The sequence below is a fragment of the Bradyrhizobium sp. cir1 genome, from assembly GCF_014198245.1.
Lineage (GTDB): Bacteria > Pseudomonadota > Alphaproteobacteria > Rhizobiales > Xanthobacteraceae > Bradyrhizobium.
Genome location: NZ_JACIHE010000006.1, coordinates 1 through 54,748 on the forward strand (window position 1 = coordinate 1; position 54,748 = coordinate 54,748).

Annotated in this window: 58 protein-coding genes (1 of these 58 cut by a window edge); 18 read left to right on the top strand and 40 right to left on the bottom strand. The window is 65.0% G+C overall.

Annotation, left to right across the window (positions count from 1 at the left end; all coding sequences use genetic code 11):
* Positions 1-253: 253 nt before the first annotated feature.
* The 7 genes from GGD63_RS14655 to GGD63_RS14685 all read right to left on the bottom strand — a co-directional run bounded on the left by GGD63_RS14655 (position 254) and on the right by GGD63_RS14685 (position 3,999).
* Complete coding sequence (locus GGD63_RS14655; protein WP_183243095.1) at positions 254-496, bottom strand: hypothetical protein; 243 nt, start codon at positions 494-496, stop codon at positions 254-256.
* 33 nt (positions 497-529) lie between these two features.
* Positions 530-793 carry a hypothetical protein gene (locus GGD63_RS14660; RefSeq protein ID WP_183243097.1) on the bottom strand — a complete coding sequence of 88 codons (264 nt, stop codon included), beginning with the start codon at positions 791-793 and terminating at the stop codon, positions 530-532.
* 16 nt (positions 794-809) lie between these two features.
* Complete coding sequence (locus GGD63_RS14665; protein ID WP_183243099.1) at positions 810-1,010, bottom strand: hypothetical protein; 201 nt, start codon at positions 1,008-1,010, stop codon at positions 810-812.
* Between the two features lie 15 nt (positions 1,011-1,025).
* Positions 1,026-1,211: a hypothetical protein gene (locus tag GGD63_RS14670; protein WP_183243101.1), complete on the bottom strand. Its 186-nt coding sequence runs from the start codon at positions 1,209-1,211 to the stop codon at positions 1,026-1,028.
* Positions 1,212-1,348: 137 nt separating this feature from the next.
* Entirely contained in the window at positions 1,349-2,620 is a 1,272-nt protein-coding gene (locus GGD63_RS14675) for a cytochrome P450 (protein WP_183243103.1), read from the bottom strand.
* 88 nt (positions 2,621-2,708) lie between these two features.
* Positions 2,709-3,035, bottom strand: a complete 327-nt coding sequence (locus GGD63_RS14680) for a hypothetical protein (protein ID WP_183243105.1) — start codon at positions 3,033-3,035, stop codon at positions 2,709-2,711.
* 190 nt (positions 3,036-3,225) lie between these two features.
* Entirely contained in the window at positions 3,226-3,999 is a 774-nt protein-coding gene (locus GGD63_RS14685) for a ferredoxin--NADP reductase (protein ID WP_183243107.1), read from the bottom strand.
* A 157-nt stretch (positions 4,000-4,156) separates the two neighbouring features.
* Between GGD63_RS14685 and GGD63_RS14690 the strand changes: the two genes are divergently transcribed.
* On the top strand, positions 4,157-5,353 hold the full coding sequence (locus tag GGD63_RS14690) for an amidohydrolase family protein (protein ID WP_183243109.1): 1,197 nt from the start codon (positions 4,157-4,159) through the stop codon (positions 5,351-5,353).
* A 134-nt stretch (positions 5,354-5,487) separates the two neighbouring features.
* Here the strand turns inward: GGD63_RS14690 and GGD63_RS14695 are convergent, their stop codons facing one another.
* The 8 genes from GGD63_RS14695 to GGD63_RS14730 form a co-directional block, all read right to left on the bottom strand.
* Positions 5,488-5,955 (bottom strand): MarR family winged helix-turn-helix transcriptional regulator, encoded by a 468-nt coding sequence (locus GGD63_RS14695; RefSeq protein WP_183243112.1) that lies wholly within the window; start codon positions 5,953-5,955, stop codon positions 5,488-5,490.
* Positions 5,956-5,980: 25 nt separating this feature from the next.
* A complete protein-coding gene (locus tag GGD63_RS14700; protein ID WP_183243114.1) occupies positions 5,981-6,685 on the bottom strand; it encodes an ABC transporter ATP-binding protein in 705 nt (234 codons plus the stop codon).
* Entirely contained in the window at positions 6,682-7,473 is a 792-nt protein-coding gene (locus GGD63_RS14705; protein ID WP_183243116.1) for an ABC transporter ATP-binding protein, read from the bottom strand. The genes GGD63_RS14700 and GGD63_RS14705 overlap by 4 nt, the downstream gene beginning before the upstream one ends.
* Entirely contained in the window at positions 7,470-9,359 is a 1,890-nt protein-coding gene (locus GGD63_RS14710; protein WP_183243118.1) for an ABC transporter permease, read from the bottom strand. The genes GGD63_RS14705 and GGD63_RS14710 overlap by 4 nt, the downstream gene beginning before the upstream one ends.
* Positions 9,360-9,504: 145 nt before the next feature.
* Positions 9,505-10,707, bottom strand: coding sequence for an ABC transporter substrate-binding protein (locus tag GGD63_RS14715; RefSeq protein WP_183243119.1), 1,203 nt, complete (start codon positions 10,705-10,707; stop codon positions 9,505-9,507).
* A 33-nt stretch (positions 10,708-10,740) separates the two neighbouring features.
* Positions 10,741-11,325, bottom strand: a complete 585-nt coding sequence (locus GGD63_RS14720) for an amino acid synthesis family protein (RefSeq protein ID WP_183243121.1) — start codon at positions 11,323-11,325, stop codon at positions 10,741-10,743.
* A gap of 15 nt (positions 11,326-11,340) precedes the next feature.
* The gene (locus GGD63_RS14725; protein ID WP_183243123.1) at positions 11,341-12,237 is read right to left on the bottom strand and encodes a UPF0280 family protein; all 897 of its coding nucleotides are present in this window, start codon (positions 12,235-12,237) and stop codon (positions 11,341-11,343) included.
* On the bottom strand, positions 12,234-13,691 hold the full coding sequence (locus GGD63_RS14730; RefSeq protein WP_183243125.1) for a 6-hydroxynicotinate reductase: 1,458 nt from the start codon (positions 13,689-13,691) through the stop codon (positions 12,234-12,236). The genes GGD63_RS14725 and GGD63_RS14730 overlap by 4 nt, the downstream gene beginning before the upstream one ends.
* 238 nt (positions 13,692-13,929) lie before the next feature.
* Between GGD63_RS14730 and GGD63_RS14735 the strand changes: the two genes are divergently transcribed.
* On the top strand, positions 13,930-14,412 hold the full coding sequence (locus tag GGD63_RS14735; protein ID WP_183243127.1) for a (2Fe-2S)-binding protein: 483 nt from the start codon (positions 13,930-13,932) through the stop codon (positions 14,410-14,412).
* A complete protein-coding gene (locus GGD63_RS14740; protein WP_183243129.1) occupies positions 14,412-17,936 on the top strand; it encodes a molybdopterin cofactor-binding domain-containing protein in 3,525 nt (1,174 codons plus the stop codon). The genes GGD63_RS14735 and GGD63_RS14740 overlap by 1 nt, the downstream gene beginning before the upstream one ends.
* A gap of 209 nt (positions 17,937-18,145) precedes the next feature.
* On the opposite strand, the gene GGD63_RS14745 is transcribed toward GGD63_RS14740, so the two are convergent.
* Positions 18,146-19,111, bottom strand: coding sequence for a catechol 2,3-dioxygenase (locus GGD63_RS14745; RefSeq protein WP_183243131.1), 966 nt, complete (start codon positions 19,109-19,111; stop codon positions 18,146-18,148).
* Between the two features lie 431 nt (positions 19,112-19,542).
* Here GGD63_RS14745 and GGD63_RS14750 point away from each other — a divergent pair, with 431 nt between their 5' ends.
* The 3 genes from GGD63_RS14750 (at position 19,543) to GGD63_RS14760 (ending at position 22,579) form a co-directional block, all read left to right on the top strand.
* Complete coding sequence (locus GGD63_RS14750) at positions 19,543-21,282, top strand: ATP-binding protein (RefSeq protein ID WP_183243133.1); 1,740 nt, start codon at positions 19,543-19,545, stop codon at positions 21,280-21,282.
* A 215-nt stretch (positions 21,283-21,497) separates the two neighbouring features.
* Positions 21,498-22,079: a peroxidase-related enzyme gene (locus tag GGD63_RS14755; protein ID WP_183243135.1), complete on the top strand. Its 582-nt coding sequence runs from the start codon at positions 21,498-21,500 to the stop codon at positions 22,077-22,079.
* Positions 22,076-22,579, top strand: coding sequence for an MgtC/SapB family protein (locus tag GGD63_RS14760; RefSeq protein WP_183243137.1), 504 nt, complete (start codon positions 22,076-22,078; stop codon positions 22,577-22,579). Before GGD63_RS14755 ends, GGD63_RS14760 begins: the two co-directional genes overlap by 4 nt.
* Here the strand turns inward: GGD63_RS14760 and GGD63_RS14765 are convergent.
* The 3 genes from GGD63_RS14765 to GGD63_RS14775 all read right to left on the bottom strand — a co-directional run bounded on the left by GGD63_RS14765 (position 22,576) and on the right by GGD63_RS14775 (position 25,705).
* Positions 22,576-25,125: an HAD-IC family P-type ATPase gene (locus GGD63_RS14765; RefSeq protein ID WP_183243139.1), complete on the bottom strand. Its 2,550-nt coding sequence runs from the start codon at positions 25,123-25,125 to the stop codon at positions 22,576-22,578. The genes GGD63_RS14760 and GGD63_RS14765 overlap by 4 nt on opposite strands.
* Positions 25,122-25,289: a hypothetical protein gene (locus GGD63_RS14770; RefSeq protein WP_165405372.1), complete on the bottom strand. Its 168-nt coding sequence runs from the start codon at positions 25,287-25,289 to the stop codon at positions 25,122-25,124. The genes GGD63_RS14765 and GGD63_RS14770 overlap by 4 nt, the downstream gene beginning before the upstream one ends.
* 185 nt (positions 25,290-25,474) lie before the next feature.
* The gene (locus tag GGD63_RS14775) at positions 25,475-25,705 is read right to left on the bottom strand and encodes a DUF6894 family protein (protein WP_183243141.1); all 231 of its coding nucleotides are present in this window, start codon (positions 25,703-25,705) and stop codon (positions 25,475-25,477) included.
* Positions 25,706-25,918: 213 nt separating this feature from the next.
* Between GGD63_RS14775 and GGD63_RS14780 the strand changes: the two genes are divergently transcribed.
* Positions 25,919-26,071, top strand: a complete 153-nt coding sequence (locus GGD63_RS14780; protein WP_246785479.1) for a hypothetical protein — start codon at positions 25,919-25,921, stop codon at positions 26,069-26,071.
* A gap of 41 nt (positions 26,072-26,112) precedes the next feature.
* Here the strand turns inward: GGD63_RS14780 and GGD63_RS14785 are convergent, their stop codons facing one another.
* Entirely contained in the window at positions 26,113-26,346 is a 234-nt protein-coding gene (locus tag GGD63_RS14785) for a hypothetical protein (protein WP_183243762.1), read from the bottom strand.
* A 183-nt stretch (positions 26,347-26,529) separates the two neighbouring features.
* Between GGD63_RS14785 and GGD63_RS14790 the strand changes: the two genes are divergently transcribed.
* Positions 26,530-26,685, top strand: coding sequence for a hypothetical protein (locus GGD63_RS14790; protein WP_183243145.1), 156 nt, complete (start codon positions 26,530-26,532; stop codon positions 26,683-26,685).
* Positions 26,686-26,700: 15 nt separating this feature from the next.
* On the opposite strand, the gene GGD63_RS14795 is transcribed toward GGD63_RS14790, so the two are convergent.
* Entirely contained in the window at positions 26,701-27,330 is a 630-nt protein-coding gene (locus tag GGD63_RS14795; RefSeq protein WP_183243147.1) for a ParB-like protein, read from the bottom strand.
* Between the two features lie 325 nt (positions 27,331-27,655).
* Here GGD63_RS14795 and GGD63_RS14800 point away from each other — a divergent pair, with 325 nt between their 5' ends.
* From GGD63_RS14800 to GGD63_RS14825, 6 genes are all read left to right on the top strand, one after another.
* Positions 27,656-27,997 carry a hypothetical protein gene (locus GGD63_RS14800; RefSeq protein ID WP_183243149.1) on the top strand — a complete coding sequence of 114 codons (342 nt, stop codon included), beginning with the start codon at positions 27,656-27,658 and terminating at the stop codon, positions 27,995-27,997.
* A 222-nt stretch (positions 27,998-28,219) separates the two neighbouring features.
* Positions 28,220-28,507: an acyl carrier protein gene (locus tag GGD63_RS14805; protein WP_007592476.1), complete on the top strand. Its 288-nt coding sequence runs from the start codon at positions 28,220-28,222 to the stop codon at positions 28,505-28,507.
* A 10-nt stretch (positions 28,508-28,517) separates the two neighbouring features.
* Positions 28,518-28,988 carry a 3-hydroxyacyl-ACP dehydratase FabZ family protein gene (locus GGD63_RS14810; protein WP_183243151.1) on the top strand — a complete coding sequence of 157 codons (471 nt, stop codon included), beginning with the start codon at positions 28,518-28,520 and terminating at the stop codon, positions 28,986-28,988.
* Positions 28,985-30,187, top strand: coding sequence for a beta-ketoacyl-ACP synthase (locus GGD63_RS14815; protein WP_183243153.1), 1,203 nt, complete (start codon positions 28,985-28,987; stop codon positions 30,185-30,187). The genes GGD63_RS14810 and GGD63_RS14815 overlap by 4 nt, the downstream gene beginning before the upstream one ends.
* 22 nt (positions 30,188-30,209) lie before the next feature.
* A complete protein-coding gene (locus GGD63_RS14820; protein ID WP_183243155.1) occupies positions 30,210-31,487 on the top strand; it encodes a beta-ketoacyl-ACP synthase in 1,278 nt (425 codons plus the stop codon).
* Between the two features lie 8 nt (positions 31,488-31,495).
* A complete protein-coding gene (locus tag GGD63_RS14825) occupies positions 31,496-32,428 on the top strand; it encodes a lipid A biosynthesis lauroyl acyltransferase (protein ID WP_183243157.1) in 933 nt (310 codons plus the stop codon).
* Between the two features lie 2 nt (positions 32,429-32,430).
* On the opposite strand, the gene GGD63_RS14830 is transcribed toward GGD63_RS14825, so the two are convergent.
* The 10 genes from GGD63_RS14830 to GGD63_RS14875 all read right to left on the bottom strand — a co-directional run bounded on the left by GGD63_RS14830 (position 32,431) and on the right by GGD63_RS14875 (position 42,863).
* Positions 32,431-32,820 carry a DUF5615 family PIN-like protein gene (locus GGD63_RS14830; RefSeq protein WP_312013273.1) on the bottom strand — a complete coding sequence of 130 codons (390 nt, stop codon included), beginning with the start codon at positions 32,818-32,820 and terminating at the stop codon, positions 32,431-32,433.
* The gene (locus tag GGD63_RS14835; RefSeq protein WP_183243159.1) at positions 32,789-33,019 is read right to left on the bottom strand and encodes a DUF433 domain-containing protein; all 231 of its coding nucleotides are present in this window, start codon (positions 33,017-33,019) and stop codon (positions 32,789-32,791) included. The genes GGD63_RS14830 and GGD63_RS14835 overlap by 32 nt, the downstream gene beginning before the upstream one ends.
* Positions 33,020-33,097: 78 nt before the next feature.
* Entirely contained in the window at positions 33,098-34,222 is a 1,125-nt protein-coding gene (locus GGD63_RS14840) for a polyamine ABC transporter substrate-binding protein (RefSeq protein ID WP_183243161.1), read from the bottom strand.
* A gap of 6 nt (positions 34,223-34,228) precedes the next feature.
* Positions 34,229-35,407: an aminotransferase gene (locus GGD63_RS14845; protein WP_183243707.1), complete on the bottom strand. Its 1,179-nt coding sequence runs from the start codon at positions 35,405-35,407 to the stop codon at positions 34,229-34,231.
* A 21-nt stretch (positions 35,408-35,428) separates the two neighbouring features.
* A complete protein-coding gene (locus GGD63_RS14850) occupies positions 35,429-35,755 on the bottom strand; it encodes a rhodanese-like domain-containing protein (protein WP_183243163.1) in 327 nt (108 codons plus the stop codon).
* Positions 35,756-36,043: 288 nt separating this feature from the next.
* Complete coding sequence (locus GGD63_RS14855; protein WP_183243165.1) at positions 36,044-37,972, bottom strand: potassium transporter Kup; 1,929 nt, start codon at positions 37,970-37,972, stop codon at positions 36,044-36,046.
* A gap of 155 nt (positions 37,973-38,127) precedes the next feature.
* Positions 38,128-40,026: a potassium transporter Kup gene (locus GGD63_RS14860; RefSeq protein WP_183243167.1), complete on the bottom strand. Its 1,899-nt coding sequence runs from the start codon at positions 40,024-40,026 to the stop codon at positions 38,128-38,130.
* Between the two features lie 181 nt (positions 40,027-40,207).
* The gene (locus tag GGD63_RS14865) at positions 40,208-41,038 is read right to left on the bottom strand and encodes a flagellar motor protein MotB (RefSeq protein ID WP_183243169.1); all 831 of its coding nucleotides are present in this window, start codon (positions 41,036-41,038) and stop codon (positions 40,208-40,210) included.
* A 24-nt stretch (positions 41,039-41,062) separates the two neighbouring features.
* Positions 41,063-41,836 (bottom strand): motility protein A, encoded by a 774-nt coding sequence (locus GGD63_RS14870; protein WP_183243171.1) that lies wholly within the window; start codon positions 41,834-41,836, stop codon positions 41,063-41,065.
* A 202-nt stretch (positions 41,837-42,038) separates the two neighbouring features.
* Positions 42,039-42,863 carry an SDR family NAD(P)-dependent oxidoreductase gene (locus GGD63_RS14875; protein ID WP_183243173.1) on the bottom strand — a complete coding sequence of 275 codons (825 nt, stop codon included), beginning with the start codon at positions 42,861-42,863 and terminating at the stop codon, positions 42,039-42,041.
* Between the two features lie 73 nt (positions 42,864-42,936).
* Between GGD63_RS14875 and GGD63_RS14880 the strand changes: the two genes are divergently transcribed.
* The gene (locus GGD63_RS14880; RefSeq protein ID WP_246785480.1) at positions 42,937-43,254 is read left to right on the top strand and encodes a hypothetical protein; all 318 of its coding nucleotides are present in this window, start codon (positions 42,937-42,939) and stop codon (positions 43,252-43,254) included.
* Between the two features lie 9 nt (positions 43,255-43,263).
* Here GGD63_RS14880 and GGD63_RS14885 read toward each other — a convergent pair whose 3' ends face one another.
* From GGD63_RS14885 to GGD63_RS14900, 4 genes are all read right to left on the bottom strand, one after another.
* Positions 43,264-43,983 (bottom strand): RraA family protein, encoded by a 720-nt coding sequence (locus GGD63_RS14885; protein ID WP_018645539.1) that lies wholly within the window; start codon positions 43,981-43,983, stop codon positions 43,264-43,266.
* Positions 43,984-44,106: 123 nt separating this feature from the next.
* Positions 44,107-44,988 (bottom strand): phosphatidylcholine/phosphatidylserine synthase, encoded by an 882-nt coding sequence (locus GGD63_RS14890; protein ID WP_183243175.1) that lies wholly within the window; start codon positions 44,986-44,988, stop codon positions 44,107-44,109.
* 85 nt (positions 44,989-45,073) lie between these two features.
* Positions 45,074-45,778, bottom strand: a complete 705-nt coding sequence (locus GGD63_RS14895) for a phosphatidylserine decarboxylase (protein WP_312013300.1) — start codon at positions 45,776-45,778, stop codon at positions 45,074-45,076.
* Between the two features lie 80 nt (positions 45,779-45,858).
* Positions 45,859-47,817, bottom strand: coding sequence for an ABC transporter ATP-binding protein/permease (locus GGD63_RS14900; RefSeq protein WP_183243179.1), 1,959 nt, complete (start codon positions 47,815-47,817; stop codon positions 45,859-45,861).
* Between the two features lie 201 nt (positions 47,818-48,018).
* Here GGD63_RS14900 and GGD63_RS14905 point away from each other — a divergent pair, with 201 nt between their 5' ends.
* Entirely contained in the window at positions 48,019-48,624 is a 606-nt protein-coding gene (locus GGD63_RS14905) for a TIGR00730 family Rossman fold protein (RefSeq protein ID WP_183243181.1), read from the top strand.
* A gap of 3 nt (positions 48,625-48,627) precedes the next feature.
* On the opposite strand, the gene GGD63_RS14910 is transcribed toward GGD63_RS14905, so the two are convergent.
* The 4 genes from GGD63_RS14910 to cysS form a co-directional block, all read right to left on the bottom strand.
* Positions 48,628-49,005 (bottom strand): VOC family protein, encoded by a 378-nt coding sequence (locus GGD63_RS14910; RefSeq protein WP_183243183.1) that lies wholly within the window; start codon positions 49,003-49,005, stop codon positions 48,628-48,630.
* Positions 49,006-49,148: 143 nt separating this feature from the next.
* On the bottom strand, positions 49,149-50,747 hold the full coding sequence (cimA, locus tag GGD63_RS14915) for a citramalate synthase (protein WP_183243185.1): 1,599 nt from the start codon (positions 50,745-50,747) through the stop codon (positions 49,149-49,151).
* Positions 50,744-51,235: a GNAT family N-acetyltransferase gene (locus tag GGD63_RS14920; protein ID WP_183243187.1), complete on the bottom strand. Its 492-nt coding sequence runs from the start codon at positions 51,233-51,235 to the stop codon at positions 50,744-50,746. Before GGD63_RS14920 ends, cimA begins: the two co-directional genes overlap by 4 nt.
* 115 nt (positions 51,236-51,350) lie before the next feature.
* A complete protein-coding gene (gene cysS / locus GGD63_RS14925; RefSeq protein WP_183243189.1) occupies positions 51,351-52,733 on the bottom strand; it encodes a cysteine--tRNA ligase in 1,383 nt (460 codons plus the stop codon).
* A gap of 284 nt (positions 52,734-53,017) precedes the next feature.
* Between cysS and GGD63_RS14930 the strand changes: the two genes are divergently transcribed.
* Both GGD63_RS14930 and GGD63_RS14935 read left to right on the top strand, forming a co-directional pair.
* Positions 53,018-53,323 (top strand): hypothetical protein, encoded by a 306-nt coding sequence (locus GGD63_RS14930; RefSeq protein ID WP_183243191.1) that lies wholly within the window; start codon positions 53,018-53,020, stop codon positions 53,321-53,323.
* Positions 53,324-53,452: 129 nt separating this feature from the next.
* Positions 53,453-54,649, top strand: a complete 1,197-nt coding sequence (locus GGD63_RS14935; RefSeq protein WP_183243193.1) for a DUF2865 domain-containing protein — start codon at positions 53,453-53,455, stop codon at positions 54,647-54,649.
* A gap of 51 nt (positions 54,650-54,700) precedes the next feature.
* Here GGD63_RS14935 and GGD63_RS14940 read toward each other — a convergent pair whose 3' ends face one another.
* A protein-coding gene (locus GGD63_RS14940; protein WP_183243710.1) for a DUF2189 domain-containing protein crosses the window boundary here: on the bottom strand, positions 54,701-54,748 show its final stretch. Its footprint extends 861 nt past the window's final position; the window shows 48 of its 909 coding nt (coding positions 862-909); the start codon falls outside the window, past its right edge — the gene reads right to left on this strand; the stop codon is at positions 54,701-54,703.

A 54,748-nucleotide genomic window follows, 5' to 3' on the forward strand; every position in this document is an offset into this window, starting at 1 on the left:
GCCTCAACCGCATCGCCCACGCTCGCTGCCTTCTCGCCTATTATGGTGAAACTCGCCCGACAAAAGCGAATCATTCTCACGCTCTCAGGATGAGGCTAAGCAGCATTTGCCCCCGTTGAAATTGCCGCCACGCTATCCGCCCTCATCCTGAGGGCCCGCCATCGGCGGGCGTCTCGAAGGATCGGCTGCGGGAGAGCTATCCGCCACACTTCTTCATATGCGATAGCCCTGCAGTTGGTCGGGAGGACCCCTCTCAAGCCTTGTCGGTCCCCGGCTCCTCGTCGAGCCGGTTGGCCGCATGATCTTGATACTGTTCGGTCTGGATGGACTTGCCGTCCATGCCGCGAATGTCCGAATGCTGCGCCTTGTCGCGGTTGGACAGCACCATGTTGTCGCCGATCTTGTCCTTGGTCACCTCCGTCATGGCGCCGGTGCCGTCGCCCTTTCCATGCATGCCGGACCTGAAATGCGTCTTGCTGCCATGCCCACCTGGCATCGCTCTCTCCTCTTGCAGTGGTCTTGCGAAGGCTCAGTGCTTCTGTTGCGCCGGCGTCGGTTTTGGCGGCTTGTGGCCGCTCTGTCCGGGATTGTTGTGCTTGTTGTGGTCGCTCTCCTGATTGAGACCGCCCCGGCTCACCGGAAATTCGCTCTGTCGTGCCTGCGCCCGCGTGTGGTGAGCGGCCGTGTCCTTAGGGTTGCCTGCCAAGGCCTGATCCAGCTCCCGTGCGTCGGGGAGATCAGGCTTGCGCTCGAGAATGCGTACCTGCTGCTCATGGGTCTTTTTGCCTTGCATGCTGGGTCTCCCGTCTTTACCTGCCTCCCCCCTTGCCGGCCGTGTCGTGCGTGTGATGGGAGTCGTGCTCGCCTCCGCCACCCGAGACGCGGCTGTGGCTTCGCTGTGGATCGTCGGCAGGCGGCTTCTTGATCTCCAGCGGCGCCTTGGCGTTCTCGTGCGATGCGCCGGGGCCGCCCTGACGAATGCTGTTCGGTGTCTTGGTGGATGTCGACATGAAGTGTCGCCCTCCTCAGCGGTCCTGCTGATAACCCTGATTGGTCGTGTTCTGCTTGATGTTGCCTTGTTGGCCCTGCTGGTCCGGGTTCTGCGTGCGTTGCTGGCCGTGCGGTGTCTGATCGGCCGACATCTGCTTGCTGTCGCCAGTTCCCTTCCGGCTCTGGTTCTGGGGCGGAACAGGTGGCATCTTGCTGGTCATGTCCCTCTCTCCTGCAAAGAAGAAGCAGCGGCCAGGAACTCATCGCCGCTCCCGAGGTCCTTGCTGACAACAGGAAGAACCGCGGACCGTTCCTGGCCGATCGCAACCAGCGACGATTTTCCGAAGAAGCGCGGACGTCAGCTCGCGGCAGCGAGGGAACGATCGGATCGTGCAGAATCTGACGCGATCCCCGGCGTTCCAGCACCATCCGCCACGACGGGAAGCTTTGCGATCGCGCGCAGCCCCGGGCGCCTGCGCCAGCGAACCTGCGCGGGATCGATGGCCAGACCGAGTTTCGGCCATCGTTCCAGAAGCGCCGCGAGCGCGCAGGACGCTTCGATCCGCGCGAGCTGATGGCCGAGGCAGAAATGGATTCCCGTCCCGAACGAGATGTGGCGGTTCGGCTTGCGCGCGAGATCGAGACGTTCCGGCTGGTCGTGCACCGCCGGATCCATGTTCGCCGCGGCGAGCATGACCATGACCCGATCGCCCTTCTTCAGCGGCACGCCCTCGACCACGGTGTCCCGTCGCACATAGCGCGGCTTGGAGAATTGCACCGGCGAGACGAAGCGCAGGAACTCCTCGACGGCGAGAGCGATGCGGCTGCGGTCTTGCTCCAGCCAGTCGCGCAAGGCCGGATTCCGGAGCAACTCATAGACCGAACCGCTTATGAGATGTGTTGTGGTCTCCGAACCGGCGGCGAGCAGCAAAAACACCATCGACACCATTTCGTCCGGCGTGATCTGCCCGCCCTCGCGTTCGACCTGAACCAGCTCGGCGATCAGGCCCTCGCCGCCCTGCACGCGCGCGATCTGCAACTGCTGTTCAAGATAGCGTCGCATCTTGCGGAACGCGAACAGCAACCGAAAGAAACTGAGGGCGTTTGTCAGCGACGACATCGCATTCGCCCAGGCGATGAACCTCGGGCGATCGGCGGTCGGCAGGCCCAGTAGTTCGCAGATGACCGACAGCGGCAGCAGACGGGCATAACGCTGGACGAGGTCGGCAGGGCTGCCGCCGGCAAACAGCTCGCCGGCAAGCTCGTCCGCAATGGCGCCAATGCGCGGCTCCATCGCCACGATCGCACGGCGGCGAAACGCTTCATCGACGATGCTGCGCAGCCGCGTATGATCCGGCTCATCCATCGTCAGCATGTTGTTGGCGATGGTCTTGACATATTTCGGCATCCACCAGCGCAGGCCGGCGACATCGCCATCTTCCTTGCGCAACGTGAAAGTCCCGCCGTCCTTCAGGACCTCTGCGGTGGCGTCATGCGTGGTGGTGATCCAGACCTCGCCGACCAGGGGAAAGCGCGTCGCGACCACCGGGCCAGATGCGCGCAGCGTCGCGATCGCCTTGGGCGGATCGCGGAAGAAGGCCTCGCTGGTGAAATCGAGGCGCGGTGCCATGGGATCACCGTAATGGTTGGCGCCTCAACCAGATGGTGTGCGCGCGGCGGCGCGCAAGGGCCGGAACCGGCGCGAGGCGAAGATCGCCCTATCCGCGACCCGGCGAACGCTGCCCGGTCTTGCGCTGCTGCTGGTTGGTATAGGAGTCCCAATGGCTCCAGCTGCCATTGCTGAGGCTTTGCAGGTCAGTGCCAAGCGGTCGGCGCGTGCGCTTGTCGTAATCGGCGATGGCACGCTCGGACTGCGCGATCTTGCGCTTGAGTTCCGCGATCGTCTTCTGCGTCTGGCCGTTCCGCTTCGAGGTGGCGATCTCGCCCATCGTGAAGCGCGCGGTCTCCAGCGCCTTCAACTCGGCGCGGTTCTTCTTCAACTGAACCCGGTGCCAGGCGATGTTGCTGTCGCTGTCCGCAACCATGTGGGAACTCCGCTGATTCGGTCCCACATAGTATCGTGCGCCGAATCGGCGCTGCAACGCCCCGGCGGTGGCGAAAATACGATCTTCTCGCGCAGAAATTTCGTGCCTGGAGCCCCGGAACGGGGTCTAGATTCCTATTCTTGACGCGTTTTCTTTACGCGAACCGATATCCACTTCGCTCGAAAACGCTTTAGCGCTCGGCAAAGGCCTTTTCGACCACGAACTGGGCCGGCTCGCCGTGATTGCCCTCGACGAAGCCGCGCTCGCCGAGAAGCACGCGAGTATCCGCCACCAGCGCCGGGCTGCCGCAGATCATGACGCGGTCATGGGCCGCTTCCAGCGCCGGCAGGCCGATATCGGTGAACAGCTTGCCCGACGTGATGAGGTCGGTGATGCGGCCGCGATTGCGGAAGGGATCGCGAGTCACGGTCGGATAGTAGATCAGCTGATTGCGGATGTACTCGCCAAGCAGCTCGTCCTTCGGCAGATGCTCGGTGATCATCTCGCCATAGGCGAGCTCCTTCACGTGGCGGCAGCCGTGCAGCAGCACCACCTTCTCGAACCGCTCGTAGGTCTCGGGGTCCTTGATCACGCTCAGGAACGGCGCAAGGCCGGTGCCGGTGCCGATGAGGTAGAGGTTGCGCCCCTCCTCCAGATTGTCGATCACCAGCGTGCCGGTAGCCTTGCGGCTGACGATGATCTCGTCGCCTTCCTTCAGATGCTGGAGCCGCGAGGTCAGCGGGCCGTCCGGCACCTTGATCGAGAAGAACTCCAGCGTGTCCTCGTAATTGGCGCTGGCGACGCTGTAGGCCCGCAGCAGCGGCTTCTCGCCGACCTTGAGCCCGATCATGGTGAACTCGCCGTTGCGGAAGCGGAAGGTCGGGCTGCGGGTGGTCTTGAAGGAGAACAGCGTGTCGGTCCAGTGGTGGACGCTCAAAACGCTTTCCTGATTGAAATTGCTCATCTCACCCTTCCGTGTCGCTTGCTTGCGGTTCCAAGGCGGTCAGCTATGCGTCGTTTGTACACGATCATTCGTATACTAATGAATAATCCGGCTTGATCCCGCGGTCAAGGCTGCCCAAGATCGGAAGCGTTGCAGTTAGGAATAAGGAGCCCCTTCCATGGCGCATGACGCACCCCAGGCCACCGGACCCTCGAAGCTGGTGATCCGCAACATCGGCCTGATCCTGTCCGGCGCCCTGGAAAAGCCGATCCTGGACGGCGACACCATCGTCGCCGAGAACGGCAAGATCACCGCGATCGGCCGCTTCAAGGACGTCAACATCGAAGGCGCCACCACCATCGTCGACGCCCACGGCACCACGGTGGCGCCGGGCCTGATCGACAGCCACGTCCATCCCGTCGCCGGCGACTGGACGCCGCGGCAGAACCAGATCAACTGGATCGACAGCTATCTCCATGGCGGCGTCACCACCATGATCTCGGCCGGCGAAGTCCACATGCCCGGCCGGCCCCGCGACGTCGTCGGCCTCAAGGCCATGGCGGTGTTCGCCCAGCGCGCGTTCTGGACCTTGCGTCCGGGCGGCGTGAAGGTTCACGCCGGCGCGCCGGTGATCGAATGCGAGATGGTCGAGGAAGACTTCAAGGAGATGGCCGCCAACGGCGTCAAGCTGCTCGGCGAAGTCGGCCTTGGCGGCGTGAAAGACGGCCCCACCGCGCGGAAAATGGTCGGCTGGGCGCGCAAATACGGCATCCAGAGCACCATTCACACCGGCGGCCCCTCGATCCCCGGCTCCGGCCTGATCGACAAGGACGTGGTGCTGGAGGCCGACACCGACGTGGTCGGCCACATCAATGGCGGCCACACCGCGTTGCCCGACGACCAGATCCGCTGCATCTGTGAGGGCTGCAAGCGCGGCCTGGAGCTCGTGCACAACGGCAATGAGCGCTCGGCCCTGTTCACGCTGCGCACCGCGCGCGAGATGGGCGACCTGCACCGCGTCATCCTCGGCACCGATGCGCCCGCCGGCTCCGGCGTGCAGCCACTCGGCATCTTGCGCATGGTCTCGATGCTGTCCTCGCTCGGCGACCTGCCCGCCGAACTCGCGTTCTGCCTTGCCACCGGCAACACCGCGCGGATGCGCGAGCTCGATTGCGGCCTGATCGAGGTCGGCCGCTCCGCCGATTTCGTCATCATGGATAAGGCCCAGCACTCGCCCGGCAAGAACATCCTGGAGAGCGTCCAGCTCGGCGACCTCCCCGGCATCGGCATGACCATCATCGACGGCATCGTGCGGACGCAACGCAGCCGCAATACGCCCCCGGCCGGCAAGGTGCCGGAGGTGGTGGCGAAGTGACGGCACTTGCCGTCATTCCGGGGCGCGCGTGAGCGCGAACTATGGTGCGCACTGGCGCACCTGAGAATCTCGCGCAACAATCTCCGGATTCCGGGTTCACGCGCTACGCGCGTGTCCCGGAATGACGGTGTCGTTCACCTCAGCTTATTGAGAAGCGCCATCAGCGTCTCGCGCTCCCTCGCGTCGAGCGGCGCCAGCGTCTCGCGGGTGATCGCCAGCGCATTCGGCGCGAGCTTCTCCGCCAGCTGCTGACCGGCGCGGGTCAGGCTCACCAGCAGCCGCCGGCCGTCCTCGGGATCCTGGCTCGTCTCTGTGAGGCCGCGCGCGGTCAGGCGGTCGATCACGCCCTTGATCGTCGCGACGTCCATCGCCGTCAGCCGACCGAGCTGGTTCTGCGAGCACGGACCGGTCTCGGCGAGCTTCGACAACGCCGCCCATTGCGTCGGCGTCAAATTGGTGCCGATGTCGCGGGAGAAGATCGAGCTGTGACGCTGCCAGACCTGGCGCAGGATGAAGCCGACCTGCTCGTCGAGCACGTAAGGCGGCTTGTTAAGTGCTTTGGCCGGTTTGACGCTCTTCTTCGCCGCGACGCTTCTCGCCATCCGTCCGCTGCCCTTCCCTTTGCCTTCACAACGACAGATGCGCGTCGCGGATGTCCGGACGCGCGTCGAGCTCGGCCATGGTGCCGCCGAAGCAGATGCGGCCGCGCTCGATGATGTAGGCGCGATCGGAGATCAACCGCGCAAAGTGCAGATTCTGTTCGGAGACGACAATGCTGACGCCCTCCTTCTTCATGGTCAGGATGGCGTCGACCATCTGCTCCACGATCTTCGGCGACAGGCCTTCCGAGGGCTCGTCCAGCAGCACCAGCGACGGGTTGCCCATCAGCGTGCGCGCGATGGTGAGCATCTGCTGCTCGCCGCCGCTCATGCGGCCGCCCGGACGGTTCTTCATCTCGCCGAGATTGGGAAACAGCGTGAACAGCTTTTCGCGCGTCCAGTGCGGCGCGTTGGGCCGCCTGGGCTGCCGGCCGACTTCGAGGTTTTCCTCCACCGTCAGATCAGTGAAGATTCGCCGTTCCTCCGGCACGTAGCCGAGGCCTTCGCGCACGATCTCATGCGTCGGTTTCGCCGAGACGTCCTTGCCCTCGAACATGATGCGGCCGGAGCGCTGTGCCACGAGGCCGACGATCGAGCGGAATGTCGTCGACTTGCCGGCGCCGTTGCGGCCGAGCAGCGCCACCACCTCGCCCTCCCCGACCTCGAAGCCGATGTCGAACAGGATATGCGCCGGACCATAATGGCTGTTGAGGTCCTGCACCGTGAGCTTCATGTCGATGCTCCCTCGCGGTGGCGGGCATCGTAAACGAGGCCTTCGCCGAGATAGACCGCCTGCACCTGCGGATTGCCGCGCACCTCGGCCGGCGAGCCCTCGGCGATCAGCGTGCCGCGGTTGAGCACGATGATGCGGTCGGCATGCTCGAACACGACATCCATGTCGTGCTCGGTGAAGAGCACGCCGATCGATTTTTCGCGCGCGATGCTTGCGGTCAGGCGCATCAGGTCGACCCGTTCGCGCGGCGCCATGCCGGCGGTCGGCTCGTCCATCAGCAGCAATTTCGGCTGGTTGGCGAGCGCCACCGCAAGCTCGAGCCGCTTGAGATCGCCATAGGCGAGCTCGCCGCACGGACGATCGGCATAGCCACCCATGCCGACCAATTCGAGCAGCCGGCCGGCCTCGCCGCGGTCGAACTTCGGCGCCGAGCCGAACAGATTGAACAGCTGCTTCCCGTGCGAGATCAGCGCGACCTGGACGTTCTCCCGCACGGTCATGGTGGCGAAGGTCGCGGTGATCTGGAAGGTGCGCCCGACGCCCATCCGCCAGATCTCGCGTGGCTTCTTGCCGGTGGTCTCCTCGCCGAGCAGGCGGACGTGGCCGCTGTCAGGCTTGTTCTGGCCATTGAGCATGTCGAAGCAGGTGCTCTTGCCCGCACCGTTCGGCCCGATCAGCGCCAGGATCTCACCGGCCCGCAACGAGAACGAGACGCCGCGCACGGCATGGATGCCGCCATAGGATTTGGTCAGGCCTTCGACCGCGAGAAGTGGGGCTGCAACGCTCATTCGGCGGACTCGATCGGCTTGGCAAGCAAGGGGGATCGCGGCGGCGAGGACTTCCTGCGGCGCTGCGCCAGCATCTCCAGCATGCCGACGATGCCCTTGGGGAAGACGACGACGATCAGCACGATGAAGCCGCCGAGCACGAGCTTCGACAGATCGGTCTGGCTGACCAGCCAGATGTTCAGGGCCTTGTAGACGATGGCGCCGATCACCGCGCCCGACACCGTCTCGACGCCGCCGAGCAGCACCATGACCAGCGCATCGACCGAGAGCGAGATGCCGAGATTGTCGGGGAACACGCTGCCTTTGAGGTAAGCGAACAGCGCGCCGCCGATGCCGGCAGTCGTGCCCGCGATCACGAAGGCCGTCCACTGGATGCGCTTGGCGTCGATGCCGATCGCCTCGCTGCGCAGCACCGAGTCGCGGGTGGCGCGGAGAGCGTAGCCGAACGGCGAGAACACAGCGATCCGCAAGGCGATGGTCACGAGCGCGGCGACACCAAGCGCCAGCCAGTAGAAATGCGACGGGCTCGCCGCCCACTTCTCAGGCCACACACCCAGAATGCCGTTGTCGCCGCCCGTGACGCTCACCCACTGGAACGCGATCGACCAGACGATCTGCGCAAAGGCGAGCGTCAGCATGGCGAAATAGACGCCGGAAAGCTGCACGGCGAAGAAGCCGAATACGGCCGCGCCCATGCAGCCGAGCAGCGGCCCGAGCAGCAGGCACACGATCATCGGCAGTCCCGCCATCTTGGCGAGGAAGGCGATGCCGTAGGCGCCGAGGCCGAAATAGGCGGCGTGGCCGAACGAGGCGAGCCCTCCGACCGACATCAGGAAATGCAAGGAGACGGCGAAGATCACGAAGATCGCGATCTCCGAGCCGACGGTCAGCGCGTAGTTGCCGGCGAACAGCGGCAGCGTCGCCGCGATGACGAGCACCGCCAGCGAGGCCAGCCGCTCGTTCGACGTCAGCGGCCGCCAGGGATTGACGGTGAGACCGGGCGTCTTGCGCGCCGCCGCCTCGGGCTTGCCGAACAGGCCCCAGGGCCGCACAATCAGCACCACCGCCATCACCAGGAAAACCAGGATGATGGAAATCTTCGGAAAGATCAGAATGCCGAAGGCATTCAATTCCGACACCAGCACCGCCGCGACGAAGGCGCCGACGATGCTGCCGAGGCCGCCGATCACGACGACGACGAACACCTCGACGATGATGCGCAGATCCATCGCGTGATGCACGGCATCGCGCGGGATCTGGAGCGCGCCGCCGAGCGCGGCAAGGAAGACGCCGACGGCGAACACCGATGTGAACAGCCATTTCTGATTGACGCCGAGTGCGGCGACCATGTCGCGGTCCTGCGTCGCCGCGCGCACCAGCACGCCCCAGCGCGTGCGCTGGAACAGCAGCCAGAGAATGCCCAGCACCACCGGGCCGAGCACGATCAGGAACAGATCGTAGCTCGGGATGTTCTGGCCGAAGAAATCGATCGCGCCCTTGAAGCCCGGCGCGCGGCGGCCGACGAGGTCGTCAGGACCCCAGATCAGCACGACGAGGTCCTCGACCATCAGGGTCAGGCCGAACGTCGCAAGCAGCTGGAACAGTTCGGGCGCATGATAGATGCGGCGCAGCAGCACCATCTCGACCAGCACGCCGATCAACGCCACCGCGAGCGCGGCCAGCACGATGCTGCCCCAGAAGCCGAACGCGCCGGACAGGCGCTCCGTCAGCGTGAAGGCGATATAGGCGCCGATCATGTAGAAGGCGCCATGCGCGAAATTCACGATCCGCGTCACGCCGAAGATGATCGACAGGCCCGACGCCACCAGGAACAGCGACGCTGCGCTGGCGAGACCGGTCAGAAACTGTACGACGTAAAAGGCCATCGGCGGTCCGGGTTGTGAGGTCGTAGGGTGGGTTAGCGAAGCGTAACCCACCACCTTTTCTCGTGTGGCGCCGAAAGTGGTGGGTTACGCCCAGCAGAAGCGCTTTGCGCATCTGCAGGGCTAACCCACCCTACGGCAGCAGAAATCAATCCTTCGGGCGCAGCTTCTCGACTTCGGCGTCGCTGGGCAGATAATCCGCACCCTTCTTGTAGGACGAATCCACCATCACGCCCTTGCCGTCCTTCAGCGCGGTCTTGCCGACGTAGGCACCAAGCGTCGACTGATGGTCGATCTTGCGGAAGGTGATCTCGCCGAACGGCGACGGCATCGACAGACCTTCAGCCGCAGCGATCAGCTTCTCCGGATCGGTCGAGCCGGCCTTGGCGAGAATGGCGGCCGCCGACTTGATGGTCTGGTAGCCGACGATCGACCCGAGGCGCGGATAGTCGTTGTACTTGGCCTGATAGGCCTTCAGGAACGCGTCGTGCTCAGGCGTCTTGATCGAGTACCAGGGATAGCCGGTGACGATCCAGCCCTCCGGCGTCTCGTCCTTGAGCGGATCGAGATATTCGGGCTCACCGGTCAGGAAGGACACGACCTCGCGCCCCTTGAACAGGCCGCGGGTGTTGCCTTCGCGCACGAGCTTGACGAGGTCGGCACCGAAGGTGACGTTGAGGATCGCTTCGGGATTGGCCGCGGCAACCGCCTGCACCACCGGGCCCGCATCGATCTTGCCCTGCGGCGGCCACTGCTCGTCGACCCACTGGATGTCGGGACGCTTCTCCGACATCAGCTTCTTGAACACGGCAACCGCCGACTGGCCGTACTCGTAGTTCGGCGCGATGGTCGCCCAGCGCTTGGCGGGCAGCTTGCTGGCGGCTTCCACCAGCATCGCGGCCTGCATATAGTTGGAGGGACGCAGGCGGAAGGTGTACTTGTTGCCCTTGGACCAGGTCACCGCGTCCGTCAGCGGCTCGGCTGCGAGGAAGAACACCTTCTTCTGGTTGGCGAAGTCCGAGACCGCAAGGCCGATGTTCGACAGGAACGTGCCGGTCAGCATCGCCACGCCCTCGCTCGAGACCAGCTCGTTGGCAGCGGTCTGCGCATCCGCCGGCTTGCCGCCGTCGTCCTTGGAGATGACGACCAGCTTCTTGCCGTTGATGCCGCCGGCCGCGTTGATCTCTTCCACCGCGAGCTGCCAGCCCTTGCGATAAGGCTCGGTGAATGCCGGCAGCAACGAATAGCTGTTGATCTCGCCGATCTTGATGTCCTGCGCCACGGCCGAATGGGCCATGCCGCCGGCCAGAAGCGCGAAGGCCGCGCCGACGAAGTAATTTCTTGCTCGCATCCCAACCTCCAGTTTTGAACTCGCTTGCGTCTTCTATCTCAGACCGTCTTCGCCCTTGATCTCCGCAACCGTCAACCCGCCGACGCGCGGCAGCGGACGGCCGCTGTCGGTGACGGCGACCGCGACCATGATCTCATTGGCGCGCGGCGCATCATTGATCTGCACTTCCATGCCGTCGAAATGACTGCGCACGAAGGCGGCGTCCTTGTGCCCCAGCGGAATGTCGAGCGTCGTGCCAGGCCCGCTGCGCTTCTTCGACGACGGGATCAGCGCCGCGCCCTTGCCCAGAACCTTGCGCACCGGCGCGCCCATCTTGGGGTGAAGGATGGCGGCGGCATGCTCCAGCTCACCGTTTTCGCCGACGGCCGCGGCCTTGCCGTAGCTCTGGGCCTTGGAGCCTTCGATGCCGAGCGCTGCCACCGCGCGCTTCGACAGGAGTTCGCCGAGCTCCTCGCCGATCGCGACCAACGGCGAGAGATCCTCGACATATTTCCCCGCAAAGGGATTTTCGATCACGGCAATCGCAGCGGCACGCCGCGTCGGCGGCGAGACCTGGCGGCCCATCTCCATCTGCGTCTCTTCGACGACGGTGACGATCTTGCGGATGATCGCGCTCATGTTTCGCTTCCCTGTTCAGGCACAGACCGCGTTCTCCAGCACAAGCGGGTGCGATCGTTGCTCTTCTATATCCTTTGTTCCGATGACAAGCATATCACCACAAAGCCGCAGCACGGCACCTTCGATCAGTCCGCGATCGAACAATTGCCGTGCACATTCCGCGCCAGATTCCAGCGCGGCCGCGCTCTCATTGTGAGACAATTCGCCGACATCACGCGTCACGAGGCGCGCGCCGAGATCGCTGTCGGGCTGAAGCTCGTTCGCAGGCCTCCGGATGATGGCGGGATGCCCGGGCAGATCGACGGCATTGGCGATGACAGTCGCAGCCGCGTCGGCCTGCGAGGCGGTTGCCGCCAGCACCGTCACGGCATCGGCGATCCCGAGCGAAAAGCTGCGGCCGTGGCGCCCGCTGGTCGCAATGCCGCGCGCGGGATCATCTGAATTGAGCCTCATGGTCCGCATCACGCCGTCGCGGTCCGGCCGGTCCATCAGGCCGACGGCAAAATGCTCGCCCTTGCCGAGATGCAGCGCGATGTCGCCGCCGTTATTGACGTAGGCCCGATCGAGCGTCGCGGCGTCCAGCATTGCCCCCAGAATTTCCTCCGCCACGCTGCCGGCCACCGCGGCCATCGGCGTGATGAAGCATCCAGCGGCATAGGGCGCGACGGCGGCGTGCATGCGGCGCGCGACAACGCCCTTCAGCGAGGTTTCCTCCTCGGCCGGTGCACGCAGCCCCGGCAATTCCGCACAGAGCTCGTCGAGCAGCCCGGTGAAACGCTGCGCCGCAGCCTCGTAAGCTGCGCGTACCGCGTCCGCGCGCCCCCTCGCCTCCGCGATCAGATCAATCGGTCCATCCTGCAAATGCAGCCGCCGGCCATCAGACAGCAATGCGATTTGCGGGAGCCGTGTCATGCCCGCGGCCCCGGGATCGGGTTCTGCCAGGGCAGCTGGCGGACATCATCGCCGTTCTGCACCTCAGAGAGCGGCTTTACATAATCCATGTGCCCGCCGAGCGCGGCGTAGTCGGACAGCTTCATCGTGAACTCGATCGGCGCAACCAGCGCCGGCGTCGGCACGTAGCCGAAAGCGCCCGCCGGCATCTGCGTCACGTCGACCATGTAGGTGATGCCGCCGCCCGGCCAGACATAGACCGGCGCGCCGCCGCTGGTGACGCGGGTCAGCGCGTCCTTCACCGAGCGCGTCAGCCGCACCGGATTGTCGGTGACGCCGGCGCGCAGCGAGCCGCCGGCACCCGCCATGAACAGCACCGTGCACAGCGCCGGCTCGCAATTCTCCTGGATACGCTCGACGGAGAATTTCAGGTCGGCCGGCATCTCGGTCTCGACGGGATTCAAGGCCTCGTCGAGCACGTAATAGGACGAATGCTCGCCGGTGGTGGAGACCATCAACATGGAGAGACCGGGCTTGGCTTCCTTCGCATCGAACGGCCCGAGGATCGCCAGCGGATCGGAGATGTTGGTGCCGCCCCAGCCCGTGCCGGGATCGGCCACCTGGAAATAGCGGCCGGGCGTCGAGCGGCGGCCCTTCATCTTGATGCCGGTGTCGGCGATGTCGAGCAGCTTGCCGGCCTGATGCTCCGAGAGCACGCCGGTGATGTGGTCGTCGACCACCACGACCTCGTCGACCTTGCCGTGCCATTGCTTGGCGAACATGCCGATCGTCGCCGAGCCGCAGCCGACGCGCATGCGCTCTTCCTTCACGCCATTGACGATCGGCGGCTGGCCGGCCTGCACCACCACGGTCGCGCCGCCGTCGATGGTCAGCTCCACCGCCTTGCAATTGGCGAGGTCCATCAGCGTGTCGCAAGTGACCCGGCCCTCCTTCTTGGAGCCGCCGGTGAGATGATGCACGCCGCCGAGCGACAGCATCTGCGAGCCATATTCGCTGGTGGTGACATGGCCGACCGCCTCGCCCTGCGCGCGCACGGTCGCGGTCTCCGGCCCGAGATAGCGGTCGGTGTCGATCTTCACCTTGATGCCGCAATAGGAGAAGATGCCCTCGGTGACCACGGTCACCATGTCGACGCCGTCGACCTCCGCGGAGACGATGAACGGTGCCGGCTTATAGTCCGGATAGGTCGTGCCCGCGCCGATCGCGGTGACGAAGGTCGAGGGTTCGTGGACGATCTTGCCGTCCCAATCTTCCGTGCGGCTGAACGGAACGAGCTTGCCTCCATGCGAGACGGTGCGCTCCAGGATCACATGCGGATCGACGCGAACGAGCTTGCCGTCGTGGTTAGCATAGCGGTCGCAGGCACCCGCGGCACCCGGCTTGATGTAGCACATCACCGGACAGGCATCGCAGCGGATCTTGTCGGTGGCAGCGCTCGTTGTTTCCATCACCATGTCAGGCCAGCGGAGACGTCGTTATCATTCGTATACGAACGATGTTGCGCGTGGTCCCCCGGGCCTGTCAAGCGGCGGTGCAGCGCAAAAGATGCGACTGCCGCATAAAACCTCATTTGCCTATCGGCTCTGTCCACAAAGAAGGCAATCGCGCTGCAGTGCGACATGCACGGCTTGCACGTTTGTGTACAAACGGTATCGTCACGACATCGAATTCTACGCGGGCTTGGGACCAGGGATGACGCAGACACCGATCCGCCTCACCGTGAACGGCAGGATCCACGAGATCACCGCGGCGCGCGACACGCCGCTGCTCTATGTGCTGCGCAACGATCTCGCGCTCAACGGCCCGAAATATGGTTGCGGTCTCGGCGAATGCGGCACCTGTACTGTCCTGATCGACGGTGCCGCGGCGCGCTCCTGCGTGATTCCGATCGGCGGCTGCGCCGGCCGCGACATCGTGACGCTCGAAGGCCTCGGCACGCGCGACAAGCCTGATGTCGTGCAGCAGGCCTTCATCGACGAGCAGGCCGCGCAATGCGGCTACTGCCTCAACGGCATGATCATGACCACCAAGGCGCTGCTCGCGCAGAACCCGCGTCCGACCGAGCAGGAGGCGCTGGCGGCGCTGCGCTACAATCTCTGCCGCTGTGGCACGCATGTCGAAATCCTGCGCGCGGTGATGCGCGCATCGGGCCAGCGCACCGAGGCCGCAGATTGATGGCCTCCCCTGTTTCGAACGAAGCTGAGCGCCAATCGGGTTCGCTCGTCGTTGTCCGCACCGTGGACGAGATCACATCCGAGACCTTTGTCCGCATCACCGCGGACGGCTCGGTCACGGCCTATAACGGCCATGTCGATCTCGGCACCGGCATCCGCACCGCGCTCGGCCAGATCGTCGCTGAAGAACTGGATGTGTCCTTTGCGCGCGTCGTCGTCGTGCTCGGCGACACGGCCGTGGTGCCGAACCAGGGCGCGACGATCGCGAGCGAGACCATCCAGATCACCGCCGTTCCCTTGCGCAAAGCCGCGGCGCAGGCGAGGCACTTCTTGATCGCACGCGCGGCCGAACATCTGGAACTGCCGGCCGCCGAACTCAAGATCGAAGACGGACTCGTGCGCGGACATGATAACCGCAGCGTCAGCTATGGCGAGCTGATCGGCGGCGAAGAGATCCGGCTCGAGCTCGAAGACGACGTGACTGTGAAGTCCGTCGGCGATTACGCCATCGTCGGCCAATCCGTCCCACGCGTCGACCTGCCGGCCAAGGCAACGGGCGAATTGACGTTCGTCCACGATATCCGCGTGCCCGGCATGCTTCACGGCCGCGTGGTGCGCCCGCCCTATGCCGGCGTCGATGCCGGCCCGTTCGTCGGCACCAGCCTGATCTCAGTCGATGAATCCTCGGTGCGCGACATTCCCGGCATCGTCGCCGTCGTGCACATCGGCGATTTCGTCGGCATCGTTGCCGAGCGCGAGGAGAATGCGATTCGCGCCGCCGAACAGCTCAAGCTGAGCTGGAAGCCGACGCCAAAGCTTACCGATCTCGCCGATGTCGAGACCGCGCTGCGCGCCAATCCCTCAACGCCGCGCACGCTGATCGACAAGGGCAATGTCGATGCTGCCATTGCCGGCGCGGCCAGGCCGATGCAGCGCACTTACGTCTGGCCCTATCAGATGCACGCCTCGATCGGCCCGTCCTGCGCGGTCGCCGATTTTCAGGACGGCAATATCCGCGTCTGGTCCGGCACGCAGAACCCGCACGTGCTGCGCAGCGATCTGGCGCTGCTGATCGAACGCCCCGAGAGCGAGATCGAGGTCGTCAGGCTGGAGGCCGCCGGGTGCTACGGCCGCAATTGCGCCGACGACGTCACCGCCGATGCGCTGCTGCTATCGCGCGCCGTCGGCCGGCCCGTGCGCGTGCAGCTGACCCGCGAGCAGGAGCATGCCTGGGAGCCCAAGGGCACCGCGCAGCTCATCGACGTCAATGGCGGGCTCGATGCCGACGGCGGCATCGCGGCCTACGATCTCGCGACGCGCTATCCCTCGAACGCGGCGCCGACGCTGGCGCTGTTGCTCACCGGCCGCATCGCGCCCGATCCCGCCGTGCTCCAGATGGGCGACCGCACCGCGATCCCGCCTTACGACTACGATCACATGCGCGTCGTCGCCCACGACATGGCGCCGATCGTGCGCGCCTCCTGGTTCCGCGGCGTCTCGGCGTTGCCGAACACCTTTGCGCATGAATCCTACATCGACGAGGCCGCCTCCGAGGCCGGCGTCGATCCGATCGAATATCGTCTGCGCTATCTGAAGGATCCGCGCGCCGTCGATCTGGTCAATGCGGTCGCCGAACGTGCGGGCTGGACGCCGCGCCCGGTTCGCGAGGAGAAGGACGGCGAGGTCGTGCATGGCCGCGGCTTTGCCTATGCGCTCTACGTCCACAGCAAGTTTCCGGGCTATGGCGCGGCGTGGTCGGCGTGGGTGACAGACGTCGCGGTGAACAAGACGACCGGTGACGTCAGCGTCACGCGCGTCGTCGCCGGGCAGGACTCCGGCCTGATGATCAATCCGGAAGGTGTGCGCCACCAGATCCACGGCAATGTCATCCAGTCGACCAGCCGCGCGCTGATGGAGGAGGTCTCATTCGAGCGCGGTGCGGTGGCGGCGCGCGAATGGGGCGCCTATCCGATCATCCCCTTCCCCGACGTGCCCAAGATCGACGTCTTGATGCTGCCACGGCCGGATCAGCCGCCGCTCGGCGTCGGCGAGTCCGCGTCCGTGCCGAGCGCGGCAGCGATTGCGAATGCCATCTTCGATGCCACCGGCGTGCGCTTTCGCGAGCCGCCATTCACGCCCGAGCGCATTCTCAAGGGATTGCACGGCGAAGCAGCGGCGAGACCGCAGTCTCTGCCCGCGCCCGCAGCCCCGCCTCCGTCTCGCATCTGGGAAAATCCGTTCGCCAAGCGCGCCGGCATCTTCGCAACGATCGCAGCCGTCTGCACCGCCGCGATCGGCATCGGCGCCGCGCTTTTGCCGGGACGCGCCATCGCGCCGATCGCGCGGCCCGATGCGTCGGTCTATTCGGCGGCAACGATCGCGCGCGGCCAAGAGCTCGCCGCGCTCGGCAATTGCGCGGAGTGCCACACCAGTATTGGCGGCGTGCTCAACGCCGGCGGCCGCGCGCTTCAGACGCCGTTCGGCACGATCTATTCAACCAACATCACGCCCGACGTCGAGACCGGTATCGGCGCCTGGTCCTATCCCGCCTTCGAGCGCGCCATGCGCGATGGCTTGCATCGCGACGGGCGTCAGCTCTATCCCGCCTTCCCCTACACGCATTTTGCGAGGACTGGCGATGCCGACCTGCAGGCGCTCTACGCCTACCTGATGGCTCAGCCCGCGGTGCGCGCGACGGCACCCGCCAACACACTCGCCTTCCCGTTCAATCTCCGCCCGCTGCTCGCGGGCTGGAATGCGCTGTTCCACGAGACGAAAGAGCTCAAGCCTGATCCCGCCAAATCCGAGGCCTGGAATCGCGGCGCTTATCTCGTCGAGAGCCTCGGCCATTGCAGCGCCTGCCATTCGCCGCGCAATGCGCTCGGCGCCGAGCAGCGCAATGCCTATCTCGCCGGCGGCTTTGCCGAGGGGTGGGAAGCGCCGCCGCTGACCTCGCTCTCGCACGCGCCGATCCCGTGGAGCGAGGACGAGCTCTACGCCTATTTGCGCACCGGCCATTCGCGCTATCACGGCGTCGCCGCCGGCCCGATGGCGCCGATCGTCCGGGATCTCAAGGCCCTGCCCGACCAGGACATCCGTGCGATGGCCGTCTATCTCAATTCATTCAACGACAGTACCACCGAGACGCCGGACGCGCTTGCGGCACGGCTCGAGAGCGCGACACAGGCCACCGTCGCCTCCTCAGCCGGTGCGCGGCTCTATCAAGGCGCCTGCGCCGTCTGTCACGAGGTCGGCGGCCTGCCGCTGTTCGGCACCCGACCCTCGCTCGCGCTCAACAGCAATCTGCACAGCGCGACATCGGACAATCTCGTGCAGGTGATCCTGCACGGCATCACTGAGCCGGCGTCGAGCGATCTCGGCTACATGCCGGCGTTCAGAAACAGCATGAGCGACGCCCAGGTCGAGGAGCTCGTCAGCTTCCTGCGCCGGCAGTTCGCACCCGACAAGCCGGCATGGACCGGTGTCCGCGAGACGATCGAAAGGGTGCGGGCGTCCACCCACTGAGACAAGACGAAAGAAGGCATGTCTGGAAGCTCGCCTGCGGCCATCCTTCGAGACGCCCGCCTGCGGCGGGCCCTCAGGATGAGGACGGAGTGCGTGGCAGCAGTTCGATAGGCAAAGCTACCGCTTAGCCTCATCCTGAGGAGACCGCGAAGCGGTCGTCTCGAAGGACGAGGCGCTTGCTCAGACCCGCCAAGCTCACATGCTAAGGCTCATCCATGCTTATTTTCCACCGGCGGCGTGCCGTGGGTGTGGAAGGACTCGATTGTCTTCAATCCCCAGGCCTGGCCCTTCTTGCGCTCCTCCTCGGTCCACACGATCGGCTTCCAGTCCGGCGCAAGGATGAGGCGCGCGCCGGCATTGGCGACCTCGACGCGGTTGCCGCCGGGCTCGTAGACGTAGAGGAAGAAAGTCTGCTGGATCGCGTGCTTGTGCGGACCGGTCTCGATATGCACGCCATTCTCCAGGAAGATGTCGGCGGCGCGAAGAATCTCCTCGCGGCTGTCGAGCGCGTAGGTGACGTGGTGGAAGCGGCCCGGCACGCCGGAATGGTCGAGCGAATAGGCGAAGTCATAGCTCTTGTTCGACATCGTCAGCCACATCGCCGCCTCGCGGCCATCATTGAGCACGATCTGCTCGGTGAGCCGGCAGCCGAGATAGTTTTCGAAGAACTCGCGGTTGGCCTTGATGTCGACGGCGAGGCAGTTGAGGTGATCGAGGCGGCGGACGTTGACGCCGCGGGCGGGAAAGCGCTGCGCCTGGTTCTTCAGCGCGGGCTTGAGCTCCGGCGGCGCCTGATACCATTCGGTCTCGTAATAGAGCTCGACGATGTGACCATCAGGGTCGCGGCAGCGGAACGTCGGCCCCTGCCCCATGTCGCCGTCGATCCAGCCGATGTCGAAGCCGGATCCCTTCAGCGCGGCGACGCGCCGCTCCAGCGCCTGCTGGCTGCGCGCGCGCAGCGCCATGTGGCCCATGCCCGATGTCTTCGACGCCGTGAGCTTGAGCGAATAGCGCTCGTAATCGTCCCAGCCGCGCAGATAGACGGACTCACCCTTCTGCCCGCTGACGGTCATGCCCATCACGTCGACGAAGAATTTCAGGCTCTCGTCAGGCTTCGGCGTCAGCAGTTCCATGTGGCCGAGATGGGCGAGATCGAGGATCGGTTCGGGCTGCATGCTTTCCTCCAGAACGTGGCTGCTCTTCCGCCTGACCGGCGGCGCCATTGGAGCACAACGACGCACGCCCGCTGCGCAGCAGCGATAGTTACGATTTCATTTGTACTAATGTACAAATGATTAGGTCCCGTCAACAAATCAACCAGCACGCCCGTTGCGAATGGCTCCCCGGCCGCTCGCGTGGGTCGCTACGGAGAGACCGCAGCCTGCCCGGATGGTAAAATCTTCCTTAAGGCCGCCCCGCCCCCACCCGGCCTCGAAATGCGGCACTTTCCCGGCGTTTCCGCCCACAAATATCCATTGGCGACAAAGCTCCCGGCCGAATTACCGCGGATTTAACGGAGCCGGCGCGCCCGGCGTTTAACCGTTTGTCCAGCGACGGCCGCGCATAGTCTGGAACAAATTCCTTGCTCTTGCCGGGTTCATTCATCGTGACATCCTTTGGACGCGTGATTTCGGTACGTGGATCGCTCGCCCGGGTCGGGCTCTTGGCGACCAGCCAGATGCCGATCTCGGAGGTTCGGGCCACCGTCGGCCGCTTCGTCAGCATTCGCTGCGCGAGCTCGGTCATCGTCGCGATGATCACCGAGGTCTCCTGCGAGAATTTGTCGAGCACCGACAATTACATCGCCATCGCCTCGGTCGACCTGCTTGGCGAGATCCTCAACGCCGCCGACAAGGCCAAATTCCAACGCGGCGTCACCAATTATCCCACCATCGGCGATGCCGTCGACCTGATCACCAGCCAGGAGTTGCGCACGATCTACGCGCCGACCGGATCGGACCAGATCAATGTCGGATTCCTTCAGCAGGACCGCTCCGTCGTCGCCTATGTCGACGTCGAGGAAATGCTGTCCAAGCATTTTGCCGTGCTGGGCTCGACCGGCGTCGGCAAATCGACCGGCGTGTCGCTGCTGCTCAACGAGATCCTGAAGGCGCGGCCGAACCTGCGCATCTTCCTGCTCGACGTCCACAACGAATATGGCCGCTGCTTCGGCGACCGCGCGCTGGTGCTGAACCCGCGTAATCTGAAGCTGCCGTTCTGGCTGTTCAATTTCGAGGAAATCGTCGACGTGCTGTTCGGCGGTCGCGCCGGCGTGCCCGAGGAGCTCGACATCCTCGCCGAGGTAATTCCGCTCGCCAAGGGCGTCTACACCCAGTACCAGAACGCCGACCGCATCGGGCTGAAGCGCATCGATCCCAAGCAGGTCGGCTACACCGTCGACACGCCGGTGCCCTACCGCCTCGTCGACCTGATGTCGCTGATCGATGAGCGCATGGGCAAGCTCGAGAACCGCTCCTCGCGCATCATCTATCACAAGCTGATCTCGCGCATCGAGGCCGTGCGCAACGACCCGCGCTACGCCTTCATGTTCGACAACGCCAATGTCGGCGGCGATACCATGGCCGAAGTCATCAGCCATCTGTTCCGCCTGCCCGCCAACGGCAAGCCGATGACGGTGATGCAGCTCGCCGGCTTCCCGGCCGAGGTCATCGATTCCGTCGTCTCGGTGCTCTGCCGCATGGCCTTCGATTTCGGCCTGTGGAGCGACGGCGTCTCGCCGCTGCTGTTCGTCTGCGAGGAAGCGCATCGCTACGCCTCCGCCGATCGCAACATCGGCTTCGGCCCGACCCGCAAGGCGGTGTCGCGCATCGCCAAGGAAGGCCGCAAATACGGCGTCTATCTCGGGCTGATCACCCAGCGCCCGGCCGAGCTCGACGCCACCATCATCTCCCAGTGCAACACGCTGTTCACGATGCGTCTTGCCAACGACCGCGACCAGGCGCTGCTGCGCGCCGCGGTGTCGGACGCGGCCGCGAACCTCTTGTCCTTCGTGCCATCGCTCGGCACCCGCGAGGTGCTGGCGTTCGGCGAAGGCGTCGCGCTACCGACGCGCTTGCGCTTCAAGGAGGTGCCGCCGCATCAATTGCCGCGCGGCGAAGCCACCATCAGCAGCGTACCGTCCGTCACCTCCGGTCACGACATGCATTTCGTCAGCGCCGTGCTCGAGCGCTGGCGCGGCGCCACCTCGCAGCGCGACACGCCGAACGATCCGGTGTTCTCGGCCCCGCCCGGCAAGACGCTCGGAAGCGTCGAAGCCCCGATGCTGCAGCCTTCGATGGGACTCGATCCCGACCGCTTCTCGCTGCTGAAGAAGCCGCTGCGGTAAGGCAACGCTTTATCCACACCGTCATTGCGAGCGAAGCGAAGCAATCCAGAGTCTTTCCGCGGAGGGATTCTGGATTGCTTCGCTGCGCTCGCAATGACGGCGGATGGAGCGTCGCTCATAACTCGCACTTTCGTCGCGGCCAGTTCGGCCCGACAGATTGAGCCCGCACGCCGCATCGACTATGGTTGCCGGCCTAAAAGCCGGAATCCATGCACATGACAAAAGCCGCCGCGCAACGCTTCCCCGCTCCCGCCCTCGACACGCTCCCCGAGGACATCCGCATCCGCCTGCTTGCCGTGCAGGAAAAAAGCGGCTTCGTGCCGAACGTGTTCCTCACCCTGGCCTACCGCCCCGACGAGTTCCGCGCCTTCTTCGCCTATCACGACGCGCTGATGGAGAAGGAGGGCGGCCTGACCAAAGCCGAGCGCGAGATGATCGTGGTGGCGACGTCCGCCGCCAATCAATGCCAGTATTGCGTGATCGCGCATGGCGCGATCCTGCGCATCCGCGCCAAGAATCCGCTGATTGCCGACCAGGTCGCGGTGAACTACCGCAAGGCCGACATCACGCCGCGCCAGAAGGCGATGCTCGATTTCGCGATGAAGGTCTCCGCCGATGCGCAGCGCGTCTCGGAGGAGGATTTCGCCGCGCTTCAACCGCACGGCTTCAGCGACGACGACATCTGGGACATCGCCGCCATCTCCGCCTTCTTCGCGCTGTCGAACCGGCTGGCGAATTTCACGGGCATGCGGCCGAACGAGGAGTTCTATCTGATGGGACGCTTGCCGAAGAAATGACCGTGCTGGACTGGCCGGAGATCCTTCTGCGCCTTGGAGTCGCCACGCTTGCAGGCTGCGCCATCGGCCTCAACCGTGACCTTCACGGAAAGCCGATCGGGCTGAAGACGCTCGGCATCGTCGGGCTCTCGACCGCGACCGTCGTATTGCTGGCCGTGCAGTTCGCCGAAGCCGGCAAGATCAGCGATGCGGCGAGCCGCGTCATCCAGGGCATCCTCACCGGCATCGGCTTCCTCGGTGCCGGCGTCATCGTCCACGAAAGCGACAGGTTTCGCGTCCGCGGCCTGACCAGTGCCGCCTGCACCTTCCTCGCCGCCTGCCTCGGCATCGCCTGCGGCGTCGGCCAGTGGCCGATCGTCGGCACGGCGCTGACGCTGGCCTTCCTGATCCTCACCGTCGGCAACCGCACCGAGCACTGGCTGCACCGGATGCTCGGCGGCAGGAGCGAGACGCACGAAACCGATGCGCCGCGGAAGCCGGGCTCTCCGGGCGAGAACTAGAACCGGAGCCGCCGCGCCCACAGCGGCTTCAGCGCTTCGAGCACCGTCAGCACCGAGAGGCCCGCGCCGAGCGTGATCAACAGATCATCGGCATGCAGCGGACCGAAGCGGAACAGGCTGGAGGCCGGCGGCCAGAGCAGCGCGGTGGCAAGAACGGCGGCGACCGCCGCGAATATCGAGGCCAGCGCGGGATTTGGCCGGAAGAAAGCCGACACGAACGAGGCGCTGAAGGACCGGTTGACGAGGACCAGCGCGACGAAGCAGACCACGAGCGTCACGAAGGTGAGCGCCCTCGCCTCGTCGGCGGCAAGGCCGGAGCGGAGCGCGCCGACGAATATGGTGGCGGTCAGGCCGAAGGTGAGCGCGCCCTGAAGAACGCTCCAGCCGACCAAGGCCCACGAGAATAGCTCGGCATCGGCCCGTCTCGGCGGGCGCGTCATCGCATCGCGCTCCTCGCGCTCGGCCTCGAACACCAGCGAGCACACGGGGTCGATGATCAGCTCCAGAAACGCGATGTGAACCGGACTGAAGATCAGCGGCAGCCCGAACACCAGCGGCAACAGCGCAAGCCCGGCGATCGGGACGTGAACGGCGAAGATGAAGGCCATCGCCTTGCGAAGATTGTCATAGATGCGGCGCCCCAGGCGAATGGCCGCCACGATCGAGGCGAAATCGTCGTCGAGCAGCACGATCGACGACGCCTCTCGCGCGACGTCGGTCCCGCGCCCGCCCATCGCGATGCCGATATGAGCGGCCTTGAGCGATGGCGCGTCGTTGACGCCGTCGCCGGTCATCGCCACGATCTCGTCGTTGGCCTTCATTGCCTGGACGATGCGCAGCTTCTGTTCCGGCAGGACCCGCGCGAACACGCTCACATGCCCGACGCGCTGCGCAAGCTCCGGATCGTCCGCCAGCCTGACCTGATCACCGGTCATGACATCCTGGACGTCGAGGCCGGCCTGGTTCGCAATGGCAACGGCCGTTGCCGGATAATCGCCCGTGATCATGACGACGCGAATCCCGGCCGCACGGCATTCGCGAACCGCCTCCGGGACATGGGGCCGCAGCGGATCGGCAAGCCCGACCAGGCCGACAAATCGAAATGCGAACGCCTGTTGCGACTGCGGGAGCGAGGTGTCATTGCAGACGGCAACGGCCACGCCCAGCACCCGAAGCCCGTCGCTCGCCATCGCGCTGGCGGCATCGCGCACCAACTCCTGGTCGGCATCGTTCAGCCTGCACAGGCGCGCAACCGCCTCGGGCGCTCCCTTGGCGCATGCGACGAGCTCCGCCCGGCCGGCTGTCCGCCAGACCTGGGTCATGGCCAGCAGCTCGGGCCGCAGACCGTAGGTGCGCAGCAGCGTCCGCTCGCCACCCATGGCATCACCGTCCGGCAAGGCGTCGCGCGCGAGCTGGTGCAGCGCCCTCTCCATCGGATCGAACGGTTCCGGAGAGCTCGCCAGGGCGCCGCAGCGCGCCAGCTCGACAAATTCCGGCCTGGCGCGACCTTGTCCGGGCGCGGGGCGCATCCGCGCGCCATCGGGCAGCCGCAGCTCCGCAACAGACATGCGGTTCTGCGTCAGCGTTCCGGTCTTGTCGGTGCACAGGACGGTCGCAGACCCCAAAACCTCGATGGCGGCGGCGCGCCGCGTCAGCACGCGGGCTTGCGAGATCCGCCACGCTCCCATCGCCATGAAGACCGTGAGCACGACGCCGAATTCTTCCGGAAGCATCGACATGCCGATGGCGATGCCCGCCAGCAGCGCCTGCAGCCAGTCCCCGCGCAAGACGCCGTAGAGCGCGACGGCGGCGAGGCTGACCATTGCGCCGCCGAGGAAGCAGAGCCGCACCAGCCTTGCGGTCTGTTGCTGCAGCCGCGGTGGCTCGGCCTGCAAGCCGCGCAGCGACAATCCGATCTTCCCGATCTCGCTGCGTGGGCCGGTCGCCTCGACCAGCGCCAGCCCCTCGCCACGCACGACGAGCGAGCCGGAATACACGAAGGGCTGATCCTCGCCGCCGGGCCGGTGATCGACCGCTGCGGTCCCGTCCGCGGCCTGCTTGCGGACTGGCACGGACTCGCCGGTCAGCAGGGACTCGTCGATCTGCAGATCGCGCGCCTCCACCAGCGCGGCATCGGCGGGAACCCGATCGCCTTCGCCGAGCACGAGGAGATCGTCGCGCACGACCTCCCGGCCCGGAATTCGCCGGCGCGCACCGTCCCGCACCACAAGCGCACGCGGGCTGGTCAGGTCGCGCAGGGCGTCCAGCACGCGCTCGGTCCGGGTCTCCTGCACCACCGTGATCACGATGGACATAGCACCGAAGGCCAGGAGGATCAGCGCTTCCTTGAGATCGCCGAGCACGAGGTAGATCAGCCCACCGCAAAGCAGCAACAGGAGCATCGGCTCGCGCAGCACCTCCACGACGATGCGCAAGGGGCTGCGCCGCTCGGGTCGCGGCAACTCGTTGGCGCCGTCCTTTTCCAGCCGCGCCTTCGCCTCGGCCTCGCTCAGTCCGGCCGGTCGCGCGCCCGTCTTGCCGCTCACGTCTTCCGCCGCAGGCTCCAGAGACTCCCGGCGAGCAGGACGGCGGTCACGAGCAGGATGGCGACGAAGGTCTGGATGATGGTGAAATTCAGCGCATCCCGCGCCACGAACAGCGCGGTGATCGCTCCGGCGAGGACGAACAGAATGCGAAGAATCAGGCTCATCGTGGCGTCTCCAGGTCGGGCATGATCCGGAGTCCATTTGCCTACGCGGGAGCGCAACGCTGGTTCGGCAGTCATGCAGGCAGACTTTACCGGCCGCCGACGGCGTCTGTTTGCGATACGTCAAGATCGCATGCGCCGCTCTGCCGCAGGTTCGGACCGGCCACGCTCCGGCCGACACCGCACGCCTAGATTTCCTCGACCTCGAGCGTAATCGACACCTTCAGGAACGGCCCGCCCCCCTCGCGAACGTCGATGACGACGTGGCGCGCGCTGCCCGAGACGAAGGCATCGCGGGCGATGGAGGCGCCGGTCATGACCGCCTCCTTGCGAGCATCGTTCTCGTTCGCAAGATCCAGCCCGTCCTCGTCGGGAAACACCCGGCCGTTCTCGTGGATGTCGAAATGGAATCGCGGCATCGGGCGCCCTCGGAGCGTTGGCGACTGCTGCAGGTAAAGGCCGTCGAAATGCGCCAGTTCCAAAGATTTCCGCTTATCGAGCACCGTGCCACGCTCCGATACACAAAAGTTAAGGACAGTGCTCGCGCGGCCATGGTTGTCTTTGCACCGGAAAGGCAAATCATGACCAGGAAACGCAACCGAACCCGACCGGCCCTCTCGCTCCAGGAGCGCTTGAACAGATTCACGCAGGACGCATGGGCTGCCGCGAGCAAGCTGCCGGCCGGCGCCGAACGCTACACGCTGCTGCAAAAGGCGCGCAACGGCGAGGCCGCCGCGGAGATCGAACGGCTGCTCTCTTCACCCGGCCCGCGGGATCCGAAGTGATCACACCGCTGCCCGACCTGCGGCTGCGAAGCGCGAGACCGCTATTGCTTCGCCATCAAGTCAAGCGCCGGGGCAAAGCGCTCGGCAAATGTCAGTGTCTTGGCGTGGTGAACTGCGGCGAACGAGGCCGAGATCCCTGCCGAGGCGACGGCGAGCAAGGCAATTGCGAAAAACAGACGGCGCATGTCTGCCTCCTGTGTGAGCTCGATACCCGGATAGTTGGGACGGCTCTGTTTCAGGACGGTTTCGTCGGCGCGGAAAATGACTTCACTCAACAGGGTGTGATGACAGCCGGCTTATCGGGCCGCATGCCGCAACCAACTAACAAGTGTCGCCGTAGTTTTGCAGCGGGCGTGAGCGGAACCGGGAATTTTGCCCCGTGATCACGATCGTCAATCGCAAGGACCGCCGCGCCAGGCAGCACTTGCCGGAATGCGCAGTCGTCGAGGACTACTCAAATGAAAGTCGTCATTCAGAAGCTCAATGGTCTATGGCACCTCATCATCGGATCGAGCCGGATCCGAACGCCATTCCTGGCAACCCAGGACCGCGCGCTGGTCGTCACTTATGCGCGGCGCGCTTATCCCGGCGCCAAGATCTTCCAGCGCGACTGATATGAGGGCACGCGCTCAATCATCCTCTGCCGGCCCGCACCAGCCGGGCAGATAAACGGCGTCCTTGCTCTTGGCCGCAGCCAGGGCATTCTCGAGCGCCTTGTCAAAATTGGCATCCACCGCCTTGCGCGACAGCTTCCGGCGCAGAAAGTCGGCCCACAGGAACTCGGAGAACGGCGTGGTGTCCTTGGCGAAGCCGCCCATGCGGCGGAGCTCGCCTGCAAGGCTGCGAAAGGGATCGTCCTTGAGATCGGCGACCGATTTCGGCAGATCGCGGAAAGACCGCCGCTCGCCCTTGGCATCGTATGGGTAGACCCAGCGCTTGTTGTCCATCACGCCCCAGAACGCCTCGCGCTCGACCATGCGGAGGTCGCCGACCACAGTCACCAGCACCTCCTTGATGCCCTCGTCGTGCAGCGCGCGGCCGAGATGATGATGGTCGATCACGTAATAGCGCTCGTCAGGTCCGTGCACGACGGGGATCATGTGGGTGCCGAGCAGGTCGGCCTGCTTCTTCTTGTCATGCTCGCGCCAGCGCTTGCGCTTCTCCTTGACCTCGCGCATGCCGACCGTCATCTGCGTCGGCCGAAGCGACAGGATCGGCACCGGATGCACTCTCGGCTCGCGCGCGTTGGTCGTGGTCATGGTCGAAGGGTCCCTCACATCGTTGCAACTGGTCGCCCGGGTTCCCTGGATTATGCCATGGGCCCCATGGCGGTAAATGCGTTCGACCTGCACGGGGAGATCACAAGCCGATGTTCACGAGGCTGGACGCGGCGCCTTCTTTCGTTGCTGCAACGCAACCCGAGTCCTGCCCGGGCATGGACGACCCCGGCTCCGCGATCTCTGGGGCTTCCCCGAACAGGGCGTGCAAAAGACACAATGCACGTCCGCGTTGAGAAGATTTTCCGCCAACACTTTCACCTCGTGTGCTATCTAAAAATCGCTGCTTCGGAGTGATCCTCGCCCCATGAAAACCCAGCGGCCCATAAGCTCGGATGACGAGCACCGGGTGCTCCAGTTCAGGCCGCGCACCGCGCCCAGCCCGGCGGTCCACCGGGGCAACGGCACCGTGCAGCCTCTGCGCGTCACGCCCGAGCCGCTCGACCTGTCGCGGTACGAGCAGCCTCGCGCCGAGCCGGACGATTTCCGCCACCGCATGCTCGCGAACATCGCCGCGCTCGCCTTCACCATCGCGCTGACCGCGATCGGGATCTGGCTCGCGGTGAGCATCGCCGACCTGCGCCGGACCCAGGATTGCGTGCTGATGGGCCGCCGCGACTGCGCCAAGATCACGACACCGCACATCTAGGCCCGGCCTGCGGTCGGAGCCCCCTGCCGGCGGCGTCCCCAGCCCTGTTCCTTGCTGTCCCTTGGCTCGCCCGGCTCCATTGAACTCAGGGCGGCGCTCCGATATACGGGCTTTCGACCCGGCCAGAGGGGGGTTTGAGGGCGTCATCAGGGGCGCGATGCCCACCCACCGCGCCACTCTGGAACATCTGACAAATATCCGCAATATATCAAAGGCTTAGTGATGTCTTCCACATTCGATCAGGTCGCCACGATCATCGCTGAAACCTGCGACATCCCGCGCGACACGATCACGCCGGATAGTCACGCCATCGATGACCTCGGCATCGACAGCCTCGATTTCCTCGATATCGCCTTCGCGATCGACAAGCAGTTCGGCATCAAGCTGCCGCTGGAGAAGTGGACGCAGGAGGTCAACGACGGCAAAGCGACCACCGAACAATATTTCGTGCTGAAGAATCTGTGCGCGCGCATCGACGAGCTGGTTGCCGCCAAGGGCGCGAGCGCCTAATCGGGCGACCATGCAACTCGAATACTTCCACATGATCGATCGCATCGTCGACCTCAACGTCGACGAGAAGAAGATCGTCGTCGAGGCCCAGGTCCCGAAGGAGAGCACCATCTTCGAGGGGCATTTTCCGGGCTATCCCTTGATGCCCGGCGTGCTCCTGATCGAATCGATGGCGCAGGCCTCGGGCTGGCTTCAGCTCGGCGTGTTCAAGTTCGAGCGCATGCCGATCCTGGCCGCCGTGAAGGAAGCCAAGGTGCGCGGCTCGGTCTTCCCCGGCGATCTCATGAGCATCGAGGCGAGCCTCGCCCATGAGGGCTCGGGCTATGCCATGACCGAAGCCAAGATCAGGGTCGGCGGCAAGCTGCGCGCCAATTCGGCGCTGACCTTCACACTGATCCCCTTCCCCAATGCGGACATGCGCGGGTACATGACGAAAGTCGCCGAGCGCGTCGGCTTTCCGCAACAGGCCGTATCGCCATGACTGACACCGCTTCGAAGCCCGGCCAGACGGAAGTCTGGATCACCGGCATTGGCCTTGCCACCTCGCTTGGCGAGGGCCTGGACGCCAACTGGGCCGCGCTCCAGGAAAAGCGCATCAATGTCGACGAGAAGGGCTTTGCGCCCTACATCGTGCATCCCCTGATGCCTGTCGCCTTCGACAGCCAGATCCCGAAGAAGGGCGACCAGCGCCAGATGGAAGCCTGGCAGCGCATCGGAACCTATGCCGCCGGTCTTGCGCTCGATTCCGCCGGCATCAAGGGCAACAAGGACATTCTCTCGAAGATCGACATGGTCGTGGCCGCCGGCGGCGGCGAGCGCGACCTCAACGTCGACAGCGGCGTGCTCACGGCCGAAGCCAAGGGAGCCAACGCGCCCGGCTTCCTCAACGAGCGGCTGATGAGCGATCTCAGGCCGACGCTGTTTCTGGCCCAGCTTTCCAACCTGCTCGCCGGGAACATCGCCATCGTGCACGGTCTTGGCGGCACCTCGCGCACCTTCATGGGCGAAGAGGTCGCCGGCGCCGATGCCGCGCGAATCGCGCTTGCGCGCATCGCCTCGGGCGAGAGCGACATCGCCCTCGTCGGCGGCTCGCACAATGGCGAGCGCAAGGACTTGCTCGTCCTCTACGAATTCGGCGACTTCAACCTCAAGGACAAGTTCGCACCGGTATGGGCCCGCAAGGACCACGCCGGCTTCGCGCTCGGCTCGGCCGGCGCATTCCTGGTGCTGGAATCGAAGGCCCACGCCGAAGCGCGCGGCGCAAAGCCTTATGCAAAGCTGTCGAGCGTCGTGGCCGATCTCGCCCGCCGCAAGCAGCCGGGCGACATGGCGGCAACACTGGAGAAGCTGTGGGCCAAGCTGCCCAAGCGCGAGGGCAAGGGTGCGATCATCACGGGCGCGACCGGCGCAGAGCCGGCGACGAGCGAGGAGCGCGGCTTCCTGAAGGGCCATGCCGACTTTCCGGTGCGCTCGACCGGCACGGTGTTCGGCCACGCCATGGAGACGCAATTCCCGCTCGGAATTGCGCTCGCTGCGCTGTCGATCTCGCGTGGTGCGCTGTTCCCGCCGAACGATTCGACCGGGACCGAGATTGAAATGCAGGGCGCGCCTACCCAGATCGTGGTGGTGGGGGCCGGACACTGGCGCGGCGAAGGCATGGCGCTGGTCGAGGCGGTTTAGTTAGCTCAAGCGGGGGATCGACATGACTGCACCACGCGACAAATTCGGGCGTCCCGTCGTCGTTGTCACCGGCATGGGCATCATGACCTCGCTCGGTGCCGGCAAGGCCGACAATTGGGCGAAGCTCGTCGCCGGCGAATCCGGCATCCGCACCATCACGCGCTTTCCGATCGACGGCCTCAAGACCACGATGGCCGGCACGGTCGATTTCGTCAGCGTCGATCCGTTCTCCTCCACCGCCCTGTCCGAGCGGATGGCCGAGCTGGTGACGCAGGAAGCGCTGGAGCAGGCCGGCATCGGCGCCAAGGCGGATTTCCCGGGTCCCCTTTTCCTTGCAGTCGCGCCGGTCGAGGTCGAATGGCCGCAGCGCCGAGAGCTCGGTCGCGACGTCGGCCAGCTCGACATCACCTATGACGATTTGCTGCGCATTTCCGGCGGCGGCAAGTACAGCGCCTACCATCATCGCTTCATGTTCGGCTCGGTCGCCGCGCATCTCGCCGAGACCTTCGGCACCAAGGGCTCGCCGATCTCGCTGTCCACGGCCTGCGCCTCGGGCGCGACCTCGATCCAGCTCGGCGTCGAGGCGATCCGCCGCGGCGAGACCGATGCTGCGCTGTGCGTCGCGACCGACGGCACGGTGAATCCGGAAGCGCTGGTGCGCTTCTCACTGCTTTCGGCGCTGTCGACCCAGAACAATCCGCCGCAGGCAGCGTCCCGCCCCTTCTCCAAGAACCGCGACGGCTTCGTCATGGCCGAAGGCGCCGGCGCCCTGGTGCTCGAAAGCTACGAGGCGGCGACTGCGCGCGGCGCAAAGATCCTCGGCGTGATCGCCGGCTGCGGCGAGCTCACCGATTCCTTCCATCGCACCCGCTCCTCGCCCGACGGCAAGCCGATCATCGGCTGCATGAACAAGACGCTGGCCGATGCCGGCATGACGCCGGACCAGATCGACCACATCAACGCGCACGGCACCTCGACACCCGAAAACGACAAGATGGAGTTCAACACGACATCGGCCGTGTTCGGCGAGCTCGCGCAGAAGATTCCGGTCACCTCCAACAAGTCGATGGTCGGCCACACCATCTCGGCCGCGGGCGCAGTCGAGGCGATCTTCTCGCTGCTCACGCTCGAGCACCAGCGCATTCCGCCGACGATCAACTACGAGACTCCGGATCCCACGATCCTGTTCAACGTCGTCGGCAACAAGGCGCGCGATGCCCGCGTGACCGCAGTCATGTCGAACTCGTTCGGCTTCGGCGGCCAGAACGCCTCGCTGATCTTGACCCGCGAACCGGCCTGACCGGGCGCATGGCGCTGCTGACTGCGAGCACGAAGGCCCGCGCGCGGCAGGCTGCCAAATCCATCGGCGGCAGCCTGATCGGCGCCGCCACGGTCGGCATGCTGCGCACCACGCGCTATTTCGATCCGGTCAAGACCTCGGACTTTTTCGCACGCGTCGTGAAGACGATCGGCCCGCGCCTGCGCGAGCACCGCATCGGCCGCGCCAACCTCACTGCGGCCTTTCCGGAGAAGTCGCCGGAGGAGATCGAAAACATCCTGATGGGCGTGTGGGACAATCTCGGCCGCGTCGGCGCCGAATTCGCCCATATCGACCATGTCTGGGATTACGACCGCGATCGCCCGGAAAAGAGCCGGATCGAACTCCCGGCGCGCAGCATCGAGCTGTTCGACCAGATCCGCGACGACGGCAAGCCGGCGCTGATCTTTGCCGCGCATCTGGCCAATTGGGAATTGCCGGCGCTCGCCGGCGTCGCGCACGGGCTGGATACCGCGATCCTCTACCGCCGGCCGAACATTGCGTCTGCCGACCGCATCATCCAGGAGATGCGCCAGGTCAACATGGGCACGCTGATTCCGGCCGGCCGCGACGCGCCCTTGCGCCTTGCACAGGCGCTGAAGGACGGCAAGCACGTCGCGATGCTGATCGACCAGTATCTGACCGCCGGCGTCGAGGTCACCTTCTTCGGCCGCAAGACCCGCGCCAATCCGATGCTGGCGCGCCTGCTGCGCCAGATCGAATGCCCGATCCACGGCGTCCGTATCATCCGCCTGCCCGGCGGCCGCTTCCGCGGCGAGCTGACGGAAGAAGTCCAGCCGGTGCGCGACGCCGCCGGCAAGATCGACATCCAGGGCACGACGCAGGCGATCACGAGCGTGGTGGAGAGCTGGGTGCGCGAGCATCCCGAGCAGTGGCTCTGGCTGCATCGAAGGTGGCGGTAGCGCTACTTGCCAAGCGGGCGCATTCGGACTCGCCCGGGCTCGATAACTGAGAAATGTCCCGCCCAATCGTCACGGGCCAAAATCAGTTCAGCGAGCACTCTGCCGATCCGCCCGGGAGCAGCCGGAGGGATGCGCAAGAGCACAATGCCGCATGTGGCCGGCAGCGAGGCCGCTTTCGCCAGTTCCCCAAAATCCTTGTCGAAGGTGAGCAAGATACGTTGTTCGTGCGAAGCTTGCGCCAACACTTCAGGGTCGCTGCTGCCGGGGGCAGAAGTCCTGATCCAGACGACGTCGTGACCAGACGCGCTAAGTACGGCCACCGCCGAGCCAGGAAAATTCTCGTCGGCAAGGAAGCGCATCTCAAGCAGCGCTTGGATGAACCCTTTCGACACTCAGCGAGTCGCGCGCATAAGCTAGGCACGCAAGGATGTCTTCGCGTGAAATGCCGGGGTAGTTCGCCAAAATGTCGGCCTCCGTCCAGCCGTCCGCCATTAGTCCGATGATGAACTCCACCGCGATGCGGGTCCCGAGGATCACGGGCTTGCCCGCGAGCACATCAGGCGCAAGCGAAATGCGAGGATGCTCTGTCATTGATTAGGACCCAATCTACTTGACTGGAGCAGATAATACTCCAATTCGGGCGCGATAGCGAATTTGGAACTGCCGCACTCAGCGCCCCGTCTTCACCTTGGTCCAGAGCCGGTTGATGATGCGCTGGGTCGCCGGCTCGCGCGCCGTGATGACGAACAGCTTTGCGAGCGTCGCCTCGTCCGGATAGATGTTCTTGTCGTTCAGTATCTTCGGATCGACCAGCTTCTGGCTGGCGAGGTTGCCGTTGGCGTAGGACAGAAAGTCCGAGTTCTTGGCGGCAACGTCGGGGCGGTAGAGATAGTTGATCAGCTCGTAGGCTTCCCTAACGTTCTTGGCATCCGCGGGGATCGCGAGATTGTCGAAGAACATCTGCGCGCCCTCCTTAGGGATGGTGTAGCCGATCTCGATGCCGCTACTGTCGTCTTTCTTGGCTTCGGCCGCGCGGGCACGGGCCTGCATGATGTCGCCGGACCAGCCGACCACGAAGCAGATCTCGCCGGTCGCGAGTGCGCTCAGATATTCGGAGGAGTGAAATTTTCGCACCGACGTGCGAACCTTCGCCACTACGTCGGCGGCCTTCTCCAGGTCCGCCTGCTTGGTCGAGTTCGGATCGAGCCCGAGATAGCTCAGCGCCGCCGGGAAGATGTCGTCGGCGGAATCGAGCATGTGCACGCCGCAGTCTTTGAATTTTGCCAGGTTCTCCGGCTTGAAGACGATGTCCCAGCTGTCGATCCTGGCGTCCGCCCCCAGGATCTGCTTCACCTTGGCGACGTTGTAACCGATGCCCGTCGTGCCCCACATGTAGTTGGCGGCGTAGACGTTGCCGGGGTCGTAGATGCCGAGGCGCTGCGTCACGACCGGCCAGGCGTTGGCCAAGTTCGGCAGCTTCGACTTGTCGAGCTTCTGGAAGATGTTGGCCTTGATCTGGCGCTGCAGGAAATAGGCAGTGGGTACCACGACGTCATAGCCGGACTTGCCGGCCATCAGGCGCGTCTCCAGCGTCTCGTTGGCGTCGAAGGTGTCGTAGACCACCTTGATGCCGGTCTCCTTGGTAAAGTTCTCAAGGACATCCGGCGCCATGTAGTTGGACCAGTTGTAGAAGTTGACGACCCGCTCCTCCGCCCCGGCGGGAGCGGAGAGCAACGTCAGCGCTGCGGCGATTGCAAGACCGAGGCGAAACCCCGAGCGGCTGACGTTCGTCATCTCTGTCTACTTCTTGCGTCCACGCACCGCGTCCGACAGCCGCTCCAGCGCGGTGTCGAGGGTTTCGTCCTTCTTGGCAAAGCAGAAGCGCACCACTGATGTCACCGGGTCCTGCTCGTAGAACGCCGAGACCGGGATCGCGGCGACCTTGTAGTCCTTGACGATCCGCCAGCAGAACTCGGTGTCGCTCTCGTTGAGCCCGAGCGGCGACAGGTCGACGGTGAGGAAGTAGGTGCCCTGCGACTTCAGCACGGGGAAGCCGAGGCTTTCGAGCCCCTTGGTCAGGCGGTCCCTGCTCCGCGTCAGGTCCTTGCGCATCGACAGGAAATAGTCGTCGGATTTGCCGAGGCCGTAGGCGACGGCGGCCTGCAGGTTCGGCGCGGTGGTGAAGGTCAGGAACTGGTGCACCTTGGCAGCGACGCGCAAGAGCTGTGGCGCGGCGCAGACGAAACCGATCTTCCAGCCCGTCAGCGAAAAGATCTTGCCGGCCGAGCCGACCTTGATGGTGCGCTCGCGCATGCCGGGGATGGTGATCAGCGGGATGTGCTTGTGCTCGTCGAAGGTGACGTGCTCCCAGACCTCGTCGCAGATCGCGATGACGTCGAACTCCTGGCAGTAGCGCGCGAGCAGCTCGAGGTCCTCGCGCGGATAGACCACCGCGGAGGGATTCAGAGGATTGTTGAACAGAACCGCCTTGGTCTTTGAATTGAAGACGCTTTTCAGCATGTCCTCGTTCAGCCGCCAGTGCGGCGGCTCGAGCCGGACGAGGCGCGGAATGCCGCCGGCGTGGCGGATGATCGGCAGGTAGGAATCATAGACCGGCTGGAAGCAGACGACTTCGTCGCCGGGCTGCACCACCGCGAGGATCGCCGAGGTCAGCGCCTCGGTGCCGCCGGAGGTGACCATCACCTCGCTCATCGGATCGAGCTTGAGGCCGTGCCAGTGGCCGTAATGGGTCGCGATCGCCTGGCGCAGCTCCGGCAGGCCCATCATCGACGGGTACTGGTTATAGCCGTTCAGCGAGGCCTCGGCCGCGGCGCGGCGGATGTCCTCGGGCCCTGGATCGTCGGGAAAGCCCTGGCCGAGATTGATGGCGTTGTTGTCGCGCGCAGACTGCGACATCGCCTCGAAGATGGTGACGGGGAGGTCGGCGAAGACCTTGTTCAGGGACGAACTCTTGGACATCTTGTTAGACATCGGGGCCGATCAGCCACCGACCTTGCTGGGCAGACCCGCCGCCTTCCAGCCCAGCATGCCGCCGGCCAGATGCTTGTCATAAGGCAGGCCCGCCGCCTGCGCCGCCAGCGAGGCCGTCACCGAGCGCTTGCCCGAGCGGCAGGCGAACACGACCTCCTTTCCGGCGGGATCGGGAATCGCCTTGGGGTCGAAAGTCGAGAGCGGAACCACGACACCGTAGGGATAGGCCTCGGCCTCGACCTCGTTCGGCTCACGGACGTCGACGAGCAGATAACGCCCCTCCACGACACCCTTGGAGACCTCGTCCGGGGTCAGATCCTGTACCTGGTTTGCCACTTCATCCTCCAACGTCGCAAGGCGCATGCCGGGGCGATCCCGGCGCGCGGCAACCTCGCCTCTCGGGAAACGAAAATCAAGCGCCACAAAGGCTTGAGCCGCGCGGCGCAAGTTAAAGCTAAATCGCAGCGACTTGAAGTGCAGCTTTCGGGGCCCATACTCGATGTCATCCCCCGCGAAGGCGGGGGATCCAGTACGCTGCGGCGGATGCGGCGAGAGCGAGCTCTTTAACGCCGGCCTCTGGAATACTGGATCGCCCGGTCAAGCCGGGCGATGACAGCGGTAGAGTTAGATCGTCACCTGCGTGCCGACCTCGACCACCCGGCCGGACGGGATCTGGAAATAGTCGGTGGCATCGTTGGCGGAGCGGCTCAGCGAGATGAACAGCCGGTCCTGCCAGCGCGGCATGCCGGAATGGGCGGCCGGTTTCAGCGCCCGCCGCGACAGGAAGAACGAGGTCGACATGATGTCGAACTGCCAGCCGAGCTTGCGGGCGATCGCGAGCGCCTTCGGCACGTTGGGCGATTCCATGAAGCCGAACTTCAGCGTCACCTTGGAGAAGGTCGGTGAGATCTGCTCCAGCCTGACGCGCTCGGCCGGATCGATCCGCGGGGTCTGCGCGGTCTCGATGGTGAGAATGACATTCTTCTCGTGCAGCACTTTGTAGTGTTTCAGACTATGCATCAGCGCGGTCGGCGCGCTGAGCGGGTCCGAGGTCAGGAACACGGCAGTGCCGGGCACCCGCTGCGGCGGCCGTTTCTCCAGCATCGCCACGAGGTCGGCGAGCGGGAACTCGAGCTTGCGCGACTTGTCGAACAGCAGCCGGCTGCCGCGCCGCCATGTGTACATCAGGATGATCATGACCGCACCGAGCGCCAGCGGCACCCAGCCGCCCTCGAACACCTTCAACAGGTTCGCGGTCAGGAAGGTCAGATCGAGGAACAGGAACGGCGCAATCAGCGCGCCGGCCGCAAGCGGCGACCACCGCCAGCCCTTCCAGATCACCACGAAGCCCATCATCGCCGTGACCACCATGGTCCCGGTGACGGAGATACCGTAGGCGGACGCCAGCGCGCTGGAGGAGCGGAACAGCAGCACCAGCAGCACCACTGCAACCAGCAGCAGCTGGTTGATGCGCGGGATGAAGATCTGGCCGGAATGGGCTTCCGAGGTATGGCGAATTTCGAACCGCGGCAGCAGCCCGAGCTGGATCGCCTGGCGCGTCAGCGAATAGGCACCAGTGATGACCGCCTGGCTCGCGATCACGGTGGCAACCGTGGCGAGAACGACCATGCCGCCGCGGACAAAGCCTTGCGGGAAGAGCTGGAAGAACGGGCTCACGATCGCGCCGGGATCGCCGAGCACCAGCGCCCCCTGCCCAAGGTAATTCAGCGCCAGCGACGGCAGCACAATGAACAGCCAGGCGGTCTGGATCGGCCGCTTGCCGAAATGGCCGAGGTCGGCATAGAGCGCCTCGGCGCCGGTCACGGCCAGGAACACCGCGCCCAGGGTCACGAAGCCAATGATGCCGTGGTGGAGCATGAAGGATACCGCATAGAGCGGGTTCAGTGCGAACAGGATCTGCGGCTGCTCGATGATGGGGTGGATCGCCGCCGCCGCGAGGACCGCGAACCAGACGCACATGATCGGGCCGAAGAAGGCCGCAACGCGCGCCGTGCCGCGCGACTGCACCGCGAACAGGCAGACCAGGATCACCACCGTCAGCGGGACGATGTAAGGCTCGAACGTCAGCGTGACGTCCTTCATGCCTTCGATCGCCGACAGCACCGAGAGCGCCGGCGTGATCACGGCATCGCCGTAGAACAGCGCGCCGGAAATGATGCCGAGCAGGACGATGGTCGCCCCGCCGGTTCCAACCGCGCGCTGGGCCAGCGCCATCAGCGCCAGGGTACCGCCCTCGCCGTTGTTGTCGGCGCGGAGCAGGATCACGACGTATTTGAGCGTCACCACCACGATGAGCGCCCACAGGATCAGGGAGACCACGCCGAGAACGGCAGCCGGTGTGGGCGCGCCTTCGGCGCCTGAAGCCGCCATCACCGCCTCGCGGAACGCGTAGAGCGGGCTGGTGCCGATATCGCCATAGACGACGCCGATGCTCCCGAGCGTCAGTGCGCCGAAGCCGGCCGTGGTGTGGGCGTCGCCATGCCCGTTGGCCGCCGCCGTCTCCGGGGCGGGAACTGTCACGTCACTGGTCATGGGAGAGCCCGGTGGCCTCTAAAAAATGCTTCACTGCACTACGGCGGAAGAGCGCGCGGCTTATAGTCCTGCGCTATCGGCATAGCCTAGCCCGATTTTGGGCCCTCACCATGCAGAATTCGCATAGGTGGGTCAATTCGGATCAAATGGTGACCTCAGATGGTGACCTGGGTACCGACTTCAACCACCCGCCCGGTCGGAATCTGGAAATAGTCGGTGGCGTCGTTGGCCGACCGGCTCAGCGCGATGAACAGATGGTCCTGCCAGAGCGGCATGCCGGACTGCGCCGAAGCCTTCAGCGACCTTCGCGACACGAAGAACGACGTCGACATGATGTCGAACTGCCAGCCCTGCTTGCGCGCGATCGCCAGCGCCTTGGGGACATTCGGCTGCTCCATGAAGCCGAAGCGCAACCGGACCTTGGAGAATTTGTCGCTGACTTTCTCCATGCGGAAGCGCTCGGACAGATCGACCCGCGGCGTTGGCGCGGTCTCGATGGTCAGGATCACGTTGTGCTCGTGCAGGACCTTGTTGTGCTTGAGATTGTGCAACAGAGCGGTCGGCACAAATGCGGGATCGCTGGTCAGGAACACCGCCGTGCCCTTGACGATGTGCGGCGGCCGCTTCTCCAGGCTGCGGATCAGGTCATCCAGCGGCACCTCGATCCGGCGCGTCTTCTGGATCAGGATTCCGGAGCCGCGCCGCCAGGTCCAGATCGTGGCCGCCATGGTGGCGCCGAACAGCAGCGGCACCCACGCGCCCTCGAGCAGCTTGAGCAAATTGGCGCTGAAGAAGGTCATGTCGACCATGACGAAGGGCAGGATCACGACCGAGGCGGCCGCGGCGCGCCAATTCCACAACTTCCAGATCACGATGAAGCCCATGATGCCGTCGGCGACCATCGTGGTGGACACCGCGATGCCATAGGCCGAGGCGAGGCCGCTGGGCGTGCGGAACAACAGCACCAGCAGCATCACGCCGATCAGCAGCAGCCGGTTCACGCGCGGCAGATAGATCTGGCCGGCATGGCTTTCGGAGGTGTAGCGCACCTCGAAGCGCGGCAAGAGGCCGAGTTGCACGGCCTGATAGACCAGCGAATAGGCCCCGGTGATCACCGCCTGGCTCGCGATCACGGTCGCGGCGGTCGCAAGCCCGACCAGCGGCAGCACCAGCTTCTCGGGCACCATGCGGTAGAACGAGTGCTCGATCGCGCTGGGATCGGACAGCACCAGGGCGCCTTGCCCGAAATAGTTGATCAGCAGCGAAGGCAGCACGAAGAACATCCAGGCGGACTGGATCGGCTTGCGGCCGAAATGGCCGAGATCGGCGTAAAGCGCCTCGCCGCCGGTCACCGCGAGGAACACGGCTCCCAATGTCACCAGGCCGATCGTGCCGTGCGTCAACAGGAATTGCAGCGCGTAATAGGGATTGATCGCCGCCAGCACCGACGGATCGTCCGCGATGTGGACCGCGCCCATCACCGCCAGGACCGTGAACCAGATCACCATCACCGGTCCGAAGGCGGATGCCACCAGCGCGGTGCCCTTGCTCTGCACCGCGAACAGCAGCGCCAGGATCAGGACCGTGAGCGGCACGACATAGTGCTCGAACGCAGGCGTCGCGAGCTTCAGTCCATCGACCGCCGACAGCACCGAGATCGCCGGCGTGATCATGGAATCGCCGATGAACATGGAGGCGCCGACGACGCCGAGGGCGAGCAGGAACCAGCTCCGTCGTCCCAGCGCGCGCTGTCCAAGGGCCATCAGCGAGAGCGTGCCGCCCTCCCCGTTGTTGTCGGCGCGCAAGAGCAGCAGGACGTATTTGGCGGTGACGACGATCAGGAGTGCCCACAGGATCAGCGAGAGCACGCCGAGCACGATCACCCGCGAGACCGGCTCACCGCCAGCCGCGCCCCTGACAGCCTCGTGGAATGCGTAGAGCGGCGAGGTACCGATGTCGCCGAAGACAACGCCGATGCTCCCGAGCGTGAGGGCCCAAAAACCCGAGGTGACCGGCCCTTCCTGGGTCTCGGTCTGTGTGATGCTCGCCGCCATGAGGGTGGAAAACGTTTCGTCCCTGAATTTGATCCGGCGCCTTTTGACGCTTCCTGCGTGTCTGTCAATCAGTACAGCATAGCAGGCACCGAGCCGGATGCTGCGACGGCGCGACGACCCTCGTCGCCGGCGCGACGAGATGCCTCAGGTAAGATGGTAGCGCAAGGGGATCAACAGGGGATCAGGGCTTCAAATTCGGCGGCAGCGGCGGATCTTCGCGCATCAGCGTGATGGTCACGCGCCGGTTGGCGGCGAGCGAGGGATCGTCGGGAAACAGCGGCTGCGTGTCCGCCTTGCCGGAGACCGCGAAGATGTGCGAGGCCGGCAGGCCCTCGCGCTCGAGTATCTGGCGCACGGCATTGGCGCGGTCGGCCGACAGATCGAAGGCGCCGTAATCACTGCGGCCCGGCACGAATCCGGCCGCGGTGTGACCGGCGATGGAGACGCGCAGCGGCGTGGCCTTGAGCGGGATGGCGAGCTTCTCGACCAGCCGGCGCGTGCGGTCATAGGGCACCTTGGAGCCGTCGGCGAACATCGAGCGTCCATCCTGGTCGACGATCTCCAGGTTGAGGCCCTGCTTGGTCTCCTCGAACATGATGTGCTTGGACATCTCGGTCAGTTCCGGCATGTCCTGCAGGGCCTGCCGCAGCGAGGCCGCCGCGAGCGCGAAATTGCGGTCGATCTTCATCTTGGCGCCCGACGTGCGGTCGCGATCCTCCTGGTCCGGCGTCGGTGTGTTGGAGGCATCCTCGGGCTGGATGTGATCGACGTTCTTCAGTCGCGGGCGTGTCGGCAGGCCGTCGGACTCGACGATGCCGGCGTAGCGCGCCTCGCTCTGCACGCCGAAGGCGTCGCGCATCGAGCCGGCAACGATCTTCAGCTTGTTGGCGTCCTGCGTCGAGAACGCGACGAGCATCACGAAGAAGCTCATCATCAGGCCCATCAGATCGGCGAAGGTCACGAACCAGCCGTGACCGCCGCCGTGAGCATCGCCGCGCTTCTTCTTGGCCATCTCTGTTGATCCCGCGGAGCGGCCTTAGGCCGGCACCGGCTCGCCCTCGGCGTTGCGATGCTTCTCCGGCAGATAGGCCAGCAGCATTTCCCGCACCAGGGTCGGGCTCTTGGAGTCGCGGATCATCAGGATGCCGTCGATGATGAGGGTGCGGTTGGTCTCTTCGTCCAGCAGCTTGCCGTGCAGCTTGTCGGCGATCGGCAGACAGAACAGGTTCGCAACGAGCGCGCCGTAAAGCGTAGCGAGCAGCGCGGTCGCCATGAACGGGCCGAGCTTGGAAGGATCGGTCATGTTGGCGAACATCTGCACCATGCCGATCAGGGTGCCGATCATGCCGAAGGCCGGGGCGCAGTCGCCGATGGCGCGGTAGATCTTGCTGCCCTCGTCGAGGTGCATCAGGAAGTTGTCGCGGTCGCGCTCGAGATTGTCGCGGATGAAGTCGAGGTCGTAGCCGTCGGCGACGTAGCGGATGCCCTTGGCGAGAAAGGGCTCGTCGGTCTCGACCTTTTCGAGACCCACCGGGCCCTGCTTGCGGGCGATTTCGGCGATGCGGGCGAGTTCGTCGACGAGGTCGTGGGCCGACAGCCGGCTCATGGTGAAGGCGAACTTGGCGCCGAGCGGAAGGCCGTGCAGGAGCGCCGAGAGCGGAAAGCGGATCATCGTCGCGGAGATCGAGCCGCCGAAGATGATGATGATCGCATGTTCGGAGATGAACATGTGCAGGTCGCCGCCCATGAGGATCATCGCCGTGATGACGATGATGCCCGCCGTGAGCCCAACGCCCGTCATGATATCCATGGGAGACTCCAACGCGTACGCAACAACGGCCGTCCTGGCCGCTGGCGCGGCCCAACCCCGAACCGCATCGGAAACCCTAGAGCGCCGCCCTTAAAGCCGCGTAAAGGTTAAGTCCGGACAGTGTGGTACGCCGTGCCGCAGGCGCTGCGATTGTCGTCCAGCGACACTGATCTCAACACTTCGCTAACCATAACCGGGCGTGCTAGGACGACAGGCCCGTCAGTTTCAGGCTGAGTGCGCGCAGGCGCTTGCGGGCCTCGACATCATAGGCCTGCGGATTGGCGTGCGCCTCGTTCATGCCGTTGAAGAACAATCCGCTCTTGCCTGCGACGTCGTCGCCCTCGACGAGGTGCAGGACGGCAGCACCGCCTTGCTCCACTGTGGACATCGGCGTGATGCCGCCGGCGCGCACCATCGTGGTGTTCATATAGGTCGCGGGATGCAGCGCGTTCACGGTCACGCCGGTGCCTTGCAGTTCTTCCGCAAGATCGATCGTGAACATGATCTGCGAAAGCTTGCTCTGCGCATAGGCACGTGAACCGCTGTAGCCCTTCGTAATCATGACGTCGTCGAAATCGATCGGGTGCTGGCCGAGCGAGGCGACATTGACGATGCGCGAAGGCGCCGTGGCCTTCAGCAACGGCAGCAACAGATGGACGAGCAGGAAACCGGCGAGATAGTTCACGGCAAATCGCAGCTCGTGACCGTCGGCACTGACTTGCCGCTGCGGCCCGTCATTCTGCGAGCCAATGCCGGCATTGCTGACCAGGACGTCGAGGCGCTGGTGATCGCGCTTCACAGCCTCGGCGAGTGCGCGCGTGCCCGACATCGACGACAAGTCGGCCTGATAGAAGGTCGGCGCGACACCGCCGGCCTTCATGAGCTCGTCGCTCAGCGACTCTGCGCGTGCCGCGTCGCGGCCATGGATCAGGACCCTTGCGCCTTCTTCGGCAAGCCGGCGCGCGACGTAGCGGCCGACGCCGTCAGTGGACCCGGTGATCAGGACCGTCTTGCCCTTCATCTTCATTGTACATCCTCCGACTGCGGCCCTGCGCCACATCCGTGACGAGGGATCATGCGGTATTCTATCGCGAGACGACATGCTCCATCACCGGAGCCATTTCGCCATGTTGACGCTGTTCAGTCTTCTCACCGCGCTGCCTGCGGTGCTGGCGTTCCATCTGCTCGAGCCGGAGCTCGTGCTGCCGGCTTTCAGCGCGCTGCTGTTTGTCGAGGCCGCCTTCGCGGTGATCGTAGCGCGGTTGCTTCACTGCCCCGACAGCGCAGACGACGTTACCCTGTGGGATCTTGCCGGCGGCTTCACCCTGATCGGATGTGCCGCCGCCGTGCTCGGCGAGCCCGATCAGGCCGCCCTGTTTCTGGAACAAGGCGGCCCGCGACCGGCGTCACGGCCATAGGTCGCTCAGTCAGTGGATCTCCGCCGAGCGCTTCAGCGCGGCCTTCAGCTTCTCCAGCGAGAAGTCGGGGCTGCGGGCGATCTCCAGGATCGGCGTCTCGCGGCGGCCGCAGAGCTCGGCGGCCTCAGGCAGCTTTGCAGCAACGTCGAGCGGGATCACGATGGCGCCGTGCTGGTCGGCGTGGATGAGATCGTCCGACTTCACGGTCATGCCGGCGACACGCACCTCGCCGCCAAAGCTTTCCGCATGCACCCAGGCATGCGACGGGCCGATCGAGCCGGCGAGCGCCTGGAAGCCAGGGGCCCATTGCGGGATGTCGCGGATCGAGCCGTCGGTGATGACGCCGAGGCAGCCGAGCGCCTTGTGGACGTTGCTCTGCACCTCGCCCCAGAACGCGCCGTAGCCGACGTCGGGACCGTCGATGTCCTGGATCACCGAGATGCGCGGACCGTGACCGGTGCCGACATATTCGTAATATTCGATGCGGCGCTTCGACTGCTCTTCCGGTGCAAGCGAGGATTTCAGCACCGAGCGGATCGCCACGGTGCGGGCATAGCCAACGATCGGCGGCAGGTCGGGAAACGGGCAGACCAGTTGCTTGGTGGTGTAGCCGATCAGCCGGCGCTCGGGCGCCACGATCTCCATGGCATTGCAGATCGTCGGGGTGTCGTAGCGGCCCAGCGCTTCGAGGACGGAAGCGGGCAGCGGCCCGGTCGCTTTATCAGTCACGGCGTTCTCTCCCAGATTGGCGGTCGCTGTTGGCGCGATGCCGCCCGGCACAGGGCGATATAGCCGAGATCAGGCTTCAACCCAACTCAGGGGGCCTCATGGCAGATATCCGCGTGTCGCCGCTCAATGCAGCCGTCCCGGCCGGTCGTCGTCGTGCGGCGGCTCCGACAAATTCGCCAATGTCGGTGCCGACGGCGGCGACGGGACCTCGCCTCCCGACGGCGCGGTGGCTTCCATCGCCCGCGCCTGGTCGCGGTAGGATTTGTAGCCGAGCGGCAAAGCGAGAAGATACAGCACCGTTCCGATCGACAGCACGTACCAGGGATAGCTGATCAGCAGCGCAATGAAGAAGATCACCGCGACAAACGCCGGCAACACCAGCTCGGGCGGCACCCGCATGCGCATGCTCTTGCCGGAGAACACCGGCAGGCGCGACACCATCAGGAAGGCAATCAGCAGCGTGTAGCCGGCCGTCAGCGCCGCAGGCCAGCGGCCAAGATCCAGGAACGCCGCATAGATCGGCAACATCACGGTGATAGCGCCGGCCGGTGCCGGCACACCGGTGAAGAAATTGGCAGCGAAGGCCGGCTTGTTCGGATCGTCCAGCGTGGCGTTGAAGCGCGCGAGCCGCAGGCACATGGAGATCGCAAACACCATGGCCGCGATCCAGCCGGCATTGCCCAGCTCGTGCAGCTGCCAGAAATACAGCATCAGGCCGGGCGCGACGCCGAAATTGACGAAGTCGGCGAGGCTGTCGAGCTCGGCGCCGAATTTGGACTGGCCCTTGATCAGCCGCGCGATGCGGCCGTCGATGCCGTCGAGCGCGGCCGCGAACACGATGGCGTAGACGGCGAGCGTCATCCGCCCCTCAATCGACAGCCGGATCGCGGTCAGCCCGGCGCAGATCGCCAGCAGCGTGATGACGTTGGGCACCAGCATCCGCACCGGAATCGGGCGGAACCGGCGGCGGCGAACGTCAGGATTCTTGAAGTCATAGGGCGTCATGGCTCGTCCTTATCCTAAGGCGAGATATAGCAAGCCCCGTTCCCTTCCGCCATTGCGGCGGAAGGCCCGCAAGGACCGACTTTGGTTAATTGGCCCGGAAGGCGCGGCTGGGGTCCTCGCCGACGAGGTCGGCCAAAATGGTCTCGCCGGCGATCGCGGTCTGCCCTTCCGAGACCAGCGCCTTGGTGCCGACAGGCAGGTAGACGTCGAGCCGCGAGCCGAAGCGGATCAGGCCGAAGCGCTCGCCGGCGCCGATCGCCTGCCCCTCCTTGACGAAACAGACGATACGCTTGGCGACGAGGCCTGCGATCTGGACCACGCCGATCCGCGCATTGGGCGTCGAGATGACGAGCGAGTTGCGCTCATTGTCCTCGCTCGCTTTGTCGAGCTCGGCATTGATGAACAGGCCGGGCCGGTAGGCGATGCGGTCCACCCTGCCCGCGATCGGGCTGCGGTTCACGTGGCAGTTGAACACGCTCATGAACACCGAGATGCGCGGCAGCGGCCGGTCGCCGAGCCCGAGCTCGGCCGGCGGCAGCGCCATGGTGATCATCGAGACGCGGCCGTCGGCCGGCGACACGACGAGACCCTCGCGCACCGGCGTCACCCTGACGGGGTCGCGGAAAAACAGCGCGCACCACACGGTCAGGATCGTGCCGATCCATCCCAAAGGCGACCACAGCCAGAACAGGATCAGGCTCGCCAGCGCGAAGCCGCCGATGAAGGGATAGCCCTCCTTGTGGATCGGCGGGATCTGACGCTGGATCGAATCGAGAATGGACATCGCTATCTGCCGCCTGAAGTTGTTGGCACGCGGGGCGTCCCCGCGCGGTGGGCTTGTTTAGGCCAGAGTTGGGACCGGAGACAAGGTCACTCCGCGGCCGCCGGCGTCGTCAGGACGTCGGCGACCGGCGGCGGCTCCCGGTTGGGCGCCTCGCTGGTATCGGCCATCTTGGCCAGTTTTTCGCGCGCCGCCTCCGCCTCGCGCTGCCTGTTCCACATGCTGGCGTAAAGGCCGCCCAGCGCGAGCAGCCTCGCGTGGGTGCCGCGCTCGGCGATGCGGCCCTGGTCCAGCACGATGATCTCGTCGGCACCGACGATGGTCGAGAGCCGGTGCGCGATCACCAGCGAGGTGCGGTTCTTGGCGACGCGGTCGAGCGCGCCCTGGATCTCGTGCTCGGTATGGGTGTCGAGCGCCGAGGTCGCCTCGTCCAGCGCCAGGATCGACGGCGCCTTGAGCACCGTGCGCGCGATCGCGACGCGCTGCTTCTCGCCGCCCGACAATTTCAGGCCGCGCTCGCCGACCTGGGTCTCGTAGCCCTTCGGCGCCATGCGGATGAAATGATCGATCTGCGCAAGTCGCGCGGCCTCCTCGACTTCGGCATCGCTGGCATCCCAACGGCCATAGCGGATGTTGTAGCGGATGGTGTCGTTGAACAGCACGGTATCCTGCGGCACCATGCCGATTGCGGCGCGCAAGCTGGCCTGCGTGACCTCGCGGATGTCCTGGCCGTCGATCAAAATCTTGCCGCCGGAAACGTCATAGAGGCGGAACAGGAGCCGCGAGATAGTCGACTTGCCTGCGCCGGAGGGACCTACAATCGCAACGGTCTTGCCGGCCGGCACCTCGAAGCTGATGCCTTTCAGGATCGGCCGCGTCGGCTCATAGGCAAAGCGCACGTCCTCGAACCGCACCGTGCCGGCGGAAACGGCCAGAGGCTGCGCGTCGGGCGCGTCCTTGATCTCGGCCTCGCGCCCCAGCACGTTGAACATCTTCTCGATGTCGATGATCGCCTGCTTGATCTCGCGATACACCATGCCCATGAAATTCAGGGGTTGGTAGAGCTGGATCATCATGGCGTTGACCAGCACGAAATCGCCGACCGTGTTGGTGCCGTTGCGCACGCCGATCGCGCACATCAGCATGGTCGCAGTCAGTCCCATCGTGAAGATCACGGCCTGGCCGGTATTGAGCACAGCGAGCGAGGTATAGGTGCGGACGCTGGCTTCCTCGTAGCGCTCCACCGACTTGTCGTAGCGCTGCGCCTCGCGCATCTCGGCGCCGAAATATTTCACGGTCTCGTAGTTGAGCAGCGAGTCGATCGCCTTGGTGTTCGCCTCGGTGTCGGAATCGTTCATCTTGCGGCGGATGCCGATCCGCCACTCGGTCGCGATGTAGGTGTAGTACATGTAGACCGCGACCGTGATCAGCGTCGCGACCACGTAGCGCCAGTCGAACTGCCAGAGCAGCACGGCCATCAGGAGCGAGACCTCGACGATGGTCGGGATCAGCTGGAGGATCACCATGCGCACGATGACCTCGATGCCCTCGCGGCCGCGCTCCAGCACGCGCGTCAGGCCGCCGGTCTTGCGCTCCAGGTGAAAGCGCAGCGACAGCTCGTGCATGTGGATGAAGGTGATGGTGGCGAGCTTGCGCACCGCATGCATGGCGACGCGGGCGAAGATGCCGTCGCGCCATTGCGTCAGCACCGCCATCAGGATGCGCATCACGCCGTAGCTCGCAGTCAGCAGCAAGGGCGAAGCGATCACCCAGAGCTGCCAATTGTCCGCCGCTACAGGCGCGGTGTTGGCGCCGGTCAGTGCATCGGTGGCCCATTTGAAGCTGAACGGCACCGCGAGCGTGATCAGCTTGGCGGCGAGCAGCAGCACCAGCGACCAGACCACGCGCATCTTCAGGTCGAAGCGGTCGCCCGGCCAGATATAGGGCCACAGATGCGCGAGCGTGCCCATCAGCGTGGCCCGCTCCAGCGGTCCCCCAGCGGGAGGATCAGGAACGTCGGCGCCGTCGAACGATTGGGGTTGGTCCATCAAGAAACCTGAAAGCCCGCCGGATGCGGGCGTCGCTGCGATTAACGATTTTCGCTTGTCATATAGAGCTTTCCCGATGCCCGCGCACCCCGCCAGATGGCGAATCTTCGATTGTTTCTCGCCATTTACCGGTAGATTTCCGGGCAGTCCGAATCACCGATTGGGCTTGACGCCTCTTCGCTGCAATGCATCATGGCACCAATGAGCACGATCAAAACCGTCTGTGTCTATTGCGGCTCCGGCCCCGGAACCAATCCCCGCTTCACCGAAGGCGCCAAGGCGTTCGGCAGAGCGCTCGCCGAAAACAACATCCGCCTGGTCTATGGCGGCGGCTCGCTCGGCCTGATGGGCTCGGTTGCAACCTCCGTGCTGGATCACGGCGGCACCGTCACCGGCATTATCCCCGAATTCCTGCGGCTGCGCGAGAACGCGCTGACCCGCGTGCAGGAGATGATCGTCACTCCCGACATGCACGAACGCAAGCGACTGATGTTCGAACGCTCCGATGCCTTCGTGGCGCTGCCGGGCGGCGTCGGCACGCTGGAGGAGCTGGTCGAGCAGCTGACCTGGAAGCAGCTCGGCCGTCACGCCAAGCCGGTGCTGCTCGCCAATATCGACAATTTCTGGGAGCCGCTGTTCTCGCTCTTGTCGCACATGCGCCAGACCGAGTTCATCCGCGCCGGCCTGTCGGTCGACATCATCAAGGCCGATCGCGTCGAGGAGATCCTGCCGAAGCTGAAGGCGGCTGCCGCACAGATCGCCGAAGCGGAAAAGCAGCTCGCCCCGGAAGTCGCGCGCAAGCTGTAAGAGCTACTCACTCGGAAACGTCACCGCCTCGATCCGGTTACCATCAGGATCGAAGACGAAGGCGGCGTAGTAGCGCACACGATCGTGCGGCCGGATGCCCGGCGCGCCATCGGACGCGCCGCCAGTCGCTAGCGCCGCTGCGTGAAACGCATCGACCTCGGCCGTGGTCTTTGCCCGCAGGCAGATGTGCACGCCGCTCTCCGGTCCGACGCGTGGCATGCCCTCGCGCAAGTTGATCCAGAACTCCGGATAGGCCTTGCCGAAGCCGACCGTCCGCGGCCGCGTGACGAGGCGGCTGAGACCGAGGGCCGCGAGCGTCGTCTCGTAGAATCTTGCGGCGCGATCGAGATCGCTGACGCCGACGGAGATGTGGTCGATCATGTGCTGCCCTTTCCTCACCCTCCGCTGTCATCGCCCGGCTTGACCGGGCGATCCAGCACTCCGAGACGCCGCGGCGTTTGCGGAGAGGCCGCGGCGTACTGGATACCCCGCTTTCGCGGGGTATGACAGTCGTCGTCGTGGGCTTACGCCGGCGCGCCCGATTTCACGAGCTTGTAGATCACCGAATCCATCAGCGCCTGGAATGAGGCGTCGATGATGTTCGGGGATACGCCGACCGTGGTCCAGCTGTCGCCGTTCTCATCCTCACTCTCGATCAGGACCCGCGTGACCGCGCCGGTGCCGCCGTTGAGGATACGCACGCGGTAGTCGATCAGCTTCAATCCCTCGATGTACTTCTGGTACTTGCCGAGGTCCTTGCGCAGCGCGACGTCGAGCGCGTTGACGGGACCATTGCCCTCGGCAGCCGAGATCAGGTGCTCGCCGGCGACATCGACCTTGACCACGGCCAGCGCCACCGTGACGCGCTCGCCGAGCGCGTTGTAGCGCTGCTCGACATTGACGTCGAACTGCTCGACCTCGAAATAATGCGGCACCTTGCCGAGCGTGCGGCGCGCCAGCAGATCGAACGAGGCGTTGGCGGATTCATAGGCGTAGCCCTGTGCCTCGCGCTCCTTCAACTCCTCGACGAGGCGCGTCAGCTTCGGATCGCTCTTCTCGTAAGCAATGCCGGCGCGATCGAGCTCGGCGATGACGTTGGAGCGGCCGGCCTGGTCGGACACCAGCACCTTGCGGTGATTGCCGACCAGCTCCGGCAGCACATGCTCATAGGTCTGCGGATCCTTCAGCACGGCGGAGGCATGGATGCCGGTCTTGGTGACGAAGGCGCTCTCGCCGACATAGGCCGCATGCCGGTTCGGCACGCGGTTGAGCATGTCGTCGAGCGTGCGCGAGACTTTGACAAGCGTCGCCAGCTTCTCGGAAGTGACGCCGATCTCGAAGACGTCGGCAAAGTCCTTCTTCAATTTCAGCGTGGGGATCAGCGAACAGAGATTGGCGTTGCCGCAGCGCTCGCCGAGGCCGTTCAGCGTGCCCTGGATCTGCCGCGCACCGGCGCGCACCGCGGCCAGCGAATTGGCTACCGCCTGCTCGGTATCGTTATGGGCGTGGATGCCGACGTGATCGCCGGGGATGTGCTTTGTCACCTCGGTGACGATGGCCTCGATCTCGTTCGGCATGGTGCCGCCATTGGTGTCGCACAGCACCACCCAGCGCGCGCCGGCCTCGTACGCAGCTTTCGCACAGGCGAGCGCGAAGCTCGCATCTTCCTTGTAGCCGTCGAAGAAGTGCTCGCAGTCGAGCATGACCTCGCGGCCGGTCGCCTTCGCCGCCGCGACGCTGTCGCGGATCGAGGCGAGGTTCTCCTCCTTGGTCGTCTCCAGCGCGACCCGCACCTGATAGGCCGACGACTTCGCCACGAAGCAGATCGCATCCGCCTTCGCTTCCAAGAGGCCCGCGACGCCGGGATCATTGGAGACCGAGCGCCCTGCCCGGCGCGTCATGCCGAAGGCGGTGAAGCGCGCATGATTGAGCTTCGGCCTGGAGCCGAAGAACTCAGTGTCGGTCGGATTGGCGCCGGGATAGCCGCCCTCGACATAGTCGATGCCGAGGTCATCGAGCATCGCCGCGATGATCTGCTTGTCGGCCAGCGTGAAATCGACGCCATTGGTCTGCGCCCCATCGCGCAGCGTAGTATCGAACAGATAGAGACGCTCCTTGCTCATGGCGCAGCTCCAAGTGTCTTCTTCATGGTGGTGTTGGCGAGCCACTCGTCGTTGATGGTGACGCTGTTGCGCTGCTGGGCGGTGTAGCCGCGCTTGGCGAAGAAGCCTTCCGCGGTGTCGCTGGCATCGACCGTCAGACTCTTGGCGCCGCGGCTGCCGGCAAGCTTCTCCAGTGCGTCGACCAGCATGGTCGCGATGCCCTGCCCGCTGACGGCCGGATGCACGTAGAGCATGCGGATGTGATCGGTGCCCCGCAGCGAGGCGAAGCCGACGGGCGAGCCCTCGAGCGTCGCGATCAGCGTCAGGTCGGACGCGAGCCGCTTGCCGAACTCCTCGTCCTCCGCCGCCTCCATCCAGGCCTGCTGCTGTGCCTCGCTGTAGTCGTCGCCGGTCAGCTGTTCGATGCTGGCGGTGAAGATCGCAGCGAGCACCGGCACGTCATCAGGCAGGAACGGCCTAAGTGCGGGCTTTGGCAAAGTCTGTCCCATCGTCCTCACCACATCCCATAGAGTTTCAGCACGATCGCCACCGCGGCGCCGAGCAGCAGGATCTTCAGCGCGATGTAATAGAGCCAGTGCCGCGGGAAAGGCGTGTCGGGCCGCTTCATCGCGATATCTCCCAGGTCGTGCCTTCCTTGGAGTCCTTGATCGCAACGCCCATTGCGGCGAGCAGATCGCGGATGCGGTCGGACTCCTTGAAGTCTTTCCGCGCGCGCGCCGCCGTCCGCTCGGCGATCAGCCGCTCGACCTCCTTGGCATCGACCCCGCTCGCCTGCTGCTTGCGTCCCTCCCACTGCGCAGCGCTCTCGGACAGGAAGCCGAGCAGCCGCAACGAGCCCGCGAGACCGGCGATATCGTTGCTGCGCAGGCCGTGCAGCGCCGCGATCGCCTGCGGCGTATTGAGGTCGTCGAGCAGCGGCTCGACCACGGACGCAGCCGGCCCGCCTGGCACGACGTCGGCGGCGACGCGGTACCAGTCGTCGAGCGTCCTGGCGCTCTCCTCCAGCGACTTCATGGTCCAGTCGATCGGCGAACGGTAATGCGTCTTCAGCATGTTCAGACGCAGCGCCTCACCCGGCCAGTCCTTCAGCAGCTCGTGGATGGTGATGAAGTTGCCGAGGCTCTTCGACATCTTCTCGCTCTCGACCTGCAGGAAGCCATTGTGCATCCAGTAGTTCGCCATGCGCTGCTGGTGGAAGGCGCAGCAGGTCTGCGCGACCTCGTTCTCGTGATGCGGAAACACGAGATCGATGCCGCCGCCATGAATGTCGAAGTGCTCGCCGAGATGCTTCCACGCCATGGCCGAGCACTCGATGTGCCAGCCCGGACGCCCCTCGGCCTTGATGCCGGCCGGCGACGGCCATGACGGCTCGCCCGGCTTGGAGGGCTTCCACAGCACGAAGTCGGTGTTGCCCTTCTTGTAGGGCGCGACGTCGACGCGAGCGCCGGCGATCATCTCGTCCAGCGAGCGATTGGACAGCGCGCCGTAGCGCGGCAGCGAGGAGTTGGCCGCATTCATCGCCTGCGGCGAGAACAGCACATGGTCCTCAGCGGCATAGGCAAAGCCGCCGGCGATCAGCCTTTCGATGATCTCGCGCATTTCGGCGATATGCTCGGTCGCGCGCGGCTCGACGCTCGGCCTGAGCGCACCGAGCGCATCGACATCGGCGTGAAACTGCTTGCCGGTCTGCTCGGTGACTTTGCGGATCGCCTCGTTCAGCGGCAGGCCGGGAAAGTCACGCGCGGCACGGTCGTTGATCTTGTCGTCGACGTCGGTGATGTTGCGGACATATTTGACATGCGCCTCGCCATAGAGATGGCGCAGCAGCCGAAACAGCACGTCGAATACGATCACCGGCCGCGCATTGCCGATATGGGCGAAGTCATAGACGGTCGGTCCGCAGACATACATGCGGACGTTCTTCGCATCGAGCGGCACGAACGGCCGCTTCTCCTTCGTCAGCGTATCGTAAAGGCGTAGTTCCATATGGATACCCATCGGCTGTTGGCCGGGCGTCCAGTGCTCTCAATGTGTTTTGAGAAAAGACGGCTCCAGCCAGCGAATCGCTAGCTCGTAATCTCGCAAATGATGCAAATGGCGAGGAGACCGTTCATGCGGGAACATATGGGCTATGAGGCAGCCCCACGTCAAGTGAGCCGCGAAAATGCCGTCTTCTCCCCGCAATGCGCACCGGCCCGCCGCAATGGTTCCATTCCCCTTAACCTTTTGAGTTTATTAAGAGCGGGCGGTCTCCAGCCCCCGGTACCCCCATGCGATCCCTGTTTGCGCTCGTCTCCTGTGCCACCCTCGTCGCGGCATCCGGCGCATTCGCCGAGACCCGCGTCTTCATCATCGCCAACCAGGCGGACGGCTATGGGATCGACCAGTGCCTGGCCAAAGGCGACAAATGCGGGGCGCAGGTCGCGCGGACCTACTGTCAGTCACGGGATTTTGCGATAGCCTCGGCCTATCGCCGGGTCGATCCCGATGAAATTACCGGCTCTGTCCCCAAAACCGGCGCAAACTGCTCCCATGGCCGTTGCGACGAATATGTCGCAATCACCTGCCAGCGCTGAATTCCCTCGGAGCTGGCGGACCTTAGGACCAGTCTTCGGCCCCTGAAACGACGTGACGATGCCGCAGGAAGCGGCTATTGGAGGGCGCGCTTCGGCCCCCACATCACGCTGGGCCGTGACCTCGCTAGAATGGCGGATATGCCTGAATTTTTGTCTCTCTCCCGTGCCCGCTCCCTCCTTGCCTGCACCGTGCTCCTCGGCACCGTCGTGCTCGCCAATGGCGCTTTGGCGCAGGCCGGGCCGCCCGGCCCGCCGCCTCAGCCCGGCCAGAACGGGCTTGGCCCCAATCCGATGTGCGCCCGGCTGGAAGGCCAGCTCGCCGCGCTCGATCGGGGCGGCGGCGGTGGCGACCCCGCGCGCGAAGAGCAGATTCGCCGTTACCAGGATTCCCAGGCCAAGCAGCAGGCCGAGCTCGATCGCGTCACAATGCAGGCCAAGCGCATGGGCTGCGACTCCTCCGGCTTCTTCTCGCTGTTCAACGGCCAGTCGGCGCAGTGCGGCCCGGTCAACACCCAGATCCAGCAGATGCGCGCCAATCTGGACCAGATCACCGGCAATCTCGAACGCCTGCGTGGCGGCGGCGGCGTCAGCCCGGAACGCGACAACCAGCGCCGCTCGGTGCTGATGGCGCTGGCGCAGAACAATTGCGGCCCGCAATATGCCAACGCCGCGCAGTCGCAGGGCGGCGGCAACTTCCTGAGCAATCTGTTCGGCGGCAACAACAACCCGAACAATCCGCAAGCCGTGCCGCCCTCCGACCTAGGCCCGCAATCCGGCACCTTCCGCACCGTGTGCGTGCGCACCTGCGACGGCGCCTATTTCCCGATCTCCTTCGCCACCGTGCCGGCGCGCTTCCCCGACGACGAGAAGACCTGCAAGGCGCTGTGCCCGGCCGCGGAAGCCGTGCTCTACAGCCATCGCAATCCCGGCGAGGACATGAACTCGGCGGTCTCCATCGGCGGCCAGCCCTACACGGCGCTTCCGACCGCGTTCAAATTCCGCAGCGAGTTCAATCCGTCCTGCTCCTGCAAGGCGGCCGGACAGACCTGGGCGGATGCGCTCAAATCGGCCGACGACAAGGCCGCCGCCGAGCAGCAGGGTGACATCATCGTCACCGAGGAGAGCGCCAGGAAGATGCAGCAGCAGCGCCTCAACAAGAGTGCGCCGACGCCTGCCAACGCCAAGAAGGGCGCGACTCCGGCGCCGCCGGCGACCGCCACCGCACCGGCAGCAACGCCGCCGGCCGATACCGGCACGGCTGCGCCGAGTTCAGAGAACAAGCCGATCCGCTCCGTCGGCCCGACCTTCATCGCTCCGAAGCAATAGCTCTACGGCAATCTCAACCGAAGGCGGTCGCCAGGCGCGGCCGTTTTCCTGTTACTGCTCGCCCTCACGACTCCACGGGAAGAGGTTAGCCGGAAAGTC

What these genes read in the sequence shown, in the direction of transcription:
- GGD63_RS14700 (WP_183243114.1), bottom strand. Translation starts at nt 6,685, where the DNA reads ATGAAGCTCACGGTGCAGGACCTCAACAGCCATTATGGTCCGGCGCAT.
- GGD63_RS14725 (WP_183243123.1), bottom strand. Translation starts at nt 12,237, where the DNA reads ATGACACGGCTCCCGCAAATCGCATTGCTGTCTGATGGCCGGCGGCTG.
- GGD63_RS14825 (WP_183243157.1), top strand. Translation starts at nt 31,496, where the DNA reads ATGGCGCTGCTGACTGCGAGCACGAAGGCCCGCGCGCGGCAGGCTGCC.
- GGD63_RS14695 (WP_183243112.1), bottom strand. Translation starts at nt 5,955, where the DNA reads ATGGCGAGAAGCGTCGCGGCGAAGAAGAGCGTCAAACCGGCCAAAGCA.
- GGD63_RS14935 (WP_183243193.1), top strand. Translation starts at nt 53,453, where the DNA reads ATGGCGGATATGCCTGAATTTTTGTCTCTCTCCCGTGCCCGCTCCCTC.
- GGD63_RS14760 (WP_183243137.1), top strand. Translation starts at nt 22,076, where the DNA reads ATGACCGTGCTGGACTGGCCGGAGATCCTTCTGCGCCTTGGAGTCGCC.
- GGD63_RS14775 (WP_183243141.1), bottom strand. Translation starts at nt 25,705, where the DNA reads ATGCCGCGATTCCATTTCGACATCCACGAGAACGGCCGGGTGTTTCCC.
- GGD63_RS14795 (WP_183243147.1), bottom strand. Translation starts at nt 27,330, where the DNA reads ATGACCACGACCAACGCGCGCGAGCCGAGAGTGCATCCGGTGCCGATC.
- GGD63_RS14880 (WP_246785480.1), top strand. Translation starts at nt 42,937, where the DNA reads ATGCTCCATCACCGGAGCCATTTCGCCATGTTGACGCTGTTCAGTCTT.
- GGD63_RS14670 (WP_183243101.1), bottom strand. Translation starts at nt 1,211, where the DNA reads ATGACCAGCAAGATGCCACCTGTTCCGCCCCAGAACCAGAGCCGGAAG.
- GGD63_RS14655 (WP_183243095.1), bottom strand. Translation starts at nt 496, where the DNA reads ATGCCAGGTGGGCATGGCAGCAAGACGCATTTCAGGTCCGGCATGCAT.
- GGD63_RS14870 (WP_183243171.1), bottom strand. Translation starts at nt 41,836, where the DNA reads ATGGATATCATGACGGGCGTTGGGCTCACGGCGGGCATCATCGTCATC.
- GGD63_RS14705 (WP_183243116.1), bottom strand. Translation starts at nt 7,473, where the DNA reads ATGAGCGTTGCAGCCCCACTTCTCGCGGTCGAAGGCCTGACCAAATCC.
- GGD63_RS14690 (WP_183243109.1), top strand. Translation starts at nt 4,157, where the DNA reads ATGGCGCATGACGCACCCCAGGCCACCGGACCCTCGAAGCTGGTGATC.
- GGD63_RS14920 (WP_183243187.1), bottom strand. Translation starts at nt 51,235, where the DNA reads ATGGGACAGACTTTGCCAAAGCCCGCACTTAGGCCGTTCCTGCCTGAT.
- GGD63_RS14800 (WP_183243149.1), top strand. Translation starts at nt 27,656, where the DNA reads ATGAAAACCCAGCGGCCCATAAGCTCGGATGACGAGCACCGGGTGCTC.
- GGD63_RS14890 (WP_183243175.1), bottom strand. Translation starts at nt 44,988, where the DNA reads ATGACGCCCTATGACTTCAAGAATCCTGACGTTCGCCGCCGCCGGTTC.
- GGD63_RS14660 (WP_183243097.1), bottom strand. Translation starts at nt 793, where the DNA reads ATGCAAGGCAAAAAGACCCATGAGCAGCAGGTACGCATTCTCGAGCGC.
- GGD63_RS14815 (WP_183243153.1), top strand. Translation starts at nt 28,985, where the DNA reads ATGACTGACACCGCTTCGAAGCCCGGCCAGACGGAAGTCTGGATCACC.
- GGD63_RS14845 (WP_183243707.1), bottom strand. Translation starts at nt 35,407, where the DNA reads ATGTCCAAGAGTTCGTCCCTGAACAAGGTCTTCGCCGACCTCCCCGTC.
- GGD63_RS14900 (WP_183243179.1), bottom strand. Translation starts at nt 47,817, where the DNA reads ATGGACCAACCCCAATCGTTCGACGGCGCCGACGTTCCTGATCCTCCC.
- GGD63_RS14790 (WP_183243145.1), top strand. Translation starts at nt 26,530, where the DNA reads ATGAAAGTCGTCATTCAGAAGCTCAATGGTCTATGGCACCTCATCATC.
- GGD63_RS14860 (WP_183243167.1), bottom strand. Translation starts at nt 40,026, where the DNA reads ATGGCGGCGAGCATCACACAGACCGAGACCCAGGAAGGGCCGGTCACC.
- GGD63_RS14715 (WP_183243119.1), bottom strand. Translation starts at nt 10,707, where the DNA reads ATGCGAGCAAGAAATTACTTCGTCGGCGCGGCCTTCGCGCTTCTGGCC.
- GGD63_RS14810 (WP_183243151.1), top strand. Translation starts at nt 28,518, where the DNA reads ATGCAACTCGAATACTTCCACATGATCGATCGCATCGTCGACCTCAAC.
- GGD63_RS14840 (WP_183243161.1), bottom strand. Translation starts at nt 34,222, where the DNA reads ATGACGAACGTCAGCCGCTCGGGGTTTCGCCTCGGTCTTGCAATCGCC.
- GGD63_RS14875 (WP_183243173.1), bottom strand. Translation starts at nt 42,863, where the DNA reads ATGAAGATGAAGGGCAAGACGGTCCTGATCACCGGGTCCACTGACGGC.
- GGD63_RS14710 (WP_183243118.1), bottom strand. Translation starts at nt 9,359, where the DNA reads ATGGCCTTTTACGTCGTACAGTTTCTGACCGGTCTCGCCAGCGCAGCG.
- GGD63_RS14735 (WP_183243127.1), top strand. Translation starts at nt 13,930, where the DNA reads ATGACGCAGACACCGATCCGCCTCACCGTGAACGGCAGGATCCACGAG.
- GGD63_RS14855 (WP_183243165.1), bottom strand. Translation starts at nt 37,972, where the DNA reads ATGACCAGTGACGTGACAGTTCCCGCCCCGGAGACGGCGGCGGCCAAC.
- GGD63_RS14835 (WP_183243159.1), bottom strand. Translation starts at nt 33,019, where the DNA reads ATGACAGAGCATCCTCGCATTTCGCTTGCGCCTGATGTGCTCGCGGGC.
- GGD63_RS14720 (WP_183243121.1), bottom strand. Translation starts at nt 11,325, where the DNA reads ATGAGCGCGATCATCCGCAAGATCGTCACCGTCGTCGAAGAGACGCAG.
- GGD63_RS14905 (WP_183243181.1), top strand. Translation starts at nt 48,019, where the DNA reads ATGAGCACGATCAAAACCGTCTGTGTCTATTGCGGCTCCGGCCCCGGA.
- GGD63_RS14770 (WP_165405372.1), bottom strand. Translation starts at nt 25,289, where the DNA reads ATGAGCCTGATTCTTCGCATTCTGTTCGTCCTCGCCGGAGCGATCACC.
- GGD63_RS14805 (WP_007592476.1), top strand. Translation starts at nt 28,220, where the DNA reads ATGTCTTCCACATTCGATCAGGTCGCCACGATCATCGCTGAAACCTGC.
- cimA (WP_183243185.1), bottom strand. Translation starts at nt 50,747, where the DNA reads ATGAGCAAGGAGCGTCTCTATCTGTTCGATACTACGCTGCGCGATGGG.
- cysS (WP_183243189.1), bottom strand. Translation starts at nt 52,733, where the DNA reads ATGGAACTACGCCTTTACGATACGCTGACGAAGGAGAAGCGGCCGTTC.
- GGD63_RS14675 (WP_183243103.1), bottom strand. Translation starts at nt 2,620, where the DNA reads ATGGCACCGCGCCTCGATTTCACCAGCGAGGCCTTCTTCCGCGATCCG.
- GGD63_RS14730 (WP_183243125.1), bottom strand. Translation starts at nt 13,691, where the DNA reads ATGGTGATGGAAACAACGAGCGCTGCCACCGACAAGATCCGCTGCGAT.
- GGD63_RS14685 (WP_183243107.1), bottom strand. Translation starts at nt 3,999, where the DNA reads ATGAGCAATTTCAATCAGGAAAGCGTTTTGAGCGTCCACCACTGGACC.
- GGD63_RS14740 (WP_183243129.1), top strand. Translation starts at nt 14,412, where the DNA reads ATGGCCTCCCCTGTTTCGAACGAAGCTGAGCGCCAATCGGGTTCGCTC.
- GGD63_RS14930 (WP_183243191.1), top strand. Translation starts at nt 53,018, where the DNA reads ATGCGATCCCTGTTTGCGCTCGTCTCCTGTGCCACCCTCGTCGCGGCA.
- GGD63_RS14820 (WP_183243155.1), top strand. Translation starts at nt 30,210, where the DNA reads ATGACTGCACCACGCGACAAATTCGGGCGTCCCGTCGTCGTTGTCACC.
- GGD63_RS14910 (WP_183243183.1), bottom strand. Translation starts at nt 49,005, where the DNA reads ATGATCGACCACATCTCCGTCGGCGTCAGCGATCTCGATCGCGCCGCA.
- GGD63_RS14745 (WP_183243131.1), bottom strand. Translation starts at nt 19,111, where the DNA reads ATGCAGCCCGAACCGATCCTCGATCTCGCCCATCTCGGCCACATGGAA.
- GGD63_RS14865 (WP_183243169.1), bottom strand. Translation starts at nt 41,038, where the DNA reads ATGGCCAAGAAGAAGCGCGGCGATGCTCACGGCGGCGGTCACGGCTGG.
- GGD63_RS14665 (WP_183243099.1), bottom strand. Translation starts at nt 1,010, where the DNA reads ATGTCGACATCCACCAAGACACCGAACAGCATTCGTCAGGGCGGCCCC.
- GGD63_RS14680 (WP_183243105.1), bottom strand. Translation starts at nt 3,035, where the DNA reads ATGGTTGCGGACAGCGACAGCAACATCGCCTGGCACCGGGTTCAGTTG.
- GGD63_RS14755 (WP_183243135.1), top strand. Translation starts at nt 21,498, where the DNA reads ATGACAAAAGCCGCCGCGCAACGCTTCCCCGCTCCCGCCCTCGACACG.